This is a genomic window from Streptomyces sp. NPDC054757, from assembly GCF_053612185.1.
On record NZ_JBSHBW010000025.1, the window covers coordinates 1 to 57,671 of the forward strand.

Consider the following 57,671-nt stretch of genomic DNA (forward strand, 5'->3'; position numbering starts at 1 on the left):
TCCGACTCTATCAGACTCTTTCGTGTCCGATTCCCGGCCGGCCGGGTGCTTTCCAGTTCCACGCTTTCGCGTTTCCCTTTCCGGCGATTCCGACTCTATCAGATCCTTTCGGGCCTGACCCCCAGTCAGCGGGGTTTGCCATCCCGGCCGTTGGGCCGTTCCGACGTTTCAAACTCTAGCGGATTTCCCGGGTGACTCATAATCGGGTCCCACCGGTCGTCGAGAATGAATTCCGGCATGCCGAAATTGCTCCCGACGGGAGATCGTGCTGAAGTTTGTTGCCGCATGAGCGGCGGGAGTGGTTGTCGCAGAACCGTTCCGGCCCCGTGACAACTCGAAGAACCTTACAGATCGGCCGGTGGCACGTCAACCGGGGTCGGCGCCCCTGTCAACCCCATTGTTCTGAGCCGGGGTTAAGCGTTCCCGGGCCGCTGAAGACGAGTGGAGAAGCTCAGTCCAGGTCCGTGAGGCGGCCGCCCGCGTCCGGCTGGGCGTCCTCCACCCTGCGCAGCAGGATGGTCAGCATCTCACCGAGGGCCGCGCGGTCCCGGCCGGTCAGGTCCTGGAGGAGGTCCTCCTCGAAGGTCGTGGCCATCCGCATCGCCTCCAGCCACTTCGCCCGCCCCTCGTCCGTGACCTCGACGATGACCCGGACCCGGTTGTTCTCGTCCCGGTCGCGGGTGACGAGGCCCTCCCCCGCCATCCGGTCGATGCGGTGGGTCATGGCGGCGGGGGTCAGGCCAAGGCGCTTCGCCAGCTCCCCCGGGCCCATCCGGTACGGGGCGCCCGCCAGGACCAGGGTCTTCAGCACCTCCCACTCCGTGTTGCTGATGCCGAGGTCGGCGACCTGGCGCCCGTACGCGACGTTCATCCGCCGGTTCAGCCGGCCGAGAGCCGAGACCACCTTCTCGACCTGGGGGTCGAGGTCTCGGAATTCGCGCTGGTAGGCGGCGATCTGCTCGTCGAGGGTCGGCTCCTGCGGGCCGGGGGACTCTGGCATGCCGGGGAGTATCCCACGTAAGCCGTTGGCGTTGAAGTTCTTCAGTGTGTATTGTTGAGGTTCTAACTTTAGCATTGAAGTCTTCAACTTCGAGAGGTGGGTGAGTGGTGACCAAGGCGATGGGTGCCGCGATGCGTCGGATCCAGACAGGTACCGCGCTGAGCGCGTTCGGCATCGGGTTCACCGTTCCGTATCTGTACATCTATGTGTCGCAGGTGCGGGAGCTCGGATCGAGTACGGCCGGGGCCGTGCTAGCCGTCTTCGCGGTGGCCGCCCTGGTCGTCCTGCCCTTCACCGGCCGGCTGATCGACCGCCGCGGCCCGCTGCCCGTCCTGGTGGGGGCCGCGGTGCTGGCCGCGACCGGAGCGATGAGCATGGGGCTCTCGGCCGGAGTGGTGACGGTCGTGCTGTCGGCCGCCCTGCTCGGCGCCGGGACGGCCGTCATGCAGCCGGCTCTCGCGACGATGATCGTCTGGTGCTCCAGCCCGTCCACCCGGACCCGCGCCTTCACCATGCAGTTCTTCCTGCAGAACCTGACGCTCGGCATCGGCGGACTCGTCGGCGGCCAGCTGGTCGACGCGAGCCGGCCCAGCAGCTTCACGCTGCTTTTCGCCATCGAGGCCGTGATGTTCCTGGCGCTCGCCGGGATCGCGGCCACCGTCCGGCTGCCGCGTACTCCCGGGCTTGAGCTGGCACCCCAGCCCCAGGGTGGCGGGGTGCGCGCTCTACTGCGGCACCGGGCCATGGTGCAGCTCTGCGTTCTCGGCTTTGTCATTTTCTTCGCCTGCTACGGACAATTCGAGTCCGGCCTTGCCGCTTATGGGACCGAAGCCGCTGGAATTCAGCCCTCGACGCTCGGAATCGCGCTTGCGGCCAATACGGCCGTGATTGTCGTCGCCCAGTTCGTGGTGCTGAAGGTCGTGGAGAGGCGGCGGCGCTCGCGGGTGATCTCAGCGGTGGGGCTCATCTGGGCGTTCGCCTGGGTCATCGCGGGGTACGCAGGGCTCGGGCACGGCAGCCAGACCATGGCGACGGCCGCGTTCATCTCGACGTACGCGCTGTTCGGGCTCGGTGAGTCCATGCTGTCCCCGACCGTCGCGCCGCTGGTCGCCGATCTGGCTCCCGGCTCCATGGTCGGTCAGTACAACTCGGCCTTCGCGCTGGTCAAGCAGTTGGCGTTGGCCATCGGGCCTGCGGTCGGCGGACCGATGGGGGCCTCGGCGCACCTGGTGTACATCGCGACCTTCGTGGTGTTCTCGCTCGGGATCACCACCCTGGCGCTGCGACTGGGGCGGCGGCTCAGCCCCGTACAGGACAATCCGTCGCTCGGGCACGGTTCGCGGGTCGTGGCCACGCATCTGCCGGAGCCCGCAGCCGCCCCGTACTGACATCGGTCGGCCCGCCAGCGGTTCTGGCGGGCCACTCGGGCCACTCGGGCCACTCGGGCCACTCGGGCCTACGGGAGCTGGCCCGGGTGGTCCGCTGTGCTGTCGGGGAGGGCGAACTCGCACCAGACCGCCTTTCCGCCGCCCGGTGTACGGCGGGAGCCCCAGGACGAGGCAATCGTCGCGATGATCGAGATACCCCGGCCCGCCTCGTCGGCGGCTTCCGCGCGGCGGCGGCGCGGCAGATGGTCGTCGCCATCCGTCACCTCGATGATCAGCCGGCGGTCGGTCCTGCGGAGCCGCAGCCGCATCGGCGGGGTGCCGTGCTGGAGGGAGTTGGCGACGAGTTCGCTGGCCGCGAGGACGCCCAGATCGTGCAGTTCCACGTGAAACCTCCAGGAGGTCAGCACACCGGAGGCGAAGGCCCGTGCACGCGGAGCCGCCTCCACCCCGCCCAGCAGGTCCAGCGCCGCGTTGTGGAACAGCTCGGCGGCCGGGCCGGTGCGCGCCGGGTGCTGGACGACCAGGACCGCCACGTCGTCGTCGTGCTCCGCCGTGACACCCAGCGAGCGGATCAGCCGGTCGCAGACGACCTGCGGGGCGCCGGACGCGCCGGACAGCGCACGCTCCAGAGCGGCCACGCCGTCATCGATGTCCTCGCCCCGGCGCTCCACCAGACCGTCGGTGTAGAGCACTGCGGCGGAGCCGGGCGGCAGCGCGATCGAGTCCGATGTGTGCTGCCAGCCGCCCGTCCCGAGCGGCGGCCCGGTCGGGTCGGCGGCGCGGCGTACCGTGCCGTCCTCGTCCCTGACCAGCACGGGCAGATGGCCGGCCGACGCATAGACCAGGCGTCCTTCATTGGGGTCGTGGACCGCGTAGAGGCAGGTGGCGATCTGGTTCGGGTCGATCTCGGAGGCGAGGCCGTCCAGGAGCTGCAGGATCTCGTGCGGGGGCAGGTCGAGCCTGGCATAGGCGCGGACGGCCGTGCGGAGCTGGCCCATCACCGCGGCGGCCCGGACCCCCCGGCCCATGACATCGCCGATGACCAGGGCCGTGCGCCCGGCGCCGAGGGTGATCACGTCGTACCAGTCACCACCGACGGCCGCGTCCGTGCCGCCCGCCTGGTAGGTGGCCGCGATACGCAGGTCGTCGGGCTGTTCCAGCTCCTGGGGGAGCAGTGAGTGCTGGAGGGTGACGGCGGTTTCGCGCTGTCTGCGTTCGCTGGTCCGCAGCCGTTCGGCCGCGTCGGCGTGGTCGGACACATCGGCGGCGAAGACGAGAACGCCGCCCTGCTCCAGGAGGTGGGGGACCGGGGTGCAGGTCACGGTGTACGAGCCGGTGCCCGGACCGGACTGCACCCGGCGGGACTTGACGGTACGTGGGGTTCCGCTGCGCAGCACCTGGTCCATCAGGGGGAAGAGGCCCAGCTCGTCCAGTTCGGGCAGTTCGTCGGCTCCGCGGGAGCCGGTGGAGCGGGGGCCGAAGGCCGCGGTGTAGGCGTCGTTGACGTACGCGACGCGGTGCTCGGTCCCGTACACCAGGGCGACCAGCGCGGGCAGGCTGCCGAGGATCTCCCGGACCGAGAGTTCGTCCAGCGTGGGGAGCTGGGCGGTGTCGGAGGTCAACTCGGCTTCCGGCGTGGGGGGCTGGGCGGACTCACCGCGGGCTGCTGGCACGGAACTGTGGTCGGCCCGCGCGGCGGCGCGGCGCTGTGTTCCGGGGAGCCGGGCGCTCCAGCGCGTGAAGTTCACTGCTTTTCAAGCCTCGTTTGTCGTGACGGGACGGCTGGGACCTGCTGCTCACCGGCGGGGGGATCCGGGTCGTACGGGGTGTTCTGTACGGGTCTGCGCGCACCTATGGTCACACGCCCCGTGTGACCGGCGGCACTCTCGGCGTCAGTCCCGCGGCGGGCGGTCGCCGCCGGCGGCCCATTCGAATTCGGCCCGCGGGTGTTCCAGCGAACCGAGCGAAACGATCTCGCGCTTGAAGAGCCCGGCGAGCGTCCACTCGGCGAGGACCTTGGCCTTCCGGTTGAAGGTGGGTATACGGCTGAGGTGGTACGCGCGGTGCATGAACCAGGCAGGGTAGCCCTTCACCTTCCGCCCGTAGATGTGGGCGACGCCTTTGTGGAGCCCGAGTGAGGCGACCGAACCCGCGTAGGCGTGCTCGTAGTTGGTGAGGGGTCTGCCGTGCAGCGAGGCGATGATGTTCTCGGCGAGGACCTTCGCCTGGCGTACGGCGTGCTGCGCGTTGGGGGCGGTCTCCCTGCCGGGCTCGTCCGATGTGAGGTCGGGAACGGCCGCCGCGTCGCCCGCCGCCCAGGCGTGGGCGGTCCCTTCGACCTTGAGCTGCGGGGTGCAGCGCACCCGGCCGCGGTCGTTGAGCGGGAGGTCGGATGCGGCGATGACCGGGTTCGGTTTGACGCCCGCGGTCCAGACGAGGGTCCGGTTGGGGAAGCGGGCGCCGTCGCTCAGCACGGCCACCCGGTGGTCGCAGCTGTCCAGCCGGGTCTCCAGGCGTACGTCGATGTTGCGGTTGCGCAGCTCGCGGATGGCGTACTGGCCCATCTCGTGGCCGACTTCGGGGAGGATGCGGTCGGCGGCCTCCACGAGGATCCAGCTCATGTCGTCGCGATCCACGTTGTGGTAGTAGCGGGACGCGTAGCGCGCCATGTCCTCCAGCTCGGCGAGGGCTTCGACCCCCGCGTAGCCGCCGCCGACGAAGACGAAGGTCAGCGCGGCGTCGCGGACCGCGGGGTCGCGGGTGGACGAGGCGATGTCCATCTGCTCGATGACGTGGTTGCGCAGACCGATGGCCTCTTCGATGCTTTTGAAGCCGATGCCGTACTCGGCGAGGCCCGGGACCGGCAGCGTGCGGGAGACGGACCCCGGGGCGAGGACGAGTTCGTCGTAGCCGATCTCCATGCCGCCGGTGCCGTCCTCGGAGCCCGCGAGGGTGGTGACGCTCGCGGTGCGCGCGGCGTGGTTGATGGCGGTGGCCTCACCGATGACGATGCGGCACCTGTCGAGGACCCGGCGGAGCGGCACGACGACGTGGCGGGGCGAGATGGAGCCGGCGGCGGCCTCCGGGAGGAACGGCTGATACGTCATATAGGGGTCGGGGCTGACCACGGTGATCTCTGCTTCGCCGCCCTTCAGCTTCCGCTGGAGACGCAGCGCCGTGTACAGACCGACATAGCCGCCGCCGACGACGAGGATGCGGGTGCCGGCCCTGGGTCCCTGGTCCGGCCCGGGGTTCGTCTCGTGGGAGAGGGGAGCAGTCACTGTCCCATGAGGCAACGGGCGATCGACTTTGTCCACAGGCCCGACAAATTGTGTGACCGGAGATCACCGGCGCGCCGCAGCGCGGCGTTTCCCGGCGTGAAGGGAAGGGCCGCAGGTCAGCGGGTGGGACGGGGAGGGGGAACGGGGGCGGAATAGGGAGAGTCCAGGCTCATACTCCGATCGGGGGGCGCTCCGTGCGGAACTACCCCCTTCTGAATCGCCCCTTGCTCAACTATGTTCGTAGTTCGCCGGGGTGTCGGGTCGGAGCCCCGGGGGGACCAGGCGGGGAGTCTCCGGGGGGAGACATCATTACCGGGGGATCGCATATGCACATTCAGGACGCTCATTGGCAGGCCGCTGTACCGGCTGACGGCGGTGGACGGACAGGGGCGGGCACGGTCGCGCGCTCGGCGCCCCTGCGCGTGGACGCACAGCGCAATCTGGAGCACGTACTGCGGGCCGCCCGCGAGGTGTTCGGCGAGCTCGGGTACGGGGCGCCGATGGAAGATGTGGCGCGCCGGGCGAGAGTCGGGGTCGGGACGGTCTACCGCCGTTTCCCGAGCAAGGACGTCCTGGTCAACCGGATAGCGGAGGAGGAGACCTCCCGTCTGACGGAGCAGGCCCGTACGGCACTTGGGCAGGAGGACGAGCCGTGGTCGGCGCTCTCCCGGTTCCTGCGGACGTCGGTGGCCTCGGGCGCGGGGCGGTTACTGCCGCCGCACGTGCTCCGTGTGGGGGTGGCCGAAGCGGCCGAGATCGGTGACGCCTCGCTCGGCGGGCCCTCGTTGACGTCGGGGACAGGTGCCTCGCCGCAGGAGACACGCGTGCCCCAGCAGCGGCCGGCGCCCAGGGCCGACGGCGGGCCCGTGGACCGGCCGTCGGGAGGTGGTGCCCCGTCCGGCGCTGCCGATGACAGCACGGGAGCCGTGGAGCTGCTGGAGGTCGTGGGGCGGCTGGTGGACCGGGCGCACACAGCGGGTGAGTTGCGGAGTGATGTGACCGTGGCAGACGTACTCCTGGTGATAGCCACGGCGGCGCCGACGCTGCCCGACCCGGTGCAGCAGGCGGCCGCCTCCTCACGGCTGCTCGACATCCTGCTGGAGGGGCTACGGCCCCGTCCGGCGTGAGCGCGGGGACACGGGCTGCCGTCTCGGGGCCGGTGGTGGCCGTACTCGCGGTGTCAGCGACGGGCGGGCTCGCGGTGTCAGCGGCGGGCGGGCTTGCGGCCCCAGCAGCGGCCGGGTTTGCGGCGTTGATGGCTGTCCGGTCGCGGCTCGTCGTGCTGCGGCCACTCATCCGGCCTCTGGGACAACTGGTTGACCCTTCCCCCATTGGGTGAGGGTTAGTGCTCCGATTCGGGAAAACCCCCCGGACGAGTGGTTGCTGAGTGCGGGTGGCCGGTTGTAGTCCGCTCTGTGTCAGTCTTGGCCGGTGTTCTGGTCCGAGGGTGTCTACGGGGGCTTTCCGCGATGAGCGTTGAGGGGCGGGACGAACCACTCGGCGAGGCCGGTGGGGTGCAGCGGCTGCCCGGACAGGGCCCGGGGCAGGTGCCCAGGAGCGCCTCCGCGCAGGACGGTCAGCCGGGACAGGCCGGGCAACCGGAACAGGCCACGCAACCGGAACAGGCCGGGCAGGCAGCGCAGTCGGGGCAGACCGCGCAATCGGGGCGGGCGGCGCAGCCGGAGCAGACCGCGCAGTCGGGGCAGGCGGCGCAGGCCGGGCAGCCAGGACAGTCGGGACGGCAGGGGCACACCGCGCAGTCGGGGCAGACCGCGCAGAGCGGTGCTCCGGGTGCCGGGTGGGCGGCGAGCGTGCCCCAGCAGCGTGAGGGCGGCGGCAGTGGTGTGCTTCCGCCACCGCGCTCCCTGGACCTGCCGCCTTCGGACGCCGAACTGATCGCGCAGATGCGGGAGCAGGTCAGCGGCCCCGACGGCACCGATGGCGGTGAGGGCACGGACAGCGCCTACGAGGAGTTGTTCCGCCGGCACTCCGACGCGGTGCGCCGGTACGCGCGTACGTGCTGCCGCGACGCACACACCGCCGACGACCTGACGGCCGAGGTGTTCGCGCGCACCCTGCAGGCGGTACGGCGCGGGGCCGGGCCGGAACAGGCGGTGCGGGCGTATCTGCTGACCACGGTGCGCCGGGTCGCGGCGGCATGGACGAAGACCGCCAAGCGGGAGCAACTGGTCGAGGACTTCGCCCTCTTCGCCGACCAGGCGGCCAGGTCGGCGTCGTCCGAGGTGTCCGACCAGGACACGCTGGATCTGGGTGCCGACGTCCGGGCCATGCAGATCGCCGAGAAGTCGCTGGCCATGGAGGCGTTCCGTTCGTTGCCCGAGCGCTGGCAGGCGGTTCTCTGGCACACCACGGTGGAGGAGGAGTCGCCGAGCGATGTCGCCCCGCTGTTCGGGCTGACGGCCAACGCCACCGCGGTGCTGGCCAGCCGGGCCCGTGAAGGGCTCAAGCAGGCCTACCTCCAGGCCCATGTGAGCCAGACGCTCACGGCGGGCGGTGACTGCGCGCAGTACGCGGACCGGCTCGGCGCCTACGCCCGTGGTGGTCTGCGGATGCGCGCCGAGCGGGGCCTGCGGAAGCATCTGGAGGAGTGCGCCAGGTGCCGGGTCGCGGTGGGCGAGCTCAAGGACGTCAACGCCGGGATTCCCGCGCTCGTTCCGGTCGCCGTCATCGGCTGGTTCGCCGGAGGGTCCGCCCTCAAGGCCGCCGGGTTCGTCGCGGGCGGTGCGGCAGGGGCCGCCGGGGCCGGGGCCGCCGCGTCCGGCGGGAGTTCCGCGGGCGGCGGGGCCGCCGCTTCCGAGGGGCTCGGGATGCCCGCCAAGGCCGGTATCGCAGCCGGTGTGGTGGTGGCGGCCGCCGCCGGTCTGGCGTTCGCGCTGTCGGGCAGCGATGCCCCCAAGCCGGCGCCGCACGCGGCTCCCCCCGCCACCCACCCCGTCGTACCGCCCGAGCCGACGCCTCCGCCCCCGCGGCCGAAGGCACCGCCCGCTCCCCCGGCGCCCGCGCCCAAGCCGAAGCCCACGCCCGCGCCTCCGAAAGCCACGCCCAAGCCCCCCGCGCCGGCACCGAAACCGACCCCGAGGCCCACGCCGCCGCCCAAGCCGACCCCCACTCCGAAGCCGACCCCGACGCCGACCCCACCGCCCCCGCCGGCGCCCGCCGTCTACCAGGTCGGCGCCCTCGCCTACTCGCTGCTCGGCGACCACACCGAGCCCGAGCTCAGCCTCAAGGACAGCGGCCCGGTGTGGCAGCGCCGTTCCCTGGCCATGCGGGGTACCGAGTACAACCGCGGCATCAGCGTCCACGCCCCGTCCAGCGTGACCATCCAGCTCAACCGGCAGTGCTCCACCTATCAGGCGCTGGCCGGGGTGGACGACATGTCGCTGGGGCTCGGAGCGGTGCGCTTCTCGGTGTACGGGGACACGTCCCGGCTGTGGAGTTCGCCCGTGGTGCACGGCGACGACCCGGCCGTGCCCGTACGGGTCGGGATCGCCGGTTTCCGTACGCTCCGGCTCGTGGTCGAACGGAGCGGACCGTTCGGCTCGGTGGCGGTGGCCGACTGGGCGCAGTCACGGATCAGCTGCCGCTGACCGGGGCCCGTCCCGCGCCACCTGAACCGGCTCCGCCCGGAGCGGAGACCGGCCTGCCCGCACCCAGGACCGGGCCCCTGATCCAGGGCCCCCGACCACTCGCAGAGCCGACACCGGCCGGCCCGGCCCCAGGGCCATCCCACGGAGCCGACACCGGCCGGCCCGGGATCCGCAGCCCCCGACACCGAGCCCACTCGCGGCACCGAGACCACCCACAGCGCCCATACCGCCACGCCCGACCAATACGACCCGACCCGGCCCGACCCGTCGGCCAACCCGCCCCGGCCAAGTCCCGCTCCCGGCAGGCCGCTTCCCTAAAGGCTCCGCCGCGGTACGACTCCGCCCGCCACCGCCCGCTGCTTCGGGGCCGCCGTCCCTGTCCAGCAACTGCCGCGCCTGGCCAGCAGCCTGCGCAGCCACAGCTCGGTGGAGACCAGGTCGGCGAGCCCGTCGAGCGGCAGCCGCTCCCCCTCCGCCGCCGCGCGCAGGGCCTTGCGGACCACCCGCGCCTCGATCAGGCCGGCGTCCGCGAGCAGCGGGGCGTCGAACAGCGCGATCAGCGTGGGGAGCGAGGCGCGCAGCCCCTTCCGGGACGCGGCATTCGCGGTCGTGTGGGACGGGGCGCCCCAGCCTGCGGGCAGATCGTGGATGCCCGCGCCGGCCAGCACCGTACGGAGGATCTCGGCCCGTGCGCCGGGCTGGACCCGCAGCGATTCGGGGAGCAGCCGGGCCGCCCGTACCACCTGGTTGTCGAGGAACGGCGCGTGCAGCCGCTGGCTCCGCACCTCCGCGGCCTGTTCGAAGACCCGGTGGTCCGCCGCGTACCGGGCGAGCGCCGCGCGGGCGCGGGCCTCGCCGGGTCGCTGCACCGAGGTGGGGCGCAGCGCCGACTCCTGGAGGCGTACGGAGACTTCCGCGAGCGCCTCACCGGTCAGCCAGCGCGCGGCCGGCCCCGGCCGTGACCAGGTGAGGGCCGCCAGCGAGGCATCCAGCGTGGAGCCTTCGGCGGTGTGCTGGACCTCGCGGTCGCGCAGCAGGACGGCCGCCGCCTCGATGCCCGTGCGGTACGGGGTGCGGGCCAATCTGCGTGCGGCGCGGTAGACGGTGAAGGGGATGAGGACCGAACCGTCCGCCCTGGCCAGCGCCGCGACCGGTTTGACCAGATGGCGTCTGCGGCGGTCCATCAGCAGGTCGGCCAGGCGCGCGGGGTGCGCGTCGAGCACCTGCCGTGCGCCGTCCCCCACCAGGTGGTCCGCGCTGCCCGCGGCGAGCCGCAGCCGGTGGCGCTCCGACGAGATCAGCGAGGGGCCCGGCTCGTCGGTCAGCGGGCCCGACTCCAGATCGGCGTACGGCAGCGACTCCTCGCCGCCCGCGACCACCACATGGTGCAGGCGTGGATTGGCCGCGATGGCGCCCGCCCGTTCCAGTTCGGGTGCGTGGCCGCGCGCGGAGAGGTCGTTGAAGGTGACGGCGAGGAGGCGTTCCCCCGCGCCGGTGCCATGGCCGAGGATCGTGCCCGGTACGCCGGGCAGCCCGGCCGCGAGGAGCGTCAGGGTGGCGGAGGCGCTGCCGCCGGAGAGATCGGCGCCGATTCCCGGGGCGGGGGCCCCGCGGGCCGCGCGCCGTTCGGCCGGGCCCATTCCCGGGACCGGGCCCGGGTCGGGCGGCAGCCTTTCGGGCGCGTGTCGGGGGGCGGTGAGCCGGGCGCGTACGGCTTCGACGAGCGCGTCCCGTACGCCGTCCACGGCCCGGTCCGGGTCGACCTGGGCCGCCGCCACGGCGAGCGATGCCACCTGCTCGTACCCGGTGATCTCCCGGGAGCCCTCCCGGAGGATGAGGGCGTGGCCCGGCGGGATGCGCCGCACCCCCGCGTAGGGCGTCGAGTCGCGCAGCGCCTCCGGTACGTCGGGGCAGGCGAGCAGCGCCGCCAAGTGGCCGATGTCCAGCTGGGCTTCGACCAGATCGGCGAGCGGCAGGGCGGCGGTGGCGTACGCGGTGCCGTTGGCCCAGGGGGTGTGGAAGACGGGGCGCGCGCCGGCCAGGTCGCCGATGACGGTGACCCGGCGGCCGGACTGCACGACGACCGTGTAGCTGCCCGCCCAGGAGGTGAGATGACGCAGCGCACCACCGCGCGCGGCGAACAGACCGACCCGCAGCTCCTCGTCGGTCGCCGCGCAACACCCCAGCACAGCAAGGCGGGTGAAGGGGTCGACCGAGATGACCCGTACTTCGTCGGGCCGCCAGTCACCGACCGCCCAGAGGGGGTCGGGATCGCCCCAGAGCAGCTGGGAGCCGACGGGGTGGACCGTGCGCCCCTCGTCAGCGCTGCCCACCGAACCGGCGGTGCCGAAGCTCGCGGCAGTACTGCTCCACCCCACCAACCACCGCATCGCCGCCTCCACAGGCTGTGGACAACTGAGCGCCCACTGGGGCGTTCAGGACCATGCTGCCATGACAACGGCGTACCGGAGGGGGTACGGAAGCGCGCACCCATATGCGAATGCGCCCCCGGCAAAGGCCATTCGGTCTTGCCCGACGAGGGTCGTCATCCAGCCATTCTGGCGGAGTGGCATCTGTGCGGGAAGGGGTGCCGACGGGCCGCGGAGCGCATCGGTCCGGGAGACGCCGTACGCCTCCCGGACCGGTCGGCCGCCCGCGGGGATTGAGGCGGCCGTATCCCCCAGCCCACTGGATCCTGTGCAGTGGGCCGACCCACGCACTCCCCATGGAAGACCGCGCGGGACGGCCGGACCAGAGCGCACGGCCGGGCGCACGGCCACACACCGGGAGCACGGGCGGTGATCGTCGCCCGTCTGGAGAGCGCTCCGCGCGGGCAACAATCCCGCCATCCGGAACATCACCCCTTAACGGTAGGGATGCGGCGAACTACGCTGGGTTTACGAATGCCGTGCACGGCTTCTCGGACAGGACGAGTCGCCGCGACACGGCGGCCGTCTGTGTGTCGAGGGGTGGCGCATGTCCAGGGAGCTACGCGGGCCGAACGACAAACTCGGCACGGTTCTCGCCGTCGCGGGAATCAGCAACGCCGGACTGGCGCGACGGGTCAACGACCTCGGCGCCCAGCGCGGTCTGACGCTTCGGTACGACAAGACATCCGTGGCCAGGTGGGTCTCCAAGGGCATGGTGCCGCAGGGCGCCGCCCCCCATCTGATCGCGGCGGCGATCGGCGCCAAGCTGGGCCGGCCCGTACCACTGCACGAGATAGGACTCGCGGACGCGGATCCGGCCCCCGAGGTCGGCCTCGCCTTCCACCGGGATGTCAGCTCGGCCGTGGTGTCGGCGACCGATCTCTACCGGCTGGACCTCGCGGGCCGCCGGGCCGGGAGTGGCGGGATATGGCAGTCGCTCGCCGGGTCCTTCGCGGTCACGGCATATGCGACCCCCGCTTCGCGATGGCTGATAACACCCGCCGACTCCTCGGTCGAGCGGGGCGCCGAGGAGTTGGCGGACCCGGCCGCGCTGCGCGTCGGGCACAGCGATGTCACCAAACTGCGGGAGGCCGCCGAGGACGCCCGGCGCTGGGACTCCAAGTACGGCGGCGGCGACTGGCGTTCGTCGATGGTGCCCGAGTGCCTGCGGGTGGACGCGGCCCCGCTGCTCCTCGGCTCGTACTCCGACGAGGTGGGCCGCGGACTCTTCGGCGCGACCGCCGAACTGACCAGGCTGGCCGGGTGGATGGCCTTCGACACCGGCCAGCAGGAGGCCGCCCAGCGCTACTACATCCAGGCGCTGCGGCTCGCCCGCGCGGCCGCCGATGTCCCGCTCGGGGGATATGTCCTGGCCTCGATGTCGCTCCAGGCGGTCTACCGGGGCTTCGGGGACGAGGGGGTGGACCTCGCGCAGGCGGCGGTCGAGCGCAACAGGGGCCTGGCGACCGCCCGTACGATGAGTTTCTTCCGGCTGGTCGAAGCACGGGCGCACGCACGCGCCGGTGACTCGGCAGCGGCCGGCGCGGCGCTGAAGGCGGCGGAGGGCTGGCTGGAGCGCTCGCGCGAGGGCGACGCCGATCCGTCCTGGCTCGGCTTCTACTCGTACGACCGGTTCGCCGCCGACGCCGCCGAGTGCTACCACGATCTGAAGGCCCCGCGGCAGGTGCGGCGCTTCACCGAGCAGGCGCTGTCCAAGCCCACCGAGGAGTTCGTCCGCTCGCACGGGCTGCGGCTGGTGGTGAGCGCGGTGGCGGAGCTGGAGTCCGGCAATCTGGACGCGGCGTGCGCCGCGGGCACCAGGGCGGTGGAGGTCGCCGGGCGGATCTCGTCGGCGCGGACCACGGAGTACGTACGGGATCTGCTGCACCGTCTCGAACCGTACGGCGACGAGCCAAGAGTGGTGGAGTTACGCGAGCGGGCCAGACCACTCCTGGTGGCGCCCGCGTAGAACGGTCCTCCCCCTTGGTTTGAGGGCACTGTCAGTGGGCCAGTGCACTATCGGGGTGGGAGGAGGTGCGATGTCTTTCGGGAACGGCGGCGTACGGGGCGGCGGTGACCGCGGCGAGAGCGCTGGTCACCGCGGTGGCGACACGGGTGGCCGTGATGCCGGTGGTCACCGCAGTGGCCGGAGCGGCGGTCACCGCGCTGGTTACGGCGGCGGTCACAGCAGTCATTACGGCGGTGTGCGCAGCAGTGGTCACAGCGGCGGTTTCGACTGCGATGTGCTGATCATCGGCGGCGGGATCGTCGGGCTCTCGACGGCGTACGCCCTGACACGGTCCGCGCCGGGCACCCGGGTCGTGGTGCTGGAGAAGGAGCAGCGCACCGCCCGTCACCAGACGGGCCGCAACAGCGGGGTCATCCACAGCGGGATCTACTACCGGCCCGGCTCCCTCAAGGCCCGGTTCGCGGTGCGCGGTGCGGCGGAGATGACCGAGTTCTGCGCGGAGCAGGGCCTGCCGTACGAGGTGACGGGCAAGCTGATCGTCGCGACGGAGCGGGACGAGCTGCCCCGGCTGCACGCCCTGGCCCAGCGCGGCCGGGAGAACGGGATTCCGGTGCGGGAGCTGGGACCGGCCCAGATCGCCGACGAGGAGCCCGGGGTCCGCGGGCTCGCCGCGATCCGGGTCGCCACCACCGGGATCGCCGACTACGGGGCGGTGGCCGCACGCCTCGCGGAGCTCTCGGAGGCGGCGGGGGCGGAGATCCGGTGCGGGGCCGAGGCCGTCCGGATAGCCCGGCGTCCGGAGGGTGTCGCTGTCGCCACATCGGACGGAGCGGTGATCCGGGCCCGGACCCTGGTCAACTGCGCGGGGCTGCAGTGCGACCGGATCGCACGGCTCGCGGGCGACGAACCGGGCATGCGGATCGTGCCCTTCCGCGGGGAGTACTACACGCTGACCCGCCCCGGTCTGGTGCGCGGCCTGGTCTACCCGGTGCCCGACCCGGCCTTCCCCTTCCTCGGGGTCCATCTGACCCGGGGCACCGACGGCACGGTCCACGTCGGGCCGAACGCGGTGCCCGCGCTGGCCCGCGAGGGATACGACTGGAGCACGGTGCGCCCGGCCGAGCTGGCCACCACGCTGGCCTGGCCCGGTGCCTGGCGGATAGCCGGGCGCCACTGGCGTTACGGAGCGGGCGAGCTGCACCGCTCGCTGTCGAAGCGCGCCTTCACCGAGGCGGTGCGGCGGCTGCTGCCCGCCGTCGAGGAAGCGGATCTGCGCCGGGCGCCGGCCGGGGTGCGGGCCCAGGCGGTGCTCAGGGACGGCACCCTGGCCGACGACTTCCTGATCCGGGAGGCACCCCGCACTGTGCATGTGCTGAACGCGCCCTCACCGGCAGCGACGGCCTCCCTGCCGATCGGCCGTGAGATCGCCCGCAGGGCGCTGGCCTCGGTGGAGGTGCGGGCCTGACCGGACGCCGGGGACGGGGCGGGAGGCGTGTGCGGTGTGCGGTGTGCGGTGAGAGGGGGACCCGGGCCGGGGCGGGCTCGGATACGGGGGCGGGAACAGGTCCGCGGGGACGAGTCCGGGACAGGAGGGACCCGGGCCGGGGCCGGAATCGCGGTTCCGGACGGGACCGTAGAATCGGGGCACTGTGTCCGATCCCCTGAGTCCACTGAATCCCCCGCAAGAGCCCTCGCCGCCCCGCCGCGCCAAGGGCGAGCCGCGCTTCCCGGGCGGCCCCGCGGCCGACCCCGCGGGCTCGCACCACGAGCGCCGGATCCGCAGCTTCCAGCCGCGCCGCAGCCGCGTCACGACCGGGCAGGCCGACGCACTGGAGCGGCTCTGGCCGCGCTGGGGGCTGGACATCGACGGGCAGCGGGTGCTCGATCTGCCCGCTCTGTTCGACGGTCTCCCCGTGGTTCTGGAGATCGGCTTCGGCATGGGCGAGGCCACCGCGCAGATGGCCGCGGCCGACCCGTCGACCGGGATCCTCGCCACCGATGTGCACACCCCGGGCCAGGGAAACCTGCTGCGTCTCGCGGAGCGGAACGGGCTGTCCAACATCCGGGTGGCCAACGGTGACGCGATCATCCTGCTCCGCGAAATGCTGAAGCCGGACTCGCTCGCCGGGCTGCGCGTGTACTTCCCCGACCCCTGGCCCAAGAGCCGGCACCACAAGAGGCGGCTGATCCAGCCGGACTTCCTCGACCTGGCCGCGGGCCGACTCGCGCCCGGCGCCGTACTGCACTGCGCGACCGACTGGGTCCCGTACGCCGAGCAGATGCTGGAGGTGCTCACCGAGCACCCCTGCTTCGACAACACCACGGCGGACGGGGGTTACGCACCGCGGCCCGGGTTCCGGCCGCTGACCCGGTTCGAGGGCCAGGGACTCGACAAGGGCCACGCCGTGCACGATCTGCTGTTCCGCCGCAACGACCGGCCGGCCCCGCGTCCGTAACGGCGATGCCCGGCGGGCCCCGGAATCGGGTACGGCGTCGCGATTGTCGGTGCCGCTCGTTAGGCTCCATCGGGTGTACGAATCGAGCGTGCCGCCCGGGGCGGCCCATCCGGTGGTCCCGGTGTACGAGGAGCAGCCGCGCTTCGACGCCGTCCCCCCGCGTGCACACTGGCGCTACGCACCCCGCAGGGACTTCTGGCGGAGCAAGGCGCTGCGCGCCGCCGCGGTGATCATCGTTCTCGCCATCTGCGGACTGCTGATCCTCTCGCTGGTCCGCGAACAGACCGGCACCGAGGGCTTCCTGGTCGGCATCGGTCTCGCCGTGCTTCCGGTGCCGCTGCTCATGGCGGCCTTCCGCTGGCTCGACCGGGTGGATCCGGGCCCCTGGCGCAATCTGATCTTCGCCTTCGCCTGGGGCGCCTGTGCCGCCGCCCTGGTCGCGATCATCGCCAACTCCTTCGCCACGCACTGGATAGCGACCGCCACAGCGGATCCGACGAGCGCGGACACCCTCGGGGCGAGAGTGGTGGCGCCGGTCATCGAGGAGAGCGCGAAGGCCGCGGCGATCCTGCTGATCTTCCTCTTCCGCAGACGCCACTTCACCGGGATCGTGGACGGGGTGGTCTTCGCGGGCTTCACCGCGACCGGCTTCGCCTTCACCGAGAACATCCTCTATCTGGGCAGCGCCTTCGGCGAGGACAAGTCCCTGGGGTTCTCGGGTGTCCCGGCCGTGACGGCGGCGACCTTCTTCGCCCGGGTGGTCCTCTCGCCCTTCGCCCACCCGCTGTTCACCGTGCTGACCGGTATCGGCTTCGGTGTCGCGGCATCGGCCGCCGGGCACCAGCGGCTGCGCCGGACCGCACCGCCACTGCTCGGGCTGGTCTGCGCCATGGGCATGCACGCCCTGTGGAACAGCTCGTCGGCCTTCGGCACCTATGGCTTCTACCTGGTCTACGGCGCCTTCATGGTCCCGGCCTTCGGAACGGTCACCTGGCTGACGATCTGGACCCGCCAGCGGGAGCTGCGCACCATATCGGCCGAGCTGCCGGCCTACGCGGCGGCGGGCTGGCTGGCCCCCGCGGAACCGCTGGCGCTCTCGTCGATGCGGGCGCGCGCCCTGGCCCGCGCCTTCGCCGCGCGTACGTTCGGCGGAGGATTCGGCGCGACCAGCCCCCATCTGGGCCCTCACCCGGCGGCGTACGGCCAGAGCCCCTATCACCGGCCGCCCGCGCACGCCGACGCCAAGTCCCGTGCCCGGGCCGCGTCCCGCGCGGTCTCCGAGTACGAGGCCTTCGCGACCACCCTCGCCTTTCTGCGGCACCGGGCCCACCGCGGTGTGGTGGACCCGGACTTCGAGGCGCGCGAGCAGGAGCTGCTGCACCACCTCTGGCAGCGCAAGGAGATAGCCGGGCCCGCGCTGCTCCACGCCGCACAGGCGACCGGGCGGGTACGGGTGCCACCACCGCATCTGGACTACGGCGGCTACAACCCGTACCAGCACTGACCCGACCCGGGACGCCCCCGGAAAGCCGGCCGGCTCTCGGCCGCCCCCGGGATACCGGCCGGGCCCGGCCCGTTCTCTCGGACTCTCAGGCGGCGGCTGCGGTCAGCTCAGCCACCTCGGCGTCGGTGAGCTTCAGTTCGGCCAGGGCGGTCAGCGCGGGCAGCTGCTCGACCGTACGGGCCGAGGCGATCGGCGCGACGACGGTCGGCTGTGCCGCCAGCCAGGCCAGGGCGACGGTGGCGACCTCCGCCTCGTGCGCCGCCGCGATCTTGTCGAGCGCGGCGAGGACCTTCGGCCCCCGCTCGGTGTCCAGGTGCTGCGCCGCGCTGCCGGCCCGGACACTGTCGACGTCCGCGCCGGGCCGGTACTTGCCGGTGAGGAACCCGGAGGCCAGCGCGGAGTACGGGACGGCCGCCAGACCGTGCCGGGCCGCCACGTCCTGGAGCGCGCCCTCGTAGGTGTCGCGGGAGACCAGGTTGTAGTGCGGCTGCAGAGCGGAGTACCGGGCGAGCCCCTCGGCGTCGGAGAACGCCACGGAGGCGTCCAGCCGCTCGGGGCTCAGATTGGACGCGGCGATGGCGCGGACCTTGCCGGCCTTCACCAGATCGTCCAGGGCGGTGATGATCTCATCGACGGGTACGGACTCGTCGTCGCGGTGCGTGTAGTAGAGGTCGATGTAGTCGGTCCGGAGCCTGCTCAGCGACGCGTCGGCCGCGGCCTTGATGTTCGCGGCCGAGAGCCCCCGGTACTCGGGGTGCGAGCCGACCTTGGTGGCGACCACCACGTCTTCGCGGTTCCCGCGTGCGGCCAGCCAGTTGCCGATGACGGCCTCGGACTCGCCGCCCTTGTTGCCGGGCACCCACGACGAGTAGGTGTCCGCTGTGTCGATGAAGTTGCCGCCTGCCGCGGTGTAGGCGTCGAGCACGGCGAAGGACTGTTCTTCGTCGGCGCCCCAGCCGAAGACGTTGCCGCCGAGGGAGAGCGGGAAGACCTGGAGGCCGGAGGAGCCGAGTGCGCGGAGAGAAGTCATACGCCGGTCAACCCTGCGGTCGCCGCCCGCTATTCCGGCCCGCCCCCGTACGGACGAACCGGCAGCCCTGACGTCGGGGGGGATGCCGCCAGGGCTGCCGGGGTGCGGGACGCCGTATCCACCGGCGTTGCGCGCGGGGTGCCGTGCCTCCGGGCGTTCGCGCGGGGCGCCCGTCCTATGGATGTTGCGCAGGGGGCGCCATACCTGCGGACGTTCGTGCGGGGCGCCGTGCCCACGGACGTTGCCCACGGGCGTTGCCCACGGGCGTTCGCGCGGGTGCCATGTCTGCGGACGCCGCGCCGAGGCGCGGCCCTGCGTGCGAGTGCTCCGTGCGGGGGCCGGGCCCTGCCGGGCCGCGTTCCTTACGGGTTGAGGCCCTTGCCCTGGAGCCAGGTCATCGGGTCGACCGGGTCGCCGCCACCCGGCCGGACCTCCAGGTGCACATGCGGGCCCGTGACATTGCCGGTGGCGCCGACCCGGCCGATGACCTCGCCGGTGGCGACCTTCTGGCCGGCGCCGACCGAGATCGAGGACTGGTGGCAGAACCACAGCTCCGTACCGTCGTCGAGCGCGACGACCGTGCGGTAGCCGTACGCCCCGGCCCAGCCCGCCGACTTGACCGTGCCGCCGTGCACGGCCTTGATCGGGGTGCCGGTCGGCGCGGCGAAGTCGAGACCGGTGTGGTGGCCCGACGACCACATCGCACCGCCGTCGTTGAACCGCGAGGTGAGGGTGTACGAGGAGACGGGGAGCGAGTAGCCGGCCGCCAGCTTGGCGAGCCGCTCCTTCTCCGCCTTGGCCTCGGCCTCCGCCTCGGCCTTCTTCTTGGCCGCCTTCTCCTTGGCCGCCGCCTCGTCCCGCTTCTTCGCGGCCTCCGCCGACGCCTTCTCCGCGGCCGCCTTCTCGGCCGCCGCCTTGGCCTCGTCGTCGATCGCGCCCTGCTGCTGCTCGGCCTGCTGGAGGATTCGTGCCCGGAGGGCCTCGCCCGCGTCCGCGCTGCCCTTGCCGGTGGCCGCGGCGGTGGTGAGGGCCGCGTCGGCGGCGCCCGTCTCCGTACCGCCGTGGTCCGGCACGTCGCCGATGTCGGAGATCAGTGAGCCCACGCCGGGCAGCGATTCGGCCTCCGGCAGCTTGTCCTTGACGGACTGCGGGAGGTCGGGGAGCGAGATCGCGAGCGGCGGCTTGCTCTGCGCGCTGGCCATGCCGCCCGCGCCGACGGCCGCGATCACACCGACGCCGAGCACCGTGGAGCTGCGGGCGAGACCGTTGCGCTGCTTGGCGACCCGGTGTTTGCCGCGGACGGTACGGAGGGAGTCCTCGGTGGGATTCCACTCGTCCGGCGCGCCGCCTTCCGCACCGCCGAAACCGAGAGCATCGTCGTTCGGGAAGTAAAGCGTTTCGGGGGCAGGGTTGTTGGACGCCACGGAGGCGCACTCCTTTCCTTCCTTACCGCCTACCGGGTTAGCTGACGGGTTCGGAGCAGGAAGGTCTCCTACGGGCAGCCCTTGCGGAGAGGCCCGATTCACCCCAATTGGTGGTTCCCCGGTTCCCTTGCGGGATTCGGCGCGTGCGCACGGTGCCGCCTCTTGCGACGACTGGGACAACCGCGCTGCGTTATCGAACGTTAATAGACGCGAGGGCCGGATTCCAAGCTGTTCCGACTGATCGTTAACGGCTTTGGCCCGTACTTACCAGGACATAACCGGGCGGATTCGGGCGACTTGATCATCCCTCAGCGGTGGCCGGGAAACCTCGAAATCCTGATCGTGCGTCAACTGTTATGCGGAGTGGTGCTCTTCGACTACGGATCGTGTCCTCCGCGAATCACGTCCTTCGCGGATCACGTCATTCGCGGATCACGTCATTCGCGTTCACGCTCGCGGTGCACGATCCCCACCGTCCTGCGCCGCGCCGGCTGCCCCCGCAGCGGACGGCCCACCGCGAGCAGCGCCATGTCGTCCGTGGAGTGCCCGCCCGTGTGCAGCCGTACGTCGTCGGTCACCGCCGTCAGCAGTTCCTCGGGCCCCGGGAAGATCCGGCCGCGCAACCGCTCCTGCGGTTCGTAGAAGACCCCCTGCGCGTTCCTCGCCTCGGACAGCCCGTCGGTGTAGAGCAGCAGCGTGGACCCCGGCGGGAACGGCGTCTCGTCCGCCCGGTCCGGCCAGGCCGCCAGATCGGACAGCCCCAGCGGCAGCGCGGGATCGGTCGGGGCCAGGACGTGGACGTCCCCGTCCGCGTACAGCAGCAGCGGTTCGGGGTGGCCCCGGTTGAGCAGCCGGATCATGCCCTGGTTCTCGCGCGGGATCTCGGCGAGCGCGGCCGTGGTGAACCCCTCGAAGGCGTCGAGCCCTTCGCGCCGGATCCCCTCCCGGGTCAGCGCGCGCTCCAGCCGCTGGGCGACCTCCTCGATCGTCACCTCCTGTTCGGCGGCCTCCCGGAAGGCCCCGATCACCACGGCCACGGCCTCGACGGCGCCGAGCCCCTTGCCCCGCACGTCGCCTATGACCAGCCGGACCCCGTACGGGGTGTCCTGCACGGCGAAGAGGTCGCCGCCGATGAAGGTGCCGGCCTGGGCGGCCTCGTACCGCGCCGCGATGTGCAGTTCGGCGATCCGCTCGGACGGCACCGGCAGTACGGCGCGCTGCGCGGTCTCCGCGACGACCCGCGCCGATGCGAGTTCCTCGCCGCTTCGCCGGATGACGCGGTTGATGGCCAGCGCGACGCAGGACACCGTGAAGACGGTGATCAGTTCGGTGATCGCCGAGCCCCTGCCGGATGTGCCGTCAGCGGCACGGAGTCCCGCGATGGCCAGGACCGAGACGATCCCGGTGGTCAGGGTGGCCCGGAACGAGAAGAGCGGGGCTGCGATCACCGGGGCGGCGGCGAAGAACGGGGCGGCGGTGAACGCGGGCGGGGTCAGCTGGTCGAAGACCGCCCCGCCCACGATCAGCACGGCGGGGAGCACACGGAGTAACCCCCGCACCCAGCCCGAATCGTCTCGCTGCCCCACCAGTACCCTCCTGCCCGGTTCCGTAAAGCGGCGGACGGTACCGCGCCCTACCAGGCTGTCGGCACCCGGGCCGGTGTGCGATTCGGCCTCGGCCAAGTGGGGGAAGGACAGCGGGCCCCGGAAACGCCGAAGGCCCGGCACAGTGTGCCGGGCCTTCGGTCTTGAGTAGCGGGGACAGGATTTGAACCTGCGACCTCTGGGTTATGAGCCCAGCGAGCTACCGAGCTGCTCCACCCCGCGTCGGTGAACACAACTCTACGGCATGTCCGGGGGTGGTTCGAACCACTTACCGCCCGGGGCCGCTCCGGATCCCTCCGGACCGCCTGCGGATCCCTCCGGACGGCTCCGGACCGCTCCGGACCGCCTGCGGGGCCGGGGTGGCCTCCGCCGTCCGCCGTTCCCGGTGACGGCCTGGACCGCCGCTGACGTACGGCGCCTCGCTCACCCGCCCTCCGACGGGGCGGCCCCGCCGTCCGCTCCGGTGGCGGGCCCGCCACCGGAGCGCAGGGTGAGCAGGGTGATCTCGCTCGGCGCGAAGACCCGGAAGGGCGGCCCCCAGAAGCCGGTGCCCCGGCTGGTGTAGAGCTGGGTCCGCTCGCCGTGCCGGCTCAGGCCGTGCACCACCGGCTGGTCGATCCGTACGAGGAAGTTGAACGGCCAGATCTGGCCGCCGTGAGTGTGGCCGGAAACCTGTAGGTCGATACCGGCGGCAGCCGCCTGCCGGACGTACTTGGGCTGGTGGGCGACGAGCAGGACCGGCCAGTCCTGGTCCGTCCCCGCGAGAGCCCCGGCCAGGTTCGTACGGTGTCCGGCCAGTCCGGAGGATTCCGCCGTCACGTCGTCCACACCCGCGAGGACGAGCGGGTCGCCGCCGCGCTCCACCACGACGTGGGTGTTGTGGAGGGGTTCCCAGCCGAGTTCGGCCATGCGGTCCAGCCAGCCCTGCGCCTCCCCGAAGTACTCGTGGTTCCCCGTGACATAGACCTTCGCCAGCCGTGACCGGACCGTCCCGAGCGGCGCGGACTGCTCCCGGCGCTGGGCGGGTGTGCCGTCGGCGATATCACCGGCGTGGATCACGACGTCCGCGTCCAGCGCGTTGACCGCGTCGGTGACCCGCGCCGACCAGCGGGCCCGGTCGATCGGCCCGAAGTGGGTGTCGGCCAGCACGACGACACGGGTCCCGTCGAGGCCCCGGCCGAGCCGCGGGATACGGACGTCCAGCCGCTTCACCCGGGGGACCCTCATGGCCTCGTGGTGCCCCAGGGCCAGCAGCCCGGCCGAGACCACGGCGACGGCCGCGGCGATGATCCTGGCCCGTTCGTCACCGCCGGCGTCGAGCCCGACCAGCACGAGATGCACCAGACCGCCCAGCACCGACCAGGTGAACAGCACCCAGATCACCCCGAGGCTGCTGTCCGCGATACGCGCCGCCCGGTCGGCCCGTCGGCGCCCGTGGCCCGCTGCCATCAGGAAGGGGAAGGAGACCAGCCAGACGGCGAAGACGACCGTGCCGGCCAGGAACACCGGGAACGGCCAGTGGACACCGGAGGCGAACAGCGTCCACCGCGGCAGGGCGAACAGCAGCACGAGAACGAGGAGGACCACGGCCCCGCCCAGTCGCCGTCGCAGGGACCGCCGCGGCCCCGCGTCCCCACTCCCCGCGCCCGGCACGGACGCCGGGACGGCGTCAGGACCGGGGCCAGGGTCGGGGCCGGGGTCGGCCCCCGGCTCGGACCGGATCGATTCACTGTCTGTCATCACGCCGCCCCGCACATCCGCTGTCATGCCGTCACTCCCCATCATCCGGCATGCGATGTCCAGTGGAAGTGGAAGGAGAGCGTCCTGTATTGGCGAACCCCTGGCCCCGGCGGTGGAACGGCCGGGCGGCGGGGGCGGCCGGAACCCGCCCCGGCTGCCCCCGCCGCTCAGGGCTGGATGTTCTCCAGGTCCTCCAGCAGGCTCGGGTGGGTCGGCTCCCAGCCGAGTGTCTGCCTGGTGTGGGCGCTGGACGCGGGCTGGTCGCTCTCGAAGATCTGGCCGAGGGGCCCGTAGGTCACCGGCGGCACCGACTCGACCGGCAGGCCCAGCCGCCGGCCGATGACCGCGGCGATGTCGCGCACCCGGTCCCCCTCGTCGGCCACGGCGTGCCAGGCGGTGCCGCCTTCCGCCCGCTCCAGGGCGAGCCGGAAGAGGACGGCCGCGTCGAGCGCGTGCACGGCCGGCCAGCGCTGTGCGCCGTCACCCGGGTAGCCGGAGACTCCGGTCTGGCGGGCGATGCCGGTCAGCATTCCGGCGAACCCGCCCTCGCCCCGGTGGTGAACCGTGCGCGGCAGACGTACGGCCGAACTGCGGACGCCGCGCGGTGCCAGGCCCAGAGCCGCGGTGACCGCACGGCCACGGCCGCCGACCGGCCCTTCGGTCACGGTGGGATCGGCCTCGGTGGCGGCGCGGCCCGGCGCCTGGGGCGTGCCCGATACGGTGACGAACGGTCGGTCGCTGCCGACAAGTTCCTCACCGATGGCCGCGATGGCGGTGCCTTCCTCGGCGACCGCCTTCGCGACGGCTTCGGGGCTGCTGAAGTCGTTGGCGAACGCCAGGTGGATCACCCCGTCGGACTGCGCGGCACCGGAGCGGAGGACGTCCAGGTCGGCGAGAGACCCCCGGAGCGGTTCGGCGCCGGCCGCCTCGACGGCCCGCGCGGACGCGTCGGAGCGGGCGAGCGCGAGAACGGTGTGACCGTTGGCGAGCAGTTCGGCGACGACGGCGGCCCCGATCAGGCCGGTCCCCCCGGTGACAAAGACACGCATGGCACTCTCCCTCAAGCGATGGGACCCTTGACCCATCACTCTACCGGAGCGATGGGACAACAGTCCCATCACGACGAGCGGATCCCCTGCCCCGACTTCTTGAGCGAGCGAATCGAGGGAATCGAGCGAAGCAAGGGGAGCAAGGGAAGCAAGGGAAGCAGGAAACCAAGCGCATGCACCGGAACCCCCTTCGGCTCCGGCCCTCCCGGAACGGCCGCCGCCGGCCCGGCGCGCGCCCCCGCCCCGACGGGGGCGTACCACGCGGAAACAAAACAGCGCCCGAACCGGCCGAAGCCGATTCAGGCGCTGAGTAGCAGGTCAGAGGAGGTTCCCCTCACCCCTGTCCGGTAGACCGTGTGGGACTCGAACCCACAACCAATGGATTAAAAGTCCACTGCTCTGCCAATTGAGCTAACGGTCCGTGCCTGGGCACCCCACGAGCATAGCGGGACCGGGCCCGGCAGCCGATCGGGTATCCCCCTGCCGGGCACGTTTGCCGCCACCCGGATCCCTGGCGTGGCCCGGGTGACGGCACTGCGACGCGGCCGCCTAGAAGACGCCCCTGTACCCCTTCCAGCCGGTGGCGATCAGGGTCCGGCCGCCGAACGAGCCCTTGCCGTCGCCCGTGTTGCGGTAGAGGTTCCCCGCCGCGTCGCGTTCGACGATGTCCGCCCTGCCGTCGCCGGTGATGTCACCGACGCCGACGATCGTGTCGTACGAGGCACCCCAGTCCTTGAACACCCGCACCCGCTCCCTGAACTGGCCTGCCGCCGTGCCGTTGTAACGCCACAGCACATGGGCCTTGTCCCGGGCCAGCAGGTCCCCGTAACCGTCACCGTTGAGGTCGCCCACCCCCATGACCTTGCTGTACGTCCACTTCGACCGGATCTTCTTCCCGGCCGCCAGCGTTCCGTCGCTCTTCGACGCGAAGAGGTAGAGATCGCCGGTGGACGACTTCCAGCCGAGCAGGTCCGCCCGGCCGTCGCCCGTCAGGTCCCCGGGAGAGGTGAGGGTCTTGTACGCCTGGAAGCCGGTGCCGAGTTTCGAGTACGGGGTCGTGGGCCTGACCGGCTGCCCGGACGCCGGACGGTAGCCGCGCAGCGAGCCGTCGCTCCACCGCACCAGCACGTCGTTGGAACAGTCCCCGTCGAGGTCCCCGAACGGGACGGCCACCGCTGTGGCCGGCCAGCCGCCGCCGGTGGTCTTGCCGGAGAACTTTCCGGCCCCGTCACCGTGCTGGAAGGTGAACTCCCCCTTGGAGTTGAGGGTCAGCACGTCGCCGACACCGTCCGCGGTGTAGTCGCGCGCCACCGCGGCGCCGCCCGTCAGATGCAGCGCCCCGGACTTCGTCAGCGCGGCGCCCGAGCCGTCCGCGGGCTGTGCGGTGAGGGTCCAGGTGTAGGTGCCGCTCGGCACGGGATGCCCGGCCGAGATCAGCCCGTCCCAGTCCGCCGTGATCACCCCGCGGGCCTCGCCGCCGGTCAGCGTGGGCACCGCGGCTCCGGTGGCCTTGTTCCTCAGCGCCACCTTCCAGGACGCCGCCGGCTTCGACAGCCACCACTGCGGGGCCCAGGCGCGCCCCTCGTCCTGCACGTCCTTGTCGGCGGGCACCGCCGCGTCGACCGCCGTGAGCGGCGCCGCCGTACCGGCCCGTACGGCGTGCACCCGCTGGTCCCCGTCCGTGTAGGCCACCAGCACGCTGGACGGGTCGGCGGTCCAGCCCACACCGGGGACGGAGGAGGCGGCGGTGCCTAGCACCTGCTCCACGGGCTTGGCGCTCGTGAGGTCCGTGACCACCACCCGCCGCGCGCCGTCCAGGCGGGCGATGAAGCCGTCACCGAGCCGCCCGGGGCCGGGTCCCACCGCGGTGGTCCGTGCCGTCCCGGTGGCGATGTCCACGGTCCCGGCCGAGGCCGGGGCCGCCGCTCCGCACTCCCAGTAGAGATACCGCGCGGACGCCTGGAGGGTGTGGACCGCGCAGGACGATCCGGTGCCGAGGGTCCGGGTCACCGTGCCCTTCGCGACGTCCGTCGCCGTGAGCCTGCCGCCGGCGGACGCCTGCCACAGCGTGCCGCCCCAGAGCGCGGAGGGGCCCGCGGGCGCCGTGCGTACGACGGCGCGCGTGTCCAGGTCCCGTACCTCGGTACGCGCCTGCTTGCCGGTCCCCGTCCCGTAGGCGACATAGCGGCCGGACACCCCGTACACGGTGGGCCTGTCCGCTCCCAGAACGATCTGGCGGGTGGCGGCCGGTGACGAGGCGTCGACGAGGTTCAGCCGGTACCCGGAGCCGGTGTCCGTGACGTACGCGAGACGGCCGTCGGCGGCCGGGAACGGCTCCGGGCAGCTCTGGTCCGCCTCACAGCCGAAGCCGGCCCCGCCGCCGAGGGGCCTCTGGCTGACGGCGGCCGGTGCGCCGGAGAGGGCGAGCCGCCGGTCGTAGAAGCCCGCGCCGTCTCCCGCGGACGACACCTCGTAACTGACGAGATCGCCGCCCGCGAGCGCGAGACGCGCGCTGTGGGTGGGCTGCCACGGCACCGCCAGCACCTCGCTGCGGACGGGCGCTCCGTCCGCGCCCGCGGTGAAGCGGTCCACCGCGTAGTCGCCGTCCGGCCCCCTGCCCACGATCAGCAGGCTGCCGTCGGGGCCGGGCAGCGCGCGGTTCCCGTAGGCGGGGGTGAGCAGGGTGGTAGTTCCGCCGTCGGGGGCGACATCGAGGAGAGGACCGTTGTCGGCGTCGATCCGGAGCACGTGATCGCCGACCGGGAACGATCTGACGAGGCTGCCGGAGCCGACCGGAATGCTTCGGGGCGCGTCGTGCAGATGCCCCCTGGAGAGCACCTTGACGGCGTGGGCCGGCGTGTCCTGCCAGCTCACATAGGACGGGGTGACCCGGATGTACTGCGCGTTCCCGGAGAGCGGCAGTTCGGTGAGTTCCGCCGTCCGCAGGTCGACGAGACCGTAGTGCCGTGCGCCGCCCGCCCGGTAGGTCACGAGTCCGGTGGAGACGTCACCGGCTCCGGCCTCGGGCGTGACTGCCAGAGCGCAATGCGAGTCCGCGGGCAGGCCGGTGACCTTGCGGTCGGTGAGGGTCGCCCCGTCCAGGCGGAAGAGGTGGCACTCGCCGGCCGCCGCGCCCTCGGTGGCGGGGGCCAGCGCCGTGTCCCCGCCGAAGGTCGGCGTACCGAACTCCGGCGGCAGCCGCATGGCGCGCACCGTGCCGGTGTGCGGGTCGAGCAGCCGGTAGTCACCCACGGCCGCCGAGTAGACGACCAGGTCCGACATGGTGTTGACGAGGCCGAGCGCGGGCGTGGGAATCGCCAGGGTGGTGGTCGCGCCGGTCGCGTAGTCCGTCCACCGGAAGCTCTTGCGCGCGTCCTCGGAGTGCGCGAAGCCGGTGCTCCCGGCGACTGTGTAGACACCCGGACTGATCGTTCTGGCCGGCGCCGTGAGTTGCGCGTCGGGTGGTGGTGCGGCGGCCGATGCCGGGCCGGTGAACGGGCTCATGGCGCCCGCGAGGACTGCTGCGGCGCCGACAGCCACGGCGGTACGCCAGAGTCTTCGACGCTGCATGAATTGACGACGCGTCACGAATTTACGGCGCGTCACGAAAGGGCGGTGTATGACGAACTCCCCCACAGAGAAACCGAGATCCGCCTGCGCCGGGAACGGCGCATGACGCGTCAGGTGTGGGGCCCTGGTGCCGAACTGTTCGGTTGAGTCGAACTGTTCGGTGAGTCGAACTGCCCGACAGGTCGAACTGCCTGCCGAGTGGGGGAGTTTATCAGCGGGGTACGACATACGGCGACGGAAAAAGGGCTGCCCCGGACGATGGTCACCATCGCCCGGGGCAGCCCCTCGGTCGGACTCAGCCTGCTCCGTCTTCTCAGCCGGACTCAGCCGTCCTCCCACTCAGCCTCAGCCGTTGCGCTTCCAGCGCGGCTTGTCGTCGCGGCGGCCGAACGAACCGGTGCCGGTGCCCGTACCGGTCGTGCGGTGGTCGTCGCGGCGGCCGGTCGGACGGTCGCTGCCGCCGGAGCGGAAACCGCCGGCGGGGCGGTCGTCGCGGCGGTCGCGGTTGAACGGACGGTCGCTGCCGCGGTGGCCGCCGGTGGGGCGGTCCTCACGGCGCTGGAAGCCGCCGTTGCCACGGTCGTCGCGGCGGTCGCCGCCACGGAAGCCACCGGCCGGACGGTCGTTGTCACGGCGCTCGCCGCCACGGAACCCGCCCGACGGACGGTCGTCACGACGGAAGCCACCGTTGCCGCCACGGTCGTCACGGCGCTGGAAACCGCCACGGTCACCACCGCGGTCGTCACGGCGCTCGCCGCCACGGAACCCGCCCGACGGACGGTCGTCACGACGGAAACCACCGTTGCCGCCACGGTCGTCGCGCCGCTGGAAACCGCCACGGTCACCACCGCGGTCGTCACGGCGCTGGAAGCCACCGCGGTCACCACCACGGTCGCCGCCGCGGTATCCACCACGGTCGCCGCCCCGGTCGTCACGGCGTCCGAAGTTGCCACGGTCGTCGCGGCGCTCCTCGCGCTGCTCCGCCCTCGGCTGCTCCGGCACGGCGGCGGCGATCTCGGCCTCGGCGGCCTGGATCACCTCGGCGACGGCGGCCTCGGGGTCGTCACCACGCTCGCGGGCGGCACGCGCCACCAGGCGGTCGGCCTCCTCGCGCAGCTCGGTCGCCCGGCGCTGGACGCGCTCCAGCTCACGGGTGAGGTCCTTGGCCTCGCGCTCCGCCTGCTTGGCGGCGTTGTTCGCGGAGTCGGCCTGGACCTCGGTCAGCGAACGGGCCCCGGTGATCTCGGCGACCTCGGGCTCGAAGGCCCCGGCGCCCTGGACGATGTGGCGCGTGGCGTCGACGCCCGCGTCCTCCATCAGCCGGAAGATCTGACGGCGCTGGTGCGGCAGCGACAGCGAGACGACCGTGCCGGACTTGCCGGCGCGGGCGGTACGGCCCGAGCGGTGCAGGTAGTCCTTGTGGTCCCCGGCCGGGTCCACGTTCAGGACCAGGTCGATGCCGTCGACGTGGATACCGCGGGCGGCGACGTCGGTCGCGACGAGCGCGTTGACGTAACCGTCCTTGAAGTCGGCGAGCACCCGGGTACGGGCGCCCTGGGTCATGCCGCCGTGCAGCGCGTCCGCCTTGACGCCCGACTCGACGAGCTGCTCGGCGATCCGGTCGGCGCCCAGCTGGGTCCGTACGAAGATGATCGTGCGGCCCTTTCGGGCGGCGATGGCGGCCGTGACCGGCGCCTTGTCCTTCGGCTTCACGACGAGGACGTGGTGGGACATGGTCGAGACGTTGCCCTGGGCGCTGTCCACCTCGTGGCTGACCGGGTTGGTCAGGTAGCGCTTGACCAGGGTGCCGATCTCGTTCTCCATGGTGGCGGAGAAGAGCATCCGCTGGCCGCCGCCGGGGATCTGGTCGAGCAGCTCGGTGACCTCGGGCAGGAAGCCCAGGTCGGACATCTGGTCGGCCTCGTCGAGCACGGCGACCTGAACGTTCGACAGCGAGCAGGCGCCGCGGTTGATGATGTCGCGCAGCCGGCCCGGGGTGGCGACGAGGACGTCGACGCCGCGCTCCAGGGCGTAGATCTGGTTGGACATCGACGTACCGCCGCAGACGACCTTCATCTTCAGGCCGAGCACGTCGCCGTACGGCTGGAGAGCGTCCGCGACCTGCATCGCGAGCTCACGAGTCGGGGTGAGGATGATGCCGCGCGGCTTCTTCTTCTCGGTGTACCCGCCGGCGAGCGTCGACAGCAGCGGGAGACCGAAGGAGAGGGTCTTGCCCGAGCCGGTACGGCCACGGCCGAGGATGTCCTTGCCGGACAGCGCGTCCGGGATGGTCGCGGCCTGGATCGGGAACGGCGCGGTGACGCCGTTCTGGCCGAGCTTGCGGACGATGCCCTCGGGCAGACCGAGCGAGGCGAAGGTCACGGACGGCTCGGCGGGCTCTCCACCGGAGACGGACCCGGCGGCCTCGTCGGCAGAGGACTCATCGTCAGCAGGGGACTCATCGCTGACGGGCTCGGCGACAACGGTCTCAGCGGCGGTGTCACCTGCGGCAACGGCCTCGGCGACGGCCTCTTCGACCTCGACCACGACAGCCTCGGCGTCGGCGACGATCTCGTCGTTCTCGGGCATGACGGCGTGGTCAGAACTGAAATTGGACATGCGAAATGCGAAACCTTCCGGAGTCTCGGCACGCGCCCATAACTCCGTGAATCGCTATTTCGACCGCCTCAATGCGGACCAGTCACGGTAAGGGAGAGAACGCGCCTCGGGGCGCTTTCGCCTCTTGCTGATCAAGAGACACAGTGGCGCCGGGCAATGGGATCAAACGATCTACTACCATACTCACCCTTCCCCCTCTCTGGCAAACCCGGCCTGCCGCACCGGCTCGGCCTGCGGCGATGCCAGGGGAATGAGCATCGCCTCGGACCGCCTGGCAGGGCCCAGGGACGGGGCTGTCGTGGCACCGGGCGGCGAGTTCCCGGGGTCGGGCGTCGGGCTCGTACGAGGGGGGTCCGACGGCTGTCCGGGCGGCTCCGGACTGGTGACGGGCGGCACCCCGGGACCGGACGGCCCGCCGCCCGGCGGGCGCCCGTGGCGGGTGTGCCCGGGGCGGGGCGTGTGCCGGGCACCGGACGCCGACGGGTCGGCCGATGACCCTGCGCCGTCGTCGCCGCCCTTCTTGCCGGACCCGTCCTTGCTGTCACCGGCCTTCCGGGCGGACTTCGTGTGAGCCGACGCCCCGTCACCGCCCTTGCCGCTCCCGCCGGCAGCCCCGCCGTGCACCTGGTCGCGGCCCCCGCTGTCAGGGGCGGCGGCGCCGTCCGACCGGGTGTCCGTGTGCCGCGCCCCCTTCGACGCGGACGGCGCGGGGCTGTCGGGGTGGTCACTGACGCTCATACAGCCGGCCGACGCCGCCAGCGTCATCACGGCGGCGATCAACCGGGCGGGGACGGGCAACTGGCGCACGGGGCGCACCTCCGGAGGGAGCGGACTGAGCGGGACCGCCCTGCCCAACTCCCGGGCCCCCGGAAGGGACACGCCCGGCGGACGGCCCGTATCCGCCCCCTCACCCGTACCCGAGCGCGTGCAGCCGCTCGTCGTCGATTCCGAAGTGGTGTGCGACCTCGTGCACCACCGTGATCTCCGTCTCGGCGACCGCCTCGTCGCGCGCGGAGCACATCCGCAGCGTCGGCCCCCGGTAGACGGTGATCCGGTCCGGCAGGACGCCCGCGTACCACTCACCCCGGTCCGTCAGCGGTGTCCCCTCGTAGAGGCCGAGCAGCTCCGGATCGTCGGATGCGGGCTCGTCCTCGACAAACACCGCGACGTTGTCCATCAGCCGGGTCAGCTCCGGCGGGATACGGTCCAGCGCCTCGGCGACCAGTTCCTCGAACTCCTCACGCGTCATCTCCAGCACTCGCCCATTGTCCCGTAGTTCCCCCGTATGCGCCGGGTCCGCATGGGACTTCCGCCCCTTGGGCATACCGCACCAATGGCCGCCGCCGACCGACTACGGCAACTCCGGGCGCTGCGCACCGTCCGGGCACTGAGCGCGCGCCGCCCCCGCGCCCCGGGGCCACGCGCCGGACGGCCGCGTACGGGCACCACCGGGACCGCCCGCACCCGCTCCGCGCCGTACGAGCTCGACCTCGGCACGCCACGCCCCCACCCCTGGCTCCGGGGTCCTGTCATGGTGGCGGTCGTACTGCTCGGCGCCTGGCTGGGGCTGCTGGTCGTGGGGAACGTCCGGTCGCAGGTCGGCCCGGTGGACACCACCATGACGCTGCGGCCCTCACTCTCCGGCGGCACCAGGATCGACGTCTCACCGCTCGGCGCGCTCGCACTCGACTCGCACACCGCCCCCATCCGGCTCGACGTCGACGTGGACCGCCTCGACCCGGTCCGCTCCCAGGCGCTGGTGGAGCACCCCGAACGGATCTCCGGCCTCCAGACCGAGATCGCCCACGATGTCGAACACAGCACCCTCGACCTGGCGGCACGCTCCTGCGCCGCCGTGGTGATCGGCGCCACCGCGCTCGGCCTCGTCGTCTACCGCAGACCGCGCCGCGCCGTGGCGGCCGGCGGCCTCGCCCTCGTCCTGCTCGCGGCATCGGGCGCCACCGCGTACGCGACCTGGAACCCCAAGTCGCTCCTGGAGCCGAAGTTCTCCGGGCTGCTGTCGTCCGCCCCGCAGGTGGTCGGCAACGCGCGCTCGATCGTCACCGACTTCAACGTCTACCAGGCGGAGTTGGCGCGGCTCGTCACCAATGTGACGAAGCTGTACGACGCCACGTCGACCCTCCCCGCCTACCAGCCGGACCCCGGCACGATCCGTGTCCTGCACGTCTCCGACATCCATCTCAACCCGGCCTCGTGGCAGATCATCGGCTCACTCGTGAAGCAGTACAAGATCGACGTGATCGTCGACTCGGGCGACACGATGGACCACGGAAGCGCCGCCGAGAACACCTTTCTCGACCCGGTACGGGATCTCGGGGCGCCGTACGTATGGGTGCGCGGCAACCATGACTCGGCGACGACCCAGACGTATCTGAAGCACCTCAGGAACGTGCGTGTCCTCGACAACGGCAGCGCCGTGACGGTCGGCGGGCTGCGGATCGCGGGGACCGGCGACCCGCAGTTCACCCCGGACCGCTCGGTACGGCCGGGCGGCGACGCGGCGGAGCGGCTGGCCGGGATCCGGCTCGCCTCGGCCATCCAGGACCAGCAGAAGGCCGGCACCCCCGTCGACATCGCGGTCGCGCACGAGCCGCAGGCGGCCCGCGAGACCGACGGCACGGTCCCGCTGGTGCTCGCCGGGCACATCCACCACCGCCAGAACCAGGTGCTCCCCCTCGGCACACGGCTGAAGGTGGAGGGCTCGACGGGCGGCGGCGGGCTGCGCGCCGTCCAGAACAAGCACCCGGAGAAGGTCCTCGCCTCGGTGCTCTACCTGGACCGGCGGACCAGACGTCTGCAGGCCTGGGACGAGATCACGCTGGGCGGCCTCGGCCTGACAACGGCCGAGGTCAGCAGGCACCTCCCGGAGGACAACCAGCCGGGAGCGAAGCCCTCGCCCACTCCCCGCTAAACCGTTTTGGCGAACCGCGCCGCCATCCCATATGCTTCGGACGTCCCCGACGCGCTGCAAAGCGCCCAGGCGGGCCCTTAGCCCTCATCGTCTAGTGGCCCAGGACGCCGCCCTTTCAAGGCGGTAGCACGGGTTCGAATCCCGTTGGGGGCACGCACCACTGTGTGCGAGAATATTTCTCGCACATTGCTTGGTCCTGTGGAGCAGTTTGGAGTGCTCGCCACCCTGTCAAGGTGGAGGCCGCGGGTTCAAATCCCGTCAGGACCGCTGCAGCGTTCGCGCTGTGTGGCTGGGTAGCTCAGTTGGTACGAGCGATCGCCTGAAAAGCGATAGGTCGCCGGTTCGATCCCGGCCCCAGCCACCACTTCGAAAGCCCCGGCCGCGCGTCGGGGCTTTCCGCATGTCAGGGCCTCATGTCAGGGGCCTCGCGTCAGGGGCTTCGCGGAGCGTGGCCCGGAGCTACGCCCGCCGGTCGCCGAGTACCGTACGCCCGCCCGGGTGCCGGTGGCGCCAGATCCAGAAGACCGCGCACGACACCAGCGACCATGCCGTGAGCACCAGGAACGGGAATGCGTGCTGGTAGCCGCGGAAGTACACCGCGGTGTGCTGGGCGTTGACCGAGGCGCCCGGCGGCAGCCACTGGCCGATGTGGCCCAGCGTGGACGGAAGCAGCGGCCAGGACACAGCGCCGCCCGACGAGGGGTTGCCGAGCAGCACCATCAGCCCCCACGTCGGCAGCATCGCCCAGCGGCCGATCAGGGTGTTGAACATCGTGAAGACCATTCCGGACGTGAACATGGTGAAGGCCAGGATCAGCCACGACTCCACGAACGGCAGGGTCAGCGCGCCCAGCCACCAGTCCACGACGGCGGCGATGGCGAACCCGCCGAGCAGGGCGTTGGCCACGATGTACGCGATGCGCTCCGCCGGGTTCAGACCGCGGGCGTGCACCGAGAGCTGGATCGCGCCGACGAAGCCGACGATCACCGCGGCCAGCGAGATGTAGAAGAGCGCGAGCCCCCGTGGATCACCCTTCTGGAGGGGATTCACGTCCTTCACCCGGACCGGGACACCGGTCGCCTTCGCCACCGCGGGCGCCGACTCCACGAGCACCTGCGCGACCGACGCACCGGACGCCCCCGACACGTCGAGCTGCACCGCACTGCTCCGCACATGCACGATCGCGAAGACCTTCTGCTGGTCCACGGCCCGGCGCGCCTGGGCGTCCGTCGCGTACACCTGGAGCTTCAGCGAGGCGTCGAGCGCCTTCTCCATCCCGCCGATGAACCGCTTCCCGGTGGGCGACTGATAGGGGCCGACGACGGCGGTCGGCACCCGGTGCGGGGTCGGGTTGGCCATGAAGTACGTGTACGAACCGGCGAAGAGCCCGGCGGCGGCCGCCAGGATGAAGAGCAGCACGGTCGCCGGCACGAACGGCGAGTTCCGGAACGCGTCCCAGCGCTCGGCCCCGGTCGGACGCCTCCCGTGCGCGCTGTGCGCACCGGAACCGCTGTGCGCACCGGAACCGCCGTGCGCATCGGATTCGCTGTGCGCACCGTGGTCGCCGTGCGCACCGTGGTGTTCCGTCTCGTCGGGCATGAAACCAAGCTAAACCACACATCACGGACATACGCATCCATACCTGGGCAGTCAAATCCGTTCGCCAGCGGGTTGCGCAGGGTGAGATCCTGGATCAGGTATGTCTACTTCCTTCGCTGATATCCAGGCCACGCTCAACGAGCTGTCGCTGCGCGACGCGCACCGGCTCGGCCGACGCCTGGAGGGCGCCCGCCGTATCCGTAAGCCAGAGGCCCGGCAGGCCGCGCTGGACCAGATCGCCGGCGCCGCGGAGAAGTCCGCCGCCCGCATGGCGGGCAGGGCCGCCCGGGTGCCCGCCGTCAGCTACCCCGAGCAGCTTCCGGTCAGCCGGAAGAAGGACGAGATCGCCGAGGCGATACGGGATCACCAGGTGGTGATCGTCGCCGGTGAGACCGGGTCGGGCAAGACCACCCAGATCCCGAAGATCTGTCTGGAGCTGGGGCGCGGCGTCCGGGGCATGATCGGCCACACCCAGCCCCGCCGGATCGCCGCGCGCACGGTCGCCGAGCGCATCGCGGACGAGATGAACACCCCGCTGGGCGAGGCGGTCGGCTGGAAGGTCCGCTTCACCGACCAGGTCGACCAGGACGCCACCTTCATCAAGCTGATGACGGACGGCATCCTCCTCGCCGAGATCCAGACGGACCGCGAACTGCGCGCGTACGACACGATCATCATCGACGAGGCCCACGAGCGGTCACTGAACATCGACTTCCTGCTGGGATACCTGGCCCAGCTGCTGCCGAAGCGCCCGGATCTGAAGGTCGTCATCACCTCGGCCACCATCGACCCGCAGCGCTTCGCCCGGCACTTCGGCGACGCCCCGGTGGTCGAGGTCAGCGGCCGTACGTACCCGGTCGAGGTGCGCTACCGCCCGCTCCTGGAGGAGGAGGGCGACGAGGGCGACCGGGACCAGATCACCGCGGTCTGCGAGGCGGTCGACGAACTCCAGGGCGAGGGATCGGGCGATGTGCTGGTCTTCCTCTCCGGCGAGCGCGAGATCCGGGACACCGCCGACGCCCTGAACAAACGGAACCTGCGCCGCACCGAGGTGCTCCCGCTGTATGCGCGGCTCTCCCACGCCGAGCAGCACCGGGTCTTCCAGCGCCCGCAGGGCGGCGGCAGACGGGTGGTGCTCGCCACCAACGTCGCCGAGACCTCGCTGACCGTCCCCGGCATCAAGTACGTGATCGACCCGGGCACCGCCCGTATCTCCCGCTACAGCCACCGCACCAAGGTCCAGCGGCTGCCCATCGAGCGGATCTCGCAGGCCAGTGCCAATCAGCGCAAGGGCCGCTGCGGCCGTACGTCGGACGGCATCTGCATCCGGCTGTACGCGGAGGACGACTTCCTCACCCGCCCGGAGTTCACCGACCCGGAGATCCTCCGTACCAACCTGGCGTCCGTCATCCTCCAGATGACCGCGGCCGGTCTCGGCGACATCGAGAAGTTCCCCTTCATCGACCCGCCCGACCACCGCAACATCCGCGACGGCGTCCAGCTGCTCCAGGAACTCGGCGCGCTGGACCCCAAGGAGAAGGACCCCAAGCGGCGGCTCACCCAGGAGGGGCGCAAGCTCAGCCAGCTGCCCGTGGACCCGCGGCTGGCCCGGATGGTCCTGGAGGCCGACCGGAACGGCTGTGTGAGCGAGGTGATGGTCATCGCCGCCGCGCTCTCCATCCAGGACCCGCGCGAGCGCCCGGCCGAGAAGCAGACCCAGGCCGACCAGCAGCACGCCCGCTTCAAGGACGAGACCTCCGACTTCCTGGCCTTCCTCAACCTCTGGCGCTACCTCCGCGACCAGCAGAAGGAGCGCGGCTCCTCCAGCTTCCGCCGGATGTGCAAGCAGGAGTATCTGAACTTCCTGCGGATCCGCGAGTGGCAGGACATCTACGCGCAGCTGCGCTCGGTCGCCAGGACCATGGGCATCCGGCTGAACGAGGAGGACGCACCCGAACAGGCGGTGCACACCTCGCTGCTGGCCGGGCTGCTCTCGCACATCGGGCTCAAGGACACCGAGAAGAACGAGTATCTGGGCGCCCGCAACGCCAAGTTCGCGATCTTCCCCGGCTCGGCGCTCTTCAAGAAGCAGCCGCGTTTCATCATGTCCGCCGAGCTGGTGGAGACCTCACGGCTGTGGGCCAGGGTCAATGCCAAGGTCGAGCCGGAGTGGATCGAACCGCTCGCCCAGCACCTGGTGAAGCGCACCTACAGCGAGCCGCACTGGGAGAAGGACCAGGCGGCGGTGATGGCGTACGAGCGGGTCACGCTGTACGGCGTCCCGATCGTCGCCCAGCGCAAGATCAACTACGGCCGGATCGACCCAGAGATCAGCCGGGAACTTTTCATTCGCAACGCACTGGTCGAGGGTGACTGGCGTACCCACCACAAGTTCTTCGCGGCCAACCGCAAGCTCCTCGCCGAGGTGGAGGAGCTGGAACACCGCGCGCGCCGCCGCGACATCCTGGTGGACGACGAGACGCTCTTCGACTTCTACGACGGCCGGATCCCCGAACACGTCGTGTCCGGCGCCCACTTCGACTCCTGGTGGAAGAAGAAGAAGCGGGACGAGCCGGAGGCACTCGACTTCGAGCGCTCGATGCTGGTCACCGAGAAGGCCGGAGCCGTCACCAAGGACGACTACCCGGACTCCTGGCGGCAGGGAAAGCTCAAGTTCCGGGTGACGTACCAGTTCGAGCCGGGCGCCGACGCGGACGGCGTCACGGTCCACATCCCGCTCCAGGTGCTCAACCAGGTCACGCCAGACGGCTTCGACTGGCAGATCCCGGGGCTGCGCGAGGAAGTGGTCACCGAGCTGATCCGGTCCCTGCCCAAGCCGGTCCGCCGCCACTACGTCCCGGCGCCGAACTACGCGGGCGCGTTCCTGGACCGCGCGGTGCCCCTCCAGGAGCCGCTGGAGCTGACGCTCGCCCGCGAGCTCCAGCGCATGGTCGGCGTCCCGGTCGCGGCGGAGGACTTCGACCTCTCCCGGGTACCCGACCACCTCAAGATCACCTTCCGGATCGTGGACGAGCGGCGCCGCAAGGTGGCCGAGGACAAGGACCTGGAAGCGCTGAAGCTCCGGCTGCGCCCCAAGGCCCGCCAGGCGATCTCCAAGGCGGCAGCGGCGACGGCGGGCCCGGCCGGCGAGTCGGTCGAGCGCACGGGCCTCACCGACTGGACGGTCGGCACGCTCTCCCGCGTCTTCGAGACCAGGAGGGCCGGCCAGCCGGTCCGCGCCTTCCCCGCCCTGGTCGACGCGGGCGACAGCGTCTCCGTACGGCTCTTCGACACCCAGGCCGAGCAGCAGCAGTCGATGTGGCGGGGCACCCGCAGGCTCATCCTGCTCAACATCCCGGTGAACCCCGCCAAGTTCGCGTCCGACCGGCTCAGCAACCAGGCGAAGCTCGCCCTGTCCCGCAACCCGCACGGCTCGGTCCAGGCGCTCTTCGAGGACTGCGCCATGGCCGCTGCTGACCAGCTGATCGCCGACCACGGCGGGCCCGCCTGGGACGAGGCGTCGTACCGCACGCTGTACGAGAAGGTGCGCGCCGACCTGGTCGAGACGACCATCAGGACGGTCGACCAGGTGCAGCAGATCCTGGCGGCCTGGCAGGCGGCGGAGCGCCGGCTGAAGTCGACCAGCAGCCTGGTGCTGGTCGCCAACCTGGCGGATGTACGCACCCAGTTGGCGACGCTCGTGAAGCCGGGCTTCGTCACCGCCACCGGGCTGCGCAGGCTGCCGGACCTGATGCGCTATCTGGTCGCGGCCGACCGCCGTCTCCAGCAGATGCCGACCGCCGTCCAGCGCGACACCACGCGGATGGAGAAGGTCCACGAGATGCAGGACGAGTACGCCTGGCTCCTGGAGCAGCTGCCGCAGGGGCGGCCGGTGCCCAAGGAGGCGCTGGACATCCGCTGGATGATCGAGGAGCTGCGGGTGAGCTACTTCGCGCACGCCCTCGGTACGGCGCAGACGGTCTCGGACAAGCGCATCGTGAAGGCGATCGACGCGGTGGTCGCCGGGGTCCGCTGAGCGGTCCGCAGCCCGGTCCCTGGCCGCTCCACAGCCAGTTCGACCGGGGGGCCTGACCTCCTGTACAGTCTGTCTCGCAGCCAAGCGAGAACAACCGCGCGAGTCTCTCGTACGGCATGGCTGCGAAACCTGGTCCTGTGGAGCAGTTTGGAGTGCTCGCCACCCTGTCAAGGTGGAGGCCGCGGGTTCAAATCCCGTCAGGACCGCAGTAAGCAGTGAGCAGAAGGGCCCGCATCCTCGCCGGATGCGGGCCCTTCTGCTGCGCCGTGCCGGACGGGCTCCCCGGAGCGGCCCCACGGCCCGGCCCCGCACGCGTCTTGACGGCGCGTCCCGCCCACGGGTACCCAGACAGCAGGGCCCGGAGAGCGTCAGGGCCCCAGGGCGGCAGGAGGTCGGCGTATGGCGGCTGCGGCGCGACACGAGACCCGGGCGCTGCTGCGCGCCCATCTGGCGGCCGCTGTGAGCCACCGCCACCTCACCCGGCACTGCGCGGTCTGCCACCGGCTGCTGCGGCTCGCCATGGAGCCGCCCGATCCCGGGGAAGACACCCCACCGGCGCGCCGCTGAACCATGCGGCTCGCAGGGTCTTTCCGTGACAGGCTCGGGTTTGGCAAGTGCTCCGCTATGTGACGGGTGTCACTGAAATATTTTTGAAAAGGAGTGAACTTAACCCCTCCCTACAACTGCCCCATTTAATATGTGCAATTGCACTGCTGTGCGAGACGTAACCGGTGGCACACGCTGAGCCTCCACCGACGCACCGACAACGGGACGACAGGGCGGAATCGGACGCCCCTCAACAGGCCCTGGGAGCCCGGCAGACGGCCCCGTGCGAGCCCCCGGCAACCGGCCGGCGGCCTGGGCGCGACAGCCTCGCGCCGCCCCGCGCGGCCCGGCACACAAAAAAGATCGCGCTGGACCCGGCGGAGTCCAGCGCGATCAAAAACGGTAGTCCGTTGGGGCGGACTGCCGTCAAGTGGAGCTGTAACGGGCCGAATCGGGTTGGGGGACCCGAAAACGCCCCGGTTTATTAGGTTGTTCAGGCCTCGCTGCGCTGCTGCGGAATACCCGCGAGCAGAGCACGGACCTCTGCCTCGCGGTACCGGCGATGCCCACCCAGCGTTCGGATGGACGTGAGCTTGCCCGCCTTCGCCCAGCGGGTGACCGTCTTCGGGTCCACGCGGAACATCGTGGCAACCTCAGCCGGGGTCAGCAGCGGCTCGGCATCAGGGGTGCGAGCGGTCATGAGCGGCCTCCTCGGGAGAACCGAACCATCTCGGTTCTTTCCTCTAAATTCTGCACCTTGACCCGCGTTGCCCGAAATGGCGGACACGGGCCGAGTCGGTTATAGGACGAACGGCTTGTCTTCGGCACTACAACTACACCATCCGTCCAGCCACGTCGGCCAAACCGATGGAATTGCCCTCTCAGGCGCTCATCAACGGCCGAAGCCCGATGGACCATGCCATAGCGGACAGTCACGCCCCAGTGACGATCAGTCACATGGTCATCAGGAGTCATCAGACCCCCCATAGAGTGCAATGCCGAGGAATCCGCCCTTACTTGGACGGACGGAGCCCTCCCCGGACTCCTTGTCCTATTTTGACACGACAGTGGGGGATGGGCGCAAGGCCCCGGTTAGTGCGGTCCGTCACGCTTGACTTAAAGGCCCGGATCAGGACCAAGGACCCTTCGTACGATCATGCCCTGCCCGCGGGACACGGAAGCCCCGCCCACGCCCCGGCCGCACCGCCGCGCCCCGGCCCCACGGCCGCCCCGGCCCGGTCCCGCCCCGTCCCGCGCCCGGCGCCCGGCACCCGGCTCCGTCAGTTCGCGGTCTGCCGGGCCCGGACGGCACGCCAGCGGTCCGCGAGGCGCTCGTACGCGGCGTCCGCGGTCTCCTCGTCGCCCGCGCGCAGCGCGGCCACCGCGGCCGCCACATCGGCGGCCGACCGGTCCTGCGCCAGCTGTTCGTCGGAGAGCGCGTGCACCAGACCGCCGTAGTCGAGCTCGACCAGCGACCTCGGGTGGAACTCCTCCAGCCACTTCCCGACGTCGACAAGCCCCTCGGTCAGCGGCCCCTCCTCGAAGTGCTCCCTGAGCGTCTTCAGCGAGCGCGCCAGCCGCCGCCTGGCCTGCACCATCGGCGTCCGGTACCGCAGGACCGGCGGCGCCCCCGAGGCATCCCCCTCGCCGGGGCCGGCCTTCTCGTACTCCCGCTCCTCGTCGTCGAAGAGCGTGAACCAGCGCACCGGCACATGCCAGACCGTCGTCCGGATCCATGGCCGCGCGTCCGGGTTCCGCTCCTGCCAGCGCTCGTAGTCCGCGGCTGCCTGCAACCGCACCACCGGCGGGAGCACCACATCGAGCACCGGCTGCGGATACTGCGCCGCCATCGCCTCCAGCGCCTGCCAGCCGCGCAGCCTGGTCCGCCAGGGACAGACACAGACCACACCGTCCAGCAGGGCCACGAACGCGTCGGCGCTCTCGTGCACCGGGACGGCCACCGGGGGCGTCGGCAGCAGATCCGCCAGCGAACGCCGGAGTTCGTCCTGCGCCGTGGGCAGCTCGCTGCGCCGCGCGTAGCGGGCCCAGTGGTCGCGCTCGGCCTCCGGAAAGGCCGCCAAGGGCTCGTACACGCGCAGGTAGGACGTATAGGGGACGATCACTGAGGACACCACCGCCATAAGGTGAATCGTCCCATGTCGCTGCTCCGCGAGGGGGTGATCCTCGGCACTGCGCCTGATCCTCGGACGCGCAGGCCCTAATCTGCTGCCATTCGGCCCTCTCCACCCGTAAGAGGGCCGCCGCCTCGTACTTGGGAGTCACCACCGTGACCGATATGACCGGCGTTCCTGTCCCCGACGTTCCCGCTGATGTGCTGCACACCCTCTTCCACTCGGAACAGGGCGGACACGAGCAGGTCGTCCTCTGCCAGGACCGTGCCTCCGGCCTCAAGGCCGTGATCGCCCTCCACTCCACCGCCCTGGGCCCGGCCCTCGGCGGCACGCGCTTCTACCCGTACGCGAACGAGGCGGCGGCCGTCGCCGACGCGCTGAACCTCGCCCGCGGGATGTCGTACAAGAACGCCATGGCCGGTCTGGACCACGGGGGCGGCAAGGCCGTGATCATCGGTGACCCCGAGCTGATCAAGACGGACGAACTCCTCCTGGCCTACGGCCGGTTCGTCTCCTCGCTCGGCGGGCGTTACGTGACGGCCTGCGATGTCGGCACCTATGTCGCGGACATGGACGTGGTCGCGCGCGAGTGCGCCTGGACCACCGGCCGCTCCCCCGAGAACGGCGGCGCGGGCGACTCGTCGGTGCTGACCGCCTTCGGCGTCTACCAGGGCATGCGGGCCAGCGCCCAGCAGCTGTGGGGCGACCCCTCGCTCCGCGGCCGCCGGGTCGGAGTCGCGGGCGTCGGCAAGGTCGGCCACCATCTGGTCGGCCATCTGCTGGCCGAGGGCGCGGAGGTCGTGGTCACGGACGTACGGGAGGACTCCGTACGCCGCGTCACGGGCAGCCACCCGGGCCTGGTCACCGCGGTCGCCGACACCGAGGCGCTGATCCGCACCGAGGGGCTCGACATCTACGCTCCGTGCGCCCTGGGCGGCGCGCTCAACGACGCCTCGGTGCCCGTGCTCACCGCGAAGGTGGTGTGCGGCGCGGCCAACAACCAGCTCGCCCACCCCGGTGTCGAGAAGGACCTCGCGGACCGGGGCATCCTCTACGCCCCGGACTACGTGGTGAACGCCGGCGGGGTCATCCAGGTCGCCGACGAGCTGCACGGCTTCGACTTCGACCGCTGCAAGACGAAGGCGGCGAAGATCTTCGACACCACGCTAGCAATCTTCGCACGTGCAAATGACGATGGCATTCCGCCGGCCGCGGCGGCCGACCGGATCGCCGAGCAGCGCATGGCGGCGGCCCGCACGACCCCCGGTCACTGACCGCACACACCCGCTGACCCGCTGTCGGGGAGACGTGACTCACCCCCGTCGGCGGGTCGGCGGCCCAGAAGAGGTTAAAATCGCAGTTGACCAGCGAGGACGGGGCTCCTCGCCGGTTCTGTGAAGCGGCGCTTCCCGCGGGCGGCGTACCGTATGGCCGCGGAAGCAGGTACCGTTGAAGCCCTACGGACCGGACTCTTTACGGAGAGTCCGTTCCGAATCATGAACGGGTGTCAAGACTCTGGGGCCGTCGAGCCCCGTCACCGAGGGGGTCGAGCCATGGGGCGCGGCCGGGCAAAGGCCAAGCAGACGAAGGTCGCCCGCCAGCTGAAGTACAGCAGCGGCGGAACCGACCTGTCACGTCTGGCCAATGAGCTGGGCGCATCTCCTACGAGTCAGCCACCGAACGCGGAGCCGTTCGAGGACGACGAAGAGGAAGATGACCCGTACGCACAGTACGCGGATCGTTATAACGAGGATCAGGACGAGGACGACGAGTCCGGTCCTTCGTCTCAGCGCCGCGGCGCTTGACGTACAACACCTCATCGCAGTCACCGGCGCCGCCTCCGGCAGCGCTGTCACTCTGACCCGGTCCAGGGCGCACGCCTCGGACCGGGTTCAGTGCTGTCCACCCGGCCCGTCGCACCCTGGACCGTGCCCGGCCGCCTACTTGGCGTAGTCCCCGGTCAGCCCGGCGCCTGTGGTGTGCTCGCCGCGTCCGGTGATCTCTCCCGCGACCCAGGCGTCGAGGCCGCGGTCCTCGAAGGTCGCCAGCGCCGCGTCCACCGAATCGGCGGGCACGACGGCCATCATGCCGACCCCCATGTTCAGAGTCTTCTCCAGCTCCAGGCGCTCGACCTGTCCGGCCCCGCCGACGACGTCGAAGACCGCGCCGGGCGTCCAGGTCGAACGGTCGACCATGGCGTACAGATGGTCCGGGATCACCCGGGCCAGGTTGTTGGCGAGGCCGCCGCCTGTGATGTGGCTGAAGCCGTGCACCTCGGTCGTACGGGTCAGCGCCAGACAGTCCAGCGAGTAGATCCTGGTCGGCTCAAGCAGCTCCTCGCCGAGCGTCCTGCCGAACTCCGCGATCTCCCGGTCCAGCGCCCAGCCGGCCCGGTCGAAGACGACATGGCGCACCAGCGAGTACCCGTTCGAGTGAAGTCCGGAAGACGCCATCGCGATCACGGCGTCGCCCTCGCGGACCCGGTCGGGGCCGAGCAGCCGGTCCGCCTCGACCACGCCCGTACCGGCGCCCGCGACATCGAAGTCGTCCTCGCCCAGCAGGCCGGGGTGTTCGGCGGTCTCGCCGCCGACCAATGAGCAGCCGGCCAGCACACAGCCCTCGGCGATGCCCTTCACGATCGCGGCGACACGCTCGGGGAACACCTTGCCGACGCAGATGTAGTCGGTCATGAAGAGCGGTTCGGCGCCGCAGACGACCAGGTCGTCCACGACCATGCCGACGAGGTCGTGGCCGATCGTGTCGTACACGCCCATCTTGCGGGCGAGGTCGACCTTCGTGCCCACGCCGTCGGTCGCGGAGGCGAGCAGCGGCCGCTCGTACCGCTTCAGGGCGGAGGCGTCGAAGAGACCGGCGAAGCCGCCGAGGCCGCCGAGGCCCGCGACCTCGGGGCGCTGCGTCTTCCGCACCCACTCCTTCATCAGCTCGACGGCACGGTCACCGGCTTCGATGTCGACGCCGGCAGCCGCGTAGCTGGCACCGGCGGCCTGGTGCGGAGCGCGCTCGGAAGATTCAGCAGACATGGTTCTGGGACTTTCGTGTCGTACTGCGGGCGTGACGTACTGCGGGCGGGTCGGGCAGCGGGCGGGTCGGGCAGCGGGGCTTACGGCCGACGGAGCGCTTCGGCGGCGGCGGTACTCGCCGGTCCGGCCGCGAGCTCGGTCTCCAGCAGCTGTTTGCCGAGCAGCTCGGGGTCGGGCAGGTCCATCGGGTACACGCCGTCGAAGCAGGCGCGGCAGAGATCCGGCTTGTCGATGGTCGTGGCCTCGATCATGCCGTCGATGGAGATGTACGAGAGGGAGTCGGCGCCCATGGACGTCGCGATCTCGTCGACGGACATGCCGTTGGCGATGAGCTCCGCTCTGGTGGCGAAGTCGATGCCGAAGAAGCAGGGCCACTTCACGGGCGGCGAGGAGATCCGGACGTGGATCTCGGCGGCGCCCGCCTCGCGGAGCATCTTGACCAGGGCGCGCTGGGTGTTCCCGCGGACGATCGAGTCGTCGACGACCACCAGGCGCTTCCCGCGGATGACTTCCTTCAGCGGGTTGAGCTTGAGGCGGATACCCAGCTGGCGGATCGTCTGGGACGGCTGGATGAAGGTCCGGCCGACGTAGGCGTTCTTGACCAGGCCCGAGCCGTACGGAATCCCGCTGGCCTCGGCGTAACCGATCGCCGCGGGCGTTCCCGACTCGGGCGTCGCTATCACCAGGTCGGCGTCGGCCGGGGCCTCGGCGGCCAGCTTCCGGCCCATCTCGACCCGTGAGAGGTAGACGTTCCGGCCGGCGATGTCCGTGTCGGGGCGCGCCAGGTAGACGTACTCGAAGACACAGCCCTTGGGCTTCGCTTCTGCGAATCGGACGGTGCGCAGACCGTTCTCGTCGATGGCGATCATCTCGCCGGGCTCGACCTCGCGGACGAAGGACGCACCGCAGATGTCGAGGGCGGCGGACTCCGACGCCACGACCCAGCCGCGCTCCAGACGGCCGAGGACCAGGGGGCGGATGCCCTGCGGGTCACGGGCCGCGTAGAGGGTGTGCTCGTCCATGAAGACGAGCGAGAAGGCGCCCTTGGCTTCGGGGAGCACCTTGGGGGCGGCCTCCTCGATCGTGAGGGGCTTGCCGTCGTCGTCGGTCTGGCCCGCGAGGAGCGCGGTGAGCAGATCCGTGTCGTTGGTCGCGGCCAGCTGGGTGGAGCGGCCGTGCTCCTTGGGCAGGTCGGCCACGAGAGCGGCCAGCTGGACCGTGTTGACCAGGTTGCCGTTGTGACCGAGGGCCACCGAGCCGTGCGCGGTGGCACGGAACGTGGGCTGCGCGTTCTCCCACACCGAGGCTCCGGTGGTGGAGTAGCGGGCGTGGCCCACCGCGATATGGCCCTGGAGAGAGCTGAGAGAGGTTTCGTCGAAGACCTGTGAGACCAGACCCATGTCCTTGAAGACCAGGATCTGGGACCCATTGCTCACTGCGATGCCCGCGGACTCCTGTCCACGGTGCTGCAGGGCATACAGTCCGAAATAGGTGAGCTTGGCGACCTCTTCGCCCGGAGCCCAGACACCGAAGACGCCACAAGCGTCCTGGGGGCCCTTCTCGCCGGGGAGCAGGTCGTGGTTGAGTCGTCCATCACCACGAGGCACGCCACCGAGTGTAGGCGAGATCGACCACTGGTCCGAATTGGGGATCCTTCCCGGCACCCCTTCCGGTGTCCTTTCCGACCGGTACGCGGTGTTATGCGGTGGCGCGGATTCCGGTTCCGTCGTGGGCCGTGAGCGTCAGGGTGCGGCCCTTGACCGTGTAGTGAACAGGCCCGTGCACCACCTTGAGCAGGTGCCTCTCCAGGGCCATGGCGGGCTCCTTGCACATCATGCGGGTGGTGGTGAGGCGCCCGAAGGTGACGGTGCTCCCCGTGACCTTCGCCATACCGCTGACCCTGTTGCAGCCCAGCTTTCCGTGGACGGATCCGTCCTTGGCGAACGTCAGCCGCGCCGTGCCCGACGTGCTCCGGGGAAGCGTGGAAACGCTCGCGCCCTCGGTCAGCGCGTCCACCTTCCACTCGGTACCGACGAGCGGAGCGTTCCGCTCCGCGGGCTTCCGGGAGAGGGTCATGGAGTCGCCCTTCTCTGTACGCAGAGTGAGCTTCCCGCCGCCGATGTGGACGGCGAGCTTGCCGGTGAGGGTTTTACGGAGAGCGGTCTCGTAGCTCCGCAGGTTCTTCGGGCAGCCGATCAGTGTGCTGGTGGCGGCCCCGACGGTGACGGTGTCGTCCTTGACGGTGACGGGCGCGCTGAAGTGGTTGCAGCCGGACGAGGCGTTCACCCGGCCCTTCTCGAATGTGATGCCGGCACCGGCCGGAGCCTTCCGGAGGGTGCCGCCCGACGAGACACTGTCGACGGTCCACCCGGTCCCGGCGAGAGGGACGTCCGGCTCGGCCGGACTGCTCGAACCCGCTGATCCTTTTTCCGTGCCGCAGGCGGCCAGCGCGAAGAGGGCCAGGGCGGCGACGGCGGTACGTTGCGTGTGCATGGCGGTTGGACGGGACGGGTGGGGTGTCCGGTTCCCCTCCCCCGCTGCTCGTCCGACCGGACCGACAGGACCGGCCGGGCCTGACGTCTCCGCCCGCCCGCTCAGCTCATGACCGGAAGCAGCGCCGAGAGATCGGCACGCTCGCCGCTCGCCGCGACCTTCGCGCTGTCGACCGCCGTCCCCCACTCCGTACGCCCGGTGGCCAGACGGATCCAGCTGAGCGGGTCGGTCTCCACCACGTTGGGCGGGGTGCCGCGGGTGTGCCGGGGGCCCTCGACGCACTGCACGACGGCGTACGGCGGGATCCGCACCTCCGTCGACGCGCCGGGGGCCTTGACGGCGAGGGCGTCCGCGAGGAGCCGGGTGCAGGCGGCCAGGGCCTGACGGTCGTACGGGATCTCCAGCCCGGCGGCCTCGTTCAGATCGTCGGTGTGGACGACCAGTTCCACACAGCGCGAGACCAGATAGTCGCAGAGCCGCATGGCACCGACCCGGGTGGCGAGCAGCCGCTCACCGTCCGCTCCGGGCAGCCGCTCGGCGATCCGGGCCGCCGTACGGTCGAGCAGCTCCGCCGGGGCCGAGGCGGCAGCGATGGCCCTGACGTCTTCGGAGATCCGGTCCGCGACGGGGGCTGTCGCGAACGGCCACTCCAGCAGGGTCAGTTCCTGCGCGGCAGGCGCCTCCTCGTCGAGCGTGCGGCTGACACTCTCGACAGCCATGGAGAGATGCGCGGCGAGCTCGCGCACCGTCCAGTCGCCGAGCCGGGTGGGCAGGGCGAGCTGGGCAGGTGTGAGCGCGCCCACGGCGCTCCTCACCTGCTCGAACTGGGCCAGCACGGCGGTGCGGGTGGTGACGAAGTCGTAGCGGCGGGCGCGCTTCTGGGACGGCGGCATGACAGTGAGCCTAGAGGGCGGGTCCGACAACGCGGGGCTGAAGGTTCCGGAACGGGGTACGCGCAGGCGCGGGACGTACAGAACCGGCGTGGCCGGTAAGGGAGTTCGGGCCGGATATACCTTGACCCGTCCACTTCAAGCCACATAAGTTCTGCCGTCCGGCCCCCCGACCGCGGGGGGCCGCGCCGTACGACTTTGGGGGGACCGAAGTGAACTGGTATCTCGATGTGATCAAGAACTACGTGGGCTTCAGCGGGCGCGCGCGCCGCAAGGAGTACTGGATGTTCTCGCTGTTCAGCATCATCATCAGCGTCGTGCTGGCGATCATCTCCGAGGTTCTGCTGCACAACACCTGGCTCAGCGGCATCTACAGCCTCGCCGTCCTGCTGCCGACACTCGCCGTGACCGTACGCCGCCTCCACGACACCGGCAGGTCGGGCGGCTGGATCTTCATCCTGCTCGTCCCGTTCGTGGGCTGGATCGTGCTGCTCATCTTCCTCGTCATCGAGGGCCAGCGGCAGAGCAACTCGCACGGAGCCGACCCGAAGGCCGTCGCGGGCTACTGATCAGGCCGGACGGAATCCGGCACGGCCGCCCGCGCCCTCACGGCCGGGCGGCCGACATCATCACCAGCAACGGAACAATTCGCTCGGGGGGCACCTCGTACCGGCCACGTCCGGACGTCCTCAGCCAGCCGGCGGTGCTCAGTTGACGCAGGTGGTGGTAGATCTGCCCCGTGGTGCCGAGCCCGTCGAGCTCCGCCAGCGCCAAGGCAGTCCGTCGGCCGTCCAGGATTTCGCGGAGCAGCCGGAGCCGAACGGTATGGCCGAGCGCGGCGAACGAATCCGCCGCCGCGGGCCAGTCGCCCTCCAGGACGTCCGCCGTGGGCTCCCCGTACTGCCATTCGTACTGCTCGCCCGTGGGCAGCTGGACCGCACCGGTGAAGAGCACGGCCCCTCCGGGCGCCCCTGCTCCCTCATCGGCGGCCCCGGCACCGGCGAGCAGTTGCTTCAGTCCGTCGAGGGCCCAGAAGTCCCCGTCCAGTGGCGAGTTGGCGTCATCGCCCGCCGACTCGATTGCGTCGAGGCGCCGTTCGAGCGCGTCGACCCGTTCCCCAAGCTCCATACGTCAAAATTACGTAAGTACGTAATCCGGTGCAAGGGTGGAGGCAGAGGGGCGGAGACGCAGACGGCACCGGCCCCCAGGACCACAACGGGTCCTGGGGGCCGACCTGTTGCGCGAGCGCGCAGTCACACCACCCGGCTCGGGCGAGCGACGCCGCGAGCCTCAGTCACTCTGCGCCGCAAGGGATCAGGCGAACAGCGCCGGCAGCGTGGCCTCGTGAGCGCTCCTCAGCTCGCTCAGGGCGATGCTGAACTCGCCCTGCACCTCGATCTCCTCACCGTCCACCACACCGATACGGGTGACGGGCAGCCCCCGCGCCCCGCACATGTCGTTGAAGCGGAGCTCCTCGCTGCGCGGGATCGAGACGACCGCGCGGCCCGCCGACTCCGAGAACAGGAAGGTGAAGGCGGAGAGACCGTCGGGGACGATCAGCCGCGCGCCCTTCCCGCCGCGCAGGCAGGACTCGGTGACCGCCTGGACCAGACCGCCGTCGGACAGGTCGTGCGCGGCGTCGATCATGCCGTCGCGCGACGCCGAGATCAGGATCTCAGCGAGCAGCTTCTCGCGCCCCAGGTCCACCCGGGGCGGCACCCCGCCGAGATGGTCGTGGACCACCTGGGACCAGGCCGAACCGCCCAGTTCCTCACGGGTGTCGCCGAGGAGGTAGAGCAGCTGGCCCTCCTCTGCGAACGCCATCGGCGTACGCCGGTTGACGTCGTCGATCACACCGAGCACCGCGACGACCGGCGTCGGATGGATCGCCGCATCGCCCGTCTGGTTGTAGAGCGACACATTGCCGCCGGTGACCGGGGTCCCCAGCTCCAGACAGCCGTCCGCGAGCCCGCGGGTGGCCTCCGCGAACTGCCACATGACGGCCGGGTCCTCGGGCGAGCCGAAGTTCAGGCAGTCCGAGATGGCGAGCGGCTTCGCGCCCGTGGCCGCGACGTTGCGGTACGCCTCGGCCAGCGCCAGCTGCGCACCCGCGTACGGGTTCAGCTTCGCGAACCGGCCGTTTCCGTCGGTCGCCATCGTCACGCCCAGATTCGACTCCTCGTCGATCCGGACCACACCCGCGTCCTCGGGCATCGCGAGCACCGTGTTGCCCTGCACGAAACGGTCGTACTGGTCGGTGATCCACGCCTTCGACGCCTGGTTCGGCGACCCGACGAGCTTCAGGACCTGCTCCCGCAGCTCGGCCGGAGTGCCGGGCCGGGGAAGCTTGTTGGCGTCGTCCGCCTGGAGGGCGTCCTGCCAGTCCGGCCGGGCGAAGGGCCGGTGGTACGTGGGTCCCTCATGGGCGACCGAACGCGGCGGCACATCCACGATCTGCTCGCCGTGCCAGAAGATCTCCAGCTGCGAGCCCTCGGTCACCTCACCGATGTCGGTGGCGATGACATCCCACTTCTCGCAGATCTCCATGAACCGCTCGACGTGCTGCGGCTCGACGATCGCGCACATGCGCTCCTGCGACTCGCTCATGAGGATCTCCTCGGGCGAGAGCGAGGAGTCGCGCAGCGGGACGCTGTCCAGCTCGACGCGCATCCCGCCGGAACCGGCGCTCGCCAGCTCGGACGTGGCGCAGGAGAGCCCGGCGCCGCCGAGGTCCTGGATGCCCGCGACCAGCTTCTCCTTGAAGATCTCCAGGGTGCACTCGATGAGGAGTTTCTCCTGGAACGGGTCACCGACCTGGACGGCCGGACGCTTCGCGGGACCGGTCGACTCGAACGTCTCGGACGCCAGGACCGAGACGCCGCCGATACCGTCGCCGCCGGTGCGGGCGCCGTACAGGATGACCTTGTTGCCGGTGCCCGAAGCCTTCGCGAGGTGGATGTCCTCGTGCTTCATCACACCGATACAGCCGGCGTTGACCAGCGGGTTCCCCTGGTAGCAGGGGTCGAAGACGACCTCGCCGCCGATGTTCGGCAGGCCGAGGCAGTTGCCGTAACCGCCGATCCCGGCCACCACGCCCGGCAGTACCCGCCGAGTGTCGGGGTGGTCGGCCGCGCCGAACCGCAGCGGGTCGACCACGGCGACCGGACGGGCCCCCATGGCGAGGATGTCGCGGACGATGCCGCCGACGCCGGTCGCCGCGCCCTGGTAGGGCTCGATGTACGAGGGGTGGTTGTGCGACTCGACCTTGAAGGTGACCGCGTAGCCCTGTCCGACGTCCACGACACCGGCGTTCTCCCCGATGCCGACGAGCATCGCGTCGTTGACCGGGACCTTCTCGCCGAACTGTTTGAGGTGCACCTTGCTGCTCTTGTACGAGCAGTGCTCGGACCACATCACGGAGTACATGGCCAGCTCGGCGCCGGTGGGACGGCGGCCGAGGATCTCGCGGATCCGCGCGTACTCGTCCTCCTTGAGGCCGAGTTCCTTCCAGGGCTGGTCGGCCTCGGGGGTCGCGGCGGCCTGCTTGACGGTGTCGAGTCGGCCCTTGGCGGCGCTCTCGTTTCGTTCAGTCGTCATGCGTTGACCAGCTTCTTCAGAATCGAGGAGAAGAATCCGATGCCGTCGGTGCGCCCGGTACCGATCAGCGGTTCCACGGCGTGCTCGGGGTGCGGCATCAGACCGACCACATTGCCCGCGGCGTTGGTGACGCCCGCGATGTCACGGAGCGAACCGTTCGGGTTGCCGTCGAGATAGCGGAAAGCGACCCGCCCCTCGGCCTCCAGCTCGTCGAGCACCCGCTCGTCGGCCACGTAACGGCCGTCGATGTTCTTGAGCGGTACGGAGATCTCCTGGCCTGCGGTGTAGTCGGCGGTCCAGGCGGTCTCCGCGTTCTCGACGCGCAGCTTCTGGTCGCGGCAGATGAAGTGGAGATGGTTGTTCCGGAGCATCGCGCCCGGCAGCAAATGCGACTCGGTCAGGATCTGGAAACCGTTGCAGATACCCAGGACCGGAAGACCGGCCTTCGCCTGCTCGATGATCGTCCCCATCACCGGCGAGAAGCGGGAGATGGCACCGGCCCGCAAATAGTCGCCGTACGAGAATCCACCCGCGAGGACGACCGCGTCGACCTGCTGGATGCCCTTGTCACGGTGCCAGAGCGAAACGGGCTCGGCGCCTGCGAGCCGTACGGCGCGGAGCGCGTCCCGGTCGTCGAGCGTGCCCGGAAAAGTGACGACTCCGATACGAGCTGTCACTTCTCTGCCTCCACCTTCACGGTGAAGTCCTCGATGACGGTGTTGGCGAGGAACGTTTCGGCGAGCTCGTTGATACGGGCGAGGGCGGCGTCATCAACCGGCCCATCGACCTCCAGCTCGAAACGCTTTCCCTGACGGACGTCGGCGATTCCATCGAAGCCGAGACGGGGCAGTGCACGCTGCACCGCCTGTCCCTGCGGGTCGAGGATCTCCGGCTTGAGCATGACGTCGACTACGACGCGTGCCACTGGCACTCCCGGTGTGTGGTGCGAAGGCGGTCCCATCACACTACCTGCCCAGAGAATCTACGCGGGTAGATATCGTAGCGGCCCGATCACGTTCAGATATCGGCACCGGCAACAGGCACAACACCGGGGGAAAATCCTCGAAAAAATCCACCTCGCGGATTGCACTCGGACACGCGCATGTAATTGGGTGGGCTTCACAATGCGACGCCTTCCGCTGTACAAAGGAATTGGCGTAACTCAAAATCAGCCGTAAGGCCGACATCACAGCACGTCAGCACAGTGGCGCATCCGCGTGACAACGTGCGGGCGCGGGGGATGTCGAAGGAAAGGACCGAAGTCCGTGGCTCAGCGAGTAGTGGTCACGCTCTCCGACGACATCGACGGCGGAGAAGCGGCGGAAACGGTCGCCTTCGGTCTCGACGGGAAGTCGTACGAGATCGACCTCAATACCGCCAATGCAAAGAAACTGCGCAAGTCACTGGCCCCGTTCCTGGAGGTGGCCAGGAAGCAGTCGAAGTCGGGCAGGACCTACCGGCACACCTCGGTGGCCCCCGACCCGGCGGCCGTACGCGCCTGGGCCCGGTCCAACAAGATGGAGGTACCGGCCAGGGGGCGCATCCCGAAGAAGGTCTACGAGGCGTTCAACGCGGCCGGCTGACCGGCCCCGGTCCGGCCGGCGGCCGTGACCGGCTCCCTCAGGCTCCCGGAGTACGCGGACTCTTCTCGGGGTGCTCGGCTCTCGGCTGACCGGGCCCCCTTCCGGCGGGTGCTCGCGCCCCCCTTCCCGGGGATGCCCGGCCCCCGTGCCGGAGTGCCCGGCCCCGCCCCTCGGAGTGCTCGGACTCCCTCTCGGAGCGCCCGACTTGCATTCCACCCCTGCTGGTCAGCTAGAGTCTGGAGCACGCCGAAGGGCGAGGCCGAAAGGCCCCGTTCGAAGCAGCGTGCGGGTGTAGTTCAGTAGTAGAACATCCCCCTTCCAGGGGGAAGGCGCAGTGTGCAATTCCTGTCACCCGCTCTGCATCACTCTCCGGACCGGTCCACTCGGACTGTCGGGTAGAGTGGTGTTCGCACCGCCCGGTAAAAGCCGGTCGGCTGCAATCTGCGGACGTAGCTCAGTTGGTAGAGCGCAACCTTGCCAAGGTTGAGGTCGCCAGTTCGAACCTGGTCGTCCGCTCAGCAGCAGGAAAGAGAAGTCCCCGGTCGGAATTCGATCGGGGACTTCTTGGTTTTCGGTCTCCTCTGTGTGGCCGGGCTTCCCCGCGGAATCGATCTCCTCACGCTCCTCACGAGGTCGGGCTCGTCTTGGCTCATTGACTCCCGACTCACGGCTCGTGGCTCGTGGCTCGTGGCTGGGAGTCTCCCGGCGATCCGCTCCGATGACGGGTCGCTCCGTTCTGATGACATATGTCATCGGGCGGGGGGCCGGGCCGGGGGCAGCCTGGACACATGACAGATGTGATTGAGGTCGCAGACCTGCGGCGCAGCTATGCCGGCGGCTATGAGGCGGTGGCCGGTGTCTCCTTCTCCGTGGCCGCGGGGGAGCTCTTCGCCCTGCTGGGGACGAACGGCGCCGGAAAGACCTCCACAGTGGAGCTCCTGGAGGGGCTGGCGCCACCGAGCGGAGGCCGCGTGCGCGTGCTCGGGCACGATCCGTACCGTGAGCGCGCCGCCATCCGGCCGAGGACCGGCGTCATGCTCCAGGAGGGCGGCTTCTCCCCCGAGCTGACCGTGGCCGAGACGGTCCGGATGTGGGCCGGCTGCACCAGCAGGGCGCGGCCGGTGGGTGAAGCCATAGAGATGGTGGGGCTCGGCGGGCGGTCCGCCATACGGGTGAAGCAGCTGTCCGGCGGCGAGAAGCGGCGGCTGGACCTGGCGATGGCGCTTCTGGGGCGCCCCGAGGTGCTCTTCCTCGACGAGCCGACGACCGGTCTGGACGCCGAAGGGCGCAGAGAGACCTGGGAGTTGGTGCGGGAGCTGCGCGACGGCGGTACGACGGTCCTGCTGACCACGCACTATCTGGAGGAGGCCGAGGTGCTGGCCGACCGGCTGGCGATCCTGCACGAGGGGCGGATAGCGGCCGAGGGCCGGGTGGACGAGGTGGTGGCCGCCCAGCCCTCACACATCTCCTTCTCGCTGCCCGAAGGGGTCGCGATCGGCGACCTGCCGGCGCTGGGGACGTATGTCCGCACGGGCGGGAACATACAGCTGCGGACCGACGAACTGCAGCGATCCGCGACCGAACTCCTCCTGTGGGCCAGGGACAAGGAGATCGAGCTGCGGGGGCTCGATGTCCGGTCGGCCTCGCTGGAAGAGGCGTTTCTCGGTATCGCACAGAAGCAGGAGGTCACCCGGTGAGCACGACGGGGGCACGCGTGGAGGGACGGACAGTGGAGGGACGGACAGCAGAGGAACAGGCAGCGGAGGGACGTACAGCAGACGCCCGTACGGGAGGGGCCGGGACCGGTGCCGGTCCCGGGGCCGGCACCGGGTCGGCGGGCTGCGAGCGGGTAGGGACGCTCGGCACGGGGCGGATGCTCGCGCTCGCCCGTGCCGAACTGACCCTGCTGGGACGTAGCAAGGCGTCGCTCTTCACCATGCTGGTGCTGCCCATCTCGATGACTTTCGTGATCTCGTCGACGATCGACCAGAAGACCCTGGACAGGGCCGGGCTGACGGCGGGGGCCGTGCTGCTGCCCGGAGGCATCGGGTTCGGTCTGCTCTTCGCTCTGTACAACGGTGTGGTGGGGGTGCTGGTGGTCCGCCGTGAGCAGCTGGTGCTCAAGCGGCTGCGCACGGGAGAAGCGCGGGACACGGAGATACTCGCCGGGGCGTCCCTGCCCTCCGCAGTCATCGCGCTGGTGCAGTGCGCGGTCCTGTCGGCGGGCTGTGGAGTGGTCTTCGACATGGGCCTGCCGCCCGCACCCCAACTGCTCCTCGTGGGCGTCGCCCTGGGCGTCGTGATGCTCACCGCGTTGGGCGCGGCGACGGCGGGGGTCACCAAGTCCGCCGAGGCCGCCCAGCTGACGGTCATCCCGTTGATGCTGGTGTCGATGGAGGGGTCGGGCGTATTCGTCCCGCTGGAGATATTCCCCGACCGGTTGGCATCGGTGTGCGAACTGCTGCCGCTGACCCCGGTGGTGGAGCTGGTCCGTGGCGCCTGGACCGGATCGATGTCCGCGTACGAAGCACTGGGGCATGTACTGACGGCGGTGGCCTGGACGGTCCTCTCGGTGTTTGCTGTACGCCGGTGGTTCCGCTGGGAGCCCCGGCGCTGACCCGGACCGGCGGGGGGGGTGTCGGGGAAAGGGAGCCGGGGGACCAGCGGATCCGGGGGCTCAGCGGATCCGGGGACAAGGTGGCGTGGTCCGGGGATCGCCGAGGTGGACGATGCCTGAGATGACGGCGCCTGAGAGGAGACCGGGCGGCGCAGTCCAAGACGGGTAGACCCCAGCAGGGGGTGTGCAGGGTGCGGCCGGAGAGCCGGAGGGAAGAGGCGGTACGTGAGGCAGTGGCTACGGGGGTTGCGGAAGCGGGGCGCGTTCGCGCAGGCCGACCTCTACTCGCGCGCGACGATATACGCGCTGCTGTGGCTGGCCGCCACTCTCCAGGTGATGTACAGCGTGACGCGCCCGGTCCGGCACTCCGATGCGCCCGCCGCGCTGATCGCCGCGTCCTGCCTTCTCGCGGTCGCCCAGGGGGTGTTCTGCACCTCGCTGGTCTCCGGAGGCCTGGCCGAATACCTGGGCTGGTCCAGGCTCTCCCGGCGGCTGGTGGCCTGGGGCGCGGCTCTGATGGTGACGGACCTGACAGCCGTTCTGGCCCTCGCCTCGGAAGCGGGGCTACGGAATGTCCCCGGGTTGCCGATGCAGTTGTGTACCACCGTGGTTCCGTTCACGATGGCGCACTGTCTGATCGTCCGGAAGCGGATTTCGGTCCTGGTGCAGTTGGGCGCCGCGGCCATGGTGTGCGGACCGGTCCTCCTGCTCGGCGGCGACCGGCCGCTCTTCGCTGCCTGTCTGGCCTGCATGGTGGGCGGCCCCTTCTGGGTCGCCGCCGCCATCCGTTGCTCGGCCTGGCATCTGGGCGTGATGTGGAAATTGCACGAGACCAAGGATGTGGAGGCACGGCTCGCGGTCGCGGAGGAGCGCCTGCGGTTCGGCCGGGACCTGCACGATGTGATGGGTCGCAATCTCGCCGTGATGGCGCTCAAGAGCGAGCTGGCGGTGCAACTGGCCCGGCGGGGGCGGCCGGAGGCGGTGGACCAGATGTCCGAGGTCCAGCGCATGGCCCACGAAGCGCAACGGGAGGTACGCCAGGTGGTCCGGGGGTACCGCGGAGCGGACCTCGCCACGGAACTGGTCGGGGCCCAGGGCGTGTTGCAGGCGGCCGGCATCGAGTGCACCGTCACCGGGCCGCCGGGCGGACTCCCCGTGGATGTGCAGTCGGCACTCGGCTGGGTCGTCCGGGAGGCTGCCACCAATGTGCTGCGCCACGGAGATGCACGGCGGTGCGACATCACGGTGTCTAGGTCGGCGTCGGCAGCGACCCTGACGGTCGAGAACGACGGAGCGGCGGCGGGAGGCAGCGGCAGCGGTTCCACGCCGGGCACCGGGCTCGCCGGGCTGCGCGAGAGGCTGACCGCTGTGGACGGGACGCTGGCGGCCGGCCCGGCCCCCGGCGGCCGATTCCGGCTCGCCGCGGAGGTCCCACTGGCCGGCGGCCCGGACCGCCCTGAGCCGAATCCACAGCCGACCGACACCAGCCCACCCGTGCCCAGCTCCACCATGCCGAGCCCCACGCCCCTGCCCA

At 70.9% G+C, this 57,671-nt stretch carries 42 protein-coding genes, 8 tRNA genes and 1 riboswitch (1 of these 51 running past the window's edge); of the genes, 23 read left to right on the plus strand and 27 right to left on the minus strand.

Features of this window, described 5'->3' with window-relative positions:
• Window positions 1–451: 451 nt before the first annotated feature.
• Window positions 452–1,000, minus strand: a complete 549-nt coding sequence (locus ACWGKJ_RS25965; protein ID WP_385024211.1) for a MarR family winged helix-turn-helix transcriptional regulator — start codon at window positions 998–1,000, stop codon at window positions 452–454.
• Window positions 1,001–1,119: 119 nt separating this feature from the next.
• On the opposite strand from ACWGKJ_RS25965, the gene ACWGKJ_RS25970 reads away from it, so the two are divergent.
• Window positions 1,120–2,388, plus strand: coding sequence for an MFS transporter (locus ACWGKJ_RS25970; RefSeq protein WP_385024217.1), 1,269 nt, complete (start codon window positions 1,120–1,122; stop codon window positions 2,386–2,388).
• Window positions 2,389–2,456: 68 nt separating this feature from the next.
• Here ACWGKJ_RS25970 and ACWGKJ_RS25975 read toward each other — a convergent pair whose 3' ends face one another.
• On the minus strand, window positions 2,457–4,010 hold the full coding sequence (locus ACWGKJ_RS25975) for an ATP-binding SpoIIE family protein phosphatase (protein ID WP_453315829.1): 1,554 nt from the start codon (window positions 4,008–4,010) through the stop codon (window positions 2,457–2,459).
• Window positions 4,011–4,280: 270 nt separating this feature from the next.
• Complete coding sequence (locus ACWGKJ_RS25980) at window positions 4,281–5,603, minus strand: NAD(P)/FAD-dependent oxidoreductase (RefSeq protein WP_385024215.1); 1,323 nt, start codon at window positions 5,601–5,603, stop codon at window positions 4,281–4,283.
• A gap of 392 nt (window positions 5,604–5,995) precedes the next feature.
• Here ACWGKJ_RS25980 and ACWGKJ_RS25985 point away from each other — a divergent pair, with 392 nt between their 5' ends.
• Together ACWGKJ_RS25985 and ACWGKJ_RS25990 are read left to right on the plus strand one after the other, a co-directional pair.
• A complete protein-coding gene (locus ACWGKJ_RS25985; protein WP_385024207.1) occupies window positions 5,996–6,796 on the plus strand; it encodes a TetR/AcrR family transcriptional regulator in 801 nt (266 codons plus the stop codon).
• Window positions 6,797–7,138: 342 nt separating this feature from the next.
• A complete protein-coding gene (locus ACWGKJ_RS25990) occupies window positions 7,139–9,277 on the plus strand; it encodes a sigma-70 family RNA polymerase sigma factor (protein WP_385024205.1) in 2,139 nt (712 codons plus the stop codon).
• 314 nt (window positions 9,278–9,591) lie between these two features.
• Here ACWGKJ_RS25990 and ACWGKJ_RS25995 read toward each other — a convergent pair whose 3' ends face one another.
• On the minus strand, window positions 9,592–11,667 hold the full coding sequence (locus ACWGKJ_RS25995) for an asparagine synthase-related protein (protein WP_385024203.1): 2,076 nt from the start codon (window positions 11,665–11,667) through the stop codon (window positions 9,592–9,594).
• 586 nt (window positions 11,668–12,253) lie between these two features.
• On the opposite strand from ACWGKJ_RS25995, the gene ACWGKJ_RS26000 reads away from it, so the two are divergent.
• Window positions 12,254–13,675 (plus strand): MFS transporter, encoded by a 1,422-nt coding sequence (locus ACWGKJ_RS26000; RefSeq protein ID WP_356834861.1) that lies wholly within the window; start codon window positions 12,254–12,256, stop codon window positions 13,673–13,675.
• A gap of 31 nt (window positions 13,676–13,706) precedes the next feature.
• Here ACWGKJ_RS26000 and ACWGKJ_RS26005 read toward each other — a convergent pair whose 3' ends face one another.
• Window positions 13,707–13,901 (minus strand): hypothetical protein, encoded by a 195-nt coding sequence (locus ACWGKJ_RS26005; protein WP_385024201.1) that lies wholly within the window; start codon window positions 13,899–13,901, stop codon window positions 13,707–13,709.
• Between the two features lie 9 nt (window positions 13,902–13,910).
• On the opposite strand from ACWGKJ_RS26005, the gene lhgO reads away from it, so the two are divergent.
• The 3 genes from lhgO (at window position 13,911) to ACWGKJ_RS26020 (ending at window position 17,635) form a co-directional block, all read left to right on the plus strand.
• Window positions 13,911–15,140, plus strand: coding sequence for an L-2-hydroxyglutarate oxidase (lhgO, locus tag ACWGKJ_RS26010; protein ID WP_385024199.1), 1,230 nt, complete (start codon window positions 13,911–13,913; stop codon window positions 15,138–15,140).
• A gap of 184 nt (window positions 15,141–15,324) precedes the next feature.
• The gene (trmB, locus tag ACWGKJ_RS26015; protein ID WP_385024197.1) at window positions 15,325–16,131 is read left to right on the plus strand and encodes a tRNA (guanosine(46)-N7)-methyltransferase TrmB; all 807 of its coding nucleotides are present in this window, start codon (window positions 15,325–15,327) and stop codon (window positions 16,129–16,131) included.
• 73 nt (window positions 16,132–16,204) lie between these two features.
• On the plus strand, window positions 16,205–17,635 hold the full coding sequence (locus tag ACWGKJ_RS26020) for a PrsW family intramembrane metalloprotease (RefSeq protein WP_385024195.1): 1,431 nt from the start codon (window positions 16,205–16,207) through the stop codon (window positions 17,633–17,635).
• A gap of 85 nt (window positions 17,636–17,720) precedes the next feature.
• Here ACWGKJ_RS26020 and ACWGKJ_RS26025 read toward each other — a convergent pair whose 3' ends face one another.
• The 11 genes from ACWGKJ_RS26025 to ACWGKJ_RS26075 form a co-directional block, all read right to left on the minus strand.
• Window positions 17,721–18,665 (minus strand): aldo/keto reductase, encoded by a 945-nt coding sequence (locus ACWGKJ_RS26025; protein WP_385024193.1) that lies wholly within the window; start codon window positions 18,663–18,665, stop codon window positions 17,721–17,723.
• A gap of 362 nt (window positions 18,666–19,027) precedes the next feature.
• Window positions 19,028–20,089 (minus strand): M23 family metallopeptidase, encoded by a 1,062-nt coding sequence (locus ACWGKJ_RS26030; RefSeq protein ID WP_385024191.1) that lies wholly within the window; start codon window positions 20,087–20,089, stop codon window positions 19,028–19,030.
• Window positions 20,090–20,100: 11 nt separating this feature from the next.
• A riboswitch (cyclic di-AMP (ydaO/yuaA leader) is annotated at window positions 20,101–20,241 on the minus strand.
• Window positions 20,242–20,526: 285 nt separating this feature from the next.
• Window positions 20,527–21,678 (minus strand): PP2C family protein-serine/threonine phosphatase, encoded by a 1,152-nt coding sequence (locus ACWGKJ_RS26035; protein ID WP_453315830.1) that lies wholly within the window; start codon window positions 21,676–21,678, stop codon window positions 20,527–20,529.
• 163 nt (window positions 21,679–21,841) lie between these two features.
• Window positions 21,842–21,915 (minus strand) — tRNA-Met (locus ACWGKJ_RS26040).
• Window positions 21,916–22,116: 201 nt separating this feature from the next.
• Window positions 22,117–23,433: a metallophosphoesterase gene (locus ACWGKJ_RS26045; RefSeq protein WP_453315824.1), complete on the minus strand. Its 1,317-nt coding sequence runs from the start codon at window positions 23,431–23,433 to the stop codon at window positions 22,117–22,119.
• 167 nt (window positions 23,434–23,600) lie between these two features.
• A complete protein-coding gene (locus tag ACWGKJ_RS26050) occupies window positions 23,601–24,482 on the minus strand; it encodes an SDR family oxidoreductase (protein WP_385024185.1) in 882 nt (293 codons plus the stop codon).
• Window positions 24,483–24,830: 348 nt separating this feature from the next.
• Window positions 24,831–24,903, minus strand: a tRNA-Lys gene (locus ACWGKJ_RS26055).
• Between the two features lie 128 nt (window positions 24,904–25,031).
• Entirely contained in the window at window positions 25,032–28,052 is a 3,021-nt protein-coding gene (locus tag ACWGKJ_RS26060) for an FG-GAP-like repeat-containing protein (RefSeq protein WP_385024183.1), read from the minus strand.
• A 345-nt stretch (window positions 28,053–28,397) separates the two neighbouring features.
• A complete protein-coding gene (locus ACWGKJ_RS26065) occupies window positions 28,398–30,671 on the minus strand; it encodes a DEAD/DEAH box helicase (protein ID WP_385024181.1) in 2,274 nt (757 codons plus the stop codon).
• A gap of 183 nt (window positions 30,672–30,854) precedes the next feature.
• Window positions 30,855–31,478, minus strand: coding sequence for a hypothetical protein (locus tag ACWGKJ_RS26070; RefSeq protein WP_385024179.1), 624 nt, complete (start codon window positions 31,476–31,478; stop codon window positions 30,855–30,857).
• Window positions 31,479–31,578: 100 nt separating this feature from the next.
• Entirely contained in the window at window positions 31,579–31,929 is a 351-nt protein-coding gene (locus ACWGKJ_RS26075) for a metallopeptidase family protein (protein ID WP_385024177.1), read from the minus strand.
• Window positions 31,930–32,004: 75 nt separating this feature from the next.
• On the opposite strand from ACWGKJ_RS26075, the gene ACWGKJ_RS26080 reads away from it, so the two are divergent.
• The 4 genes from ACWGKJ_RS26080 to ACWGKJ_RS26095 all read left to right on the plus strand — a co-directional run bounded on the left by ACWGKJ_RS26080 (window position 32,005) and on the right by ACWGKJ_RS26095 (window position 33,967).
• Window positions 32,005–33,603, plus strand: coding sequence for a metallophosphoesterase family protein (locus ACWGKJ_RS26080; protein WP_385024175.1), 1,599 nt, complete (start codon window positions 32,005–32,007; stop codon window positions 33,601–33,603).
• Between the two features lie 80 nt (window positions 33,604–33,683).
• Window positions 33,684–33,756 (plus strand) — tRNA-Glu (locus ACWGKJ_RS26085).
• A 39-nt stretch (window positions 33,757–33,795) separates the two neighbouring features.
• Window positions 33,796–33,870 (plus strand) — tRNA-Asp (locus tag ACWGKJ_RS26090).
• A gap of 20 nt (window positions 33,871–33,890) precedes the next feature.
• Window positions 33,891–33,967, plus strand: a tRNA-Phe gene (locus ACWGKJ_RS26095).
• Window positions 33,968–34,062: 95 nt separating this feature from the next.
• Here the strand turns inward: ACWGKJ_RS26095 and ACWGKJ_RS26100 are convergent.
• On the minus strand, window positions 34,063–35,202 hold the full coding sequence (locus tag ACWGKJ_RS26100) for an ABC-2 transporter permease (RefSeq protein ID WP_385024173.1): 1,140 nt from the start codon (window positions 35,200–35,202) through the stop codon (window positions 34,063–34,065).
• A gap of 100 nt (window positions 35,203–35,302) precedes the next feature.
• Here ACWGKJ_RS26100 and hrpA point away from each other — a divergent pair, with 100 nt between their 5' ends.
• The 3 genes from hrpA (at window position 35,303) to ACWGKJ_RS26115 (ending at window position 39,805) form a co-directional block, all read left to right on the plus strand.
• On the plus strand, window positions 35,303–39,238 hold the full coding sequence (gene hrpA, locus ACWGKJ_RS26105; protein ID WP_385024172.1) for an ATP-dependent RNA helicase HrpA: 3,936 nt from the start codon (window positions 35,303–35,305) through the stop codon (window positions 39,236–39,238).
• 131 nt (window positions 39,239–39,369) lie between these two features.
• Window positions 39,370–39,444: transfer RNA gene (locus ACWGKJ_RS26110), tRNA-Asp, on the plus strand.
• Between the two features lie 193 nt (window positions 39,445–39,637).
• On the plus strand, window positions 39,638–39,805 hold the full coding sequence (locus ACWGKJ_RS26115; protein WP_385024170.1) for a DUF6274 family protein: 168 nt from the start codon (window positions 39,638–39,640) through the stop codon (window positions 39,803–39,805).
• A 472-nt stretch (window positions 39,806–40,277) separates the two neighbouring features.
• Here ACWGKJ_RS26115 and bldC read toward each other — a convergent pair whose 3' ends face one another.
• Together bldC and ACWGKJ_RS26125 are read right to left on the minus strand one after the other, a co-directional pair.
• Window positions 40,278–40,484, minus strand: a complete 207-nt coding sequence (gene bldC / locus ACWGKJ_RS26120) for a developmental transcriptional regulator BldC (RefSeq protein ID WP_003949541.1) — start codon at window positions 40,482–40,484, stop codon at window positions 40,278–40,280.
• 580 nt (window positions 40,485–41,064) lie between these two features.
• Window positions 41,065–41,925, minus strand: coding sequence for a hypothetical protein (locus ACWGKJ_RS26125; protein WP_385024168.1), 861 nt, complete (start codon window positions 41,923–41,925; stop codon window positions 41,065–41,067).
• Between the two features lie 155 nt (window positions 41,926–42,080).
• Between ACWGKJ_RS26125 and ACWGKJ_RS26130 the strand changes: the two genes are divergently transcribed.
• Together ACWGKJ_RS26130 and ACWGKJ_RS26135 are read left to right on the plus strand one after the other, a co-directional pair.
• Complete coding sequence (locus ACWGKJ_RS26130; RefSeq protein WP_385024166.1) at window positions 42,081–43,190, plus strand: Leu/Phe/Val dehydrogenase; 1,110 nt, start codon at window positions 42,081–42,083, stop codon at window positions 43,188–43,190.
• A gap of 279 nt (window positions 43,191–43,469) precedes the next feature.
• Complete coding sequence (locus ACWGKJ_RS26135; RefSeq protein WP_164263978.1) at window positions 43,470–43,721, plus strand: DUF3073 domain-containing protein; 252 nt, start codon at window positions 43,470–43,472, stop codon at window positions 43,719–43,721.
• A gap of 135 nt (window positions 43,722–43,856) precedes the next feature.
• On the opposite strand, the gene purM is transcribed toward ACWGKJ_RS26135, so the two are convergent.
• From purM to ACWGKJ_RS26155, 4 genes are all read right to left on the minus strand, one after another.
• Window positions 43,857–44,957, minus strand: coding sequence for a phosphoribosylformylglycinamidine cyclo-ligase (purM, locus tag ACWGKJ_RS26140; RefSeq protein ID WP_385024163.1), 1,101 nt, complete (start codon window positions 44,955–44,957; stop codon window positions 43,857–43,859).
• Window positions 44,958–45,037: 80 nt separating this feature from the next.
• A complete protein-coding gene (gene purF / locus ACWGKJ_RS26145; protein WP_385024161.1) occupies window positions 45,038–46,564 on the minus strand; it encodes an amidophosphoribosyltransferase in 1,527 nt (508 codons plus the stop codon).
• Between the two features lie 91 nt (window positions 46,565–46,655).
• The gene (locus ACWGKJ_RS26150) at window positions 46,656–47,450 is read right to left on the minus strand and encodes an META domain-containing protein (protein WP_385024159.1); all 795 of its coding nucleotides are present in this window, start codon (window positions 47,448–47,450) and stop codon (window positions 46,656–46,658) included.
• 101 nt (window positions 47,451–47,551) lie between these two features.
• A complete protein-coding gene (locus ACWGKJ_RS26155) occupies window positions 47,552–48,343 on the minus strand; it encodes a maleylpyruvate isomerase family mycothiol-dependent enzyme (RefSeq protein ID WP_385024157.1) in 792 nt (263 codons plus the stop codon).
• A gap of 209 nt (window positions 48,344–48,552) precedes the next feature.
• Here ACWGKJ_RS26155 and ACWGKJ_RS26160 point away from each other — a divergent pair, with 209 nt between their 5' ends.
• Complete coding sequence (locus ACWGKJ_RS26160; protein ID WP_385024155.1) at window positions 48,553–48,909, plus strand: DUF805 domain-containing protein; 357 nt, start codon at window positions 48,553–48,555, stop codon at window positions 48,907–48,909.
• A gap of 37 nt (window positions 48,910–48,946) precedes the next feature.
• On the opposite strand, the gene ACWGKJ_RS26165 is transcribed toward ACWGKJ_RS26160, so the two are convergent.
• From ACWGKJ_RS26165 to purS, 4 genes are all read right to left on the minus strand, one after another.
• Window positions 48,947–49,468 (minus strand): ArsR/SmtB family transcription factor, encoded by a 522-nt coding sequence (locus tag ACWGKJ_RS26165; protein WP_385024153.1) that lies wholly within the window; start codon window positions 49,466–49,468, stop codon window positions 48,947–48,949.
• A 186-nt stretch (window positions 49,469–49,654) separates the two neighbouring features.
• The gene (purL, locus tag ACWGKJ_RS26170; protein ID WP_385024151.1) at window positions 49,655–51,937 is read right to left on the minus strand and encodes a phosphoribosylformylglycinamidine synthase subunit PurL; all 2,283 of its coding nucleotides are present in this window, start codon (window positions 51,935–51,937) and stop codon (window positions 49,655–49,657) included.
• The gene (gene purQ, locus ACWGKJ_RS26175; RefSeq protein ID WP_385024149.1) at window positions 51,934–52,614 is read right to left on the minus strand and encodes a phosphoribosylformylglycinamidine synthase subunit PurQ; all 681 of its coding nucleotides are present in this window, start codon (window positions 52,612–52,614) and stop codon (window positions 51,934–51,936) included. Before purQ ends, purL begins: the two co-directional genes overlap by 4 nt.
• A complete protein-coding gene (gene purS / locus ACWGKJ_RS26180) occupies window positions 52,611–52,862 on the minus strand; it encodes a phosphoribosylformylglycinamidine synthase subunit PurS (RefSeq protein ID WP_385024147.1) in 252 nt (83 codons plus the stop codon). Before purS ends, purQ begins: the two co-directional genes overlap by 4 nt.
• A 340-nt stretch (window positions 52,863–53,202) precedes the next feature.
• Here purS and ACWGKJ_RS26185 point away from each other — a divergent pair, with 340 nt between their 5' ends.
• The 6 genes from ACWGKJ_RS26185 to ACWGKJ_RS26210 form a co-directional block, all read left to right on the plus strand.
• Entirely contained in the window at window positions 53,203–53,520 is a 318-nt protein-coding gene (locus ACWGKJ_RS26185; protein ID WP_385024145.1) for a histone-like nucleoid-structuring protein Lsr2, read from the plus strand.
• A gap of 285 nt (window positions 53,521–53,805) precedes the next feature.
• A tRNA-Gly gene (locus tag ACWGKJ_RS26190) sits at window positions 53,806–53,877 on the plus strand.
• A gap of 86 nt (window positions 53,878–53,963) precedes the next feature.
• Window positions 53,964–54,036 (plus strand) — tRNA-Gly (locus tag ACWGKJ_RS26195).
• A gap of 272 nt (window positions 54,037–54,308) precedes the next feature.
• Window positions 54,309–55,217, plus strand: a complete 909-nt coding sequence (locus ACWGKJ_RS26200) for an ABC transporter ATP-binding protein (RefSeq protein WP_385024143.1) — start codon at window positions 54,309–54,311, stop codon at window positions 55,215–55,217.
• A 176-nt stretch (window positions 55,218–55,393) separates the two neighbouring features.
• A complete protein-coding gene (locus ACWGKJ_RS26205) occupies window positions 55,394–56,137 on the plus strand; it encodes an ABC transporter permease (protein ID WP_385024213.1) in 744 nt (247 codons plus the stop codon).
• Window positions 56,138–56,362: 225 nt separating this feature from the next.
• Window positions 56,363–57,671, plus strand: the 5' portion of a protein-coding gene (locus ACWGKJ_RS26210; RefSeq protein WP_385024141.1) for a sensor histidine kinase. 413 nt of this gene lie beyond the right edge of the window; the window shows 1,309 of its 1,722 coding nt (coding positions 1–1,309); its start codon is at window positions 56,363–56,365; its stop codon lies beyond the right edge, outside the window.

Coding starts and splice junctions, on each gene's coding strand:
- ACWGKJ_RS25965 (WP_385024211.1), bottom strand. CDS start 1,000: ATGCCAGAGTCCCCCGGCCCGCAGGAGCCGACCCTCGACGAGCAGATC.
- ACWGKJ_RS25970 (WP_385024217.1), top strand. CDS start 1,120: ATGGGTGCCGCGATGCGTCGGATCCAGACAGGTACCGCGCTGAGCGCG.
- ACWGKJ_RS25985 (WP_385024207.1), top strand. CDS start 5,996: ATGCACATTCAGGACGCTCATTGGCAGGCCGCTGTACCGGCTGACGGC.
- ACWGKJ_RS25990 (WP_385024205.1), top strand. CDS start 7,139: ATGAGCGTTGAGGGGCGGGACGAACCACTCGGCGAGGCCGGTGGGGTG.
- ACWGKJ_RS25995 (WP_385024203.1), bottom strand. CDS start 11,667: ATGCGGTGGTTGGTGGGGTGGAGCAGTACTGCCGCGAGCTTCGGCACC.
- ACWGKJ_RS26000 (WP_356834861.1), top strand. CDS start 12,254: ATGTCCAGGGAGCTACGCGGGCCGAACGACAAACTCGGCACGGTTCTC.
- ACWGKJ_RS26005 (WP_385024201.1), bottom strand. CDS start 13,901: ATGACTGCTGTGACCGCCGCCGTAACCAGCGCGGTGACCGCCGCTCCG.
- ACWGKJ_RS26025 (WP_385024193.1), bottom strand. CDS start 18,665: ATGACTTCTCTCCGCGCACTCGGCTCCTCCGGCCTCCAGGTCTTCCCG.
- ACWGKJ_RS26045 (WP_453315824.1), bottom strand. CDS start 23,433: ATGACAGACAGTGAATCGATCCGGTCCGAGCCGGGGGCCGACCCCGGC.
- ACWGKJ_RS26050 (WP_385024185.1), bottom strand. CDS start 24,482: ATGCGTGTCTTTGTCACCGGGGGGACCGGCCTGATCGGGGCCGCCGTC.
- ACWGKJ_RS26060 (WP_385024183.1), bottom strand. CDS start 28,052: ATGCAGCGTCGAAGACTCTGGCGTACCGCCGTGGCTGTCGGCGCCGCA.
- ACWGKJ_RS26065 (WP_385024181.1), bottom strand. CDS start 30,671: ATGTCCAATTTCAGTTCTGACCACGCCGTCATGCCCGAGAACGACGAG.
- ACWGKJ_RS26080 (WP_385024175.1), top strand. CDS start 32,005: ATGGCCGCCGCCGACCGACTACGGCAACTCCGGGCGCTGCGCACCGTC.
- ACWGKJ_RS26100 (WP_385024173.1), bottom strand. CDS start 35,202: ATGCCCGACGAGACGGAACACCACGGTGCGCACGGCGACCACGGTGCG.
- hrpA (WP_385024172.1), top strand. CDS start 35,303: ATGTCTACTTCCTTCGCTGATATCCAGGCCACGCTCAACGAGCTGTCG.
- ACWGKJ_RS26115 (WP_385024170.1), top strand. CDS start 39,638: ATGGCGGCTGCGGCGCGACACGAGACCCGGGCGCTGCTGCGCGCCCAT.
- bldC (WP_003949541.1), bottom strand. CDS start 40,484: ATGACCGCTCGCACCCCTGATGCCGAGCCGCTGCTGACCCCGGCTGAG.
- ACWGKJ_RS26125 (WP_385024168.1), bottom strand. CDS start 41,925: ATGGCGGTGGTGTCCTCAGTGATCGTCCCCTATACGTCCTACCTGCGC.
- ACWGKJ_RS26130 (WP_385024166.1), top strand. CDS start 42,081: ATGACCGGCGTTCCTGTCCCCGACGTTCCCGCTGATGTGCTGCACACC.
- ACWGKJ_RS26135 (WP_164263978.1), top strand. CDS start 43,470: ATGGGGCGCGGCCGGGCAAAGGCCAAGCAGACGAAGGTCGCCCGCCAG.
- purM (WP_385024163.1), bottom strand. CDS start 44,957: ATGTCTGCTGAATCTTCCGAGCGCGCTCCGCACCAGGCCGCCGGTGCC.
- ACWGKJ_RS26150 (WP_385024159.1), bottom strand. CDS start 47,450: ATGCACACGCAACGTACCGCCGTCGCCGCCCTGGCCCTCTTCGCGCTG.
- ACWGKJ_RS26155 (WP_385024157.1), bottom strand. CDS start 48,343: ATGCCGCCGTCCCAGAAGCGCGCCCGCCGCTACGACTTCGTCACCACC.
- ACWGKJ_RS26165 (WP_385024153.1), bottom strand. CDS start 49,468: ATGGAGCTTGGGGAACGGGTCGACGCGCTCGAACGGCGCCTCGACGCA.
- purL (WP_385024151.1), bottom strand. CDS start 51,937: ATGACGACTGAACGAAACGAGAGCGCCGCCAAGGGCCGACTCGACACC.
- ACWGKJ_RS26200 (WP_385024143.1), top strand. CDS start 54,309: ATGACAGATGTGATTGAGGTCGCAGACCTGCGGCGCAGCTATGCCGGC.
- ACWGKJ_RS26205 (WP_385024213.1), top strand. CDS start 55,394: ATGCTCGCGCTCGCCCGTGCCGAACTGACCCTGCTGGGACGTAGCAAG.